This is a genomic window from Raineyella fluvialis (genome assembly GCF_009646095.1).
Taxonomy (GTDB): Bacteria; Actinomycetota; Actinomycetes; order Propionibacteriales; family Propionibacteriaceae; genus Raineyella; species Raineyella fluvialis.
The window spans coordinates 1,879,545-1,936,256 of sequence record NZ_CP045725.1; the positions used below are offsets into that span (position 1 = coordinate 1,879,545).

Consider the following 56,712-nt stretch of genomic DNA (forward strand, 5'->3'; position numbering starts at 1 on the left):
CGAACCGGCGGACGAGGTGGCCCGGTTCCTCGGGGGGCGCCAACCCGTCGAGATCGTACGACCGCCGTCCGACAAGGCGTGGGACCTCACGATCACGGTGCCCGTCCCGGACCTGGCCGACCTCTCCCGGGACCGTACGGCCGATGACGACCCCGAGCGGATCCACTCGATCTGGCCCGACATCGAGGAGCGGCTCGTCGACCACGTGCTGGCCCACCGGTCCACGTTGGTCTTCGCCAACTCCCGGCGCTCCGCGGAGAAGCTCACCACCCGGATGAACGAGGTCCACGCCGAGCGGCTGCGGGACGCCGGGGAGCTCGGCGATGACGAGGACCCCCCGGTCCTGGCCCGCTCGCACCACGGGTCGGTCGCCATAGAGCAGCGTTCCATGATCGAGGGGGACCTCAAGGCGGGGCGGCTGCGCTGCGTGGTGGCGACGAGCTCCCTCGAGCTCGGCATCGACATGGGCGCCATCGACCTGGTCATCCAGGTGGCCGCCCCCTTCTCCGTCGCGTCCGGGCTGCAACGGGTCGGCCGGGCGGGACACCAGGTGGGCGAAGTGTCGCGGGGCATCATCTTCCCCACCCACCGCGCCGACCTGGTCCACGCCGCCGTCGTCGGCCGACGGATGATCAGCGGGGCCATCGAACCGCTGCACGTCGTCGCCGGGCCGCTCGACATCCTCGCCCAGCACACCGTGTCCGCCTGCGCCCTCGGCCCGCTCGACGTCGAGGAGTGGTGGCAGACCGTCCGCCGCGCGGCCCCGTTCGCGGACCTCCCCCGCAGCGCCTTCGAGGGCACCCTCGGTCTGCTGGCCGGCCGCTACCCGTCCGACGAATTCGCCGAACTGCGCCCGCGGGTCGTGTGGGACCACGAGCACGGCACGCTGACCGGGCGGCCCGGGTCCCAGCGGCTCGCGGTGACCAGCGGCGGCACCATCCCGGACCGGGGGCTGTACCCGGTCTACCTGCTGGCCGGCGACGAGACCCGGGGTCCGCGCCGGGTCGGTGAGCTGGACGAGGAGATGGTCTTCGAGACGAGGGTCGGCGACATCATCGCTCTCGGGGCGACCAGTTGGCGGGTCGAGGAGATCACCCCCGAGCGGGTCTCCGTGGTGCCGGCACCGGGGGTGCCCGGCCGCCTGCCGTTCTGGCACGGCGAGGACGACGGGCGCCCGGCGGTGCTCGGGGCGGCGATGGGCGGGTATGTCCGGGAGCTGGAGGAGCGGACGGCCGCCCTGGGGGAGGACCGGGTCCGGGGGGAGTTGCGCGAGGCGGGTCTCGACGCCTGGGCCGCCGACAACCTGCTCGACTACCTGCGCGACCAACGGCGCGCGACCGGTCTCGTGCCGGCCGATGACCGACTGGTGGTCGAGCGGTTCCGCGACGAGCTGGGCGACTGGCGGGTGGTCTGCCACACCCCGTACGGCAAGCCGGTCAATGCGCCCTGGGCGCTGGCCGTGGCCCGCCGGGTCCGCGAGCGCCACGACGTCGACCCGCAGGTGATGGCCTCCGACGACGGCATCGTGCTGCGGGTCCCGGCCACCGACGCAACTCCTCCCGACGACACACTGTTCCGCTTCGATCCCGACGAACTCGTCCGGACGGTCTCCGCCGAGGCGGAGCACTCCGCCCTGTTCGCCGCGCGCTTCCGGGAGTGCGCCGCCCGGGCCCTGCTGCTGCCCCGGCGCGACCCCACGAAGCGTTCACCCTTGTGGCAGCAGCGGCACCGGTCCGCACAGCTCCTCCAGGTCGCCTCCCGCTACCCGGCGTTCCCGATCGTGCTGGAGGCCATGCGCGAGGTACTCCTCGACGCGTACGACATCGGGGCCATGCACTCGCTGCACGAGCGGATCGCCCGCCATGAGGTCACCCTGACGACGGTCGAGACCGTCAAGCCCTCCCCGTTCGCCTCCTCACTGCTGCTGGGCTACGTCGGTCAGTTCCTGTACGACGGCGACGTGCCGCTGGCCGAGCGGCGGGCCGCCGCCCTCGGGCTGGACCAGAAGCTGCTCGGTGAGCTCCTCGGCGCGACCGATCTGGCGGACCTGCTCGATCCGGCCGTGATCGAGCGGGTCGAGGCGGAGCTCCAGCACACGGCGCCGGACCGTCGGCTGCACGGCCTCGAGGGGGTGGCCGACCTGCTGCGCCTGCTGGGGCCGCTCACCGTGCCGGAGATCACCGCGCGCCTCGAGGAGGGAGCGGACCCGCAGGGCCGGGAGGCGGAGGCGGTCGCGACGTACGTCGACGCGCTGGTGTCGCGGCGTCGCGCCATCCTCGTCGACATCGGGGGCGTGCTGCGGGTCGCGGCGGTGGAGGACGCCGCCCGGCTGCGCGATGCGCTCGGGACGGTCCTGCCGCCGCTGGTCCCCGCCGCCCACCTCGAGGCGGTTCCCGACCCGCTCCGCGACCTGGTGGGCCGTTATGCCCGCACCCACGGGCCGTTCGTCGTCGCGGACGCCGCGAGGCAGCTCGGCATGGGCGCGGCGGTGGTGCAGCATACGGTGCACCGGCTTGTCGAGGAGGACCGCCTGGTGGCCGGTGAGTTCGTCCGGCGCGCCGATGGTGTGGCGGGCGAGGCGACCCAGTACGTCGATGCCGAGGTCCTCCGTGTCATCCGGAGGCGCTCGCTGTCGGTGCTGCGCGCCCAGGTGAAGCCTGTCGACGCGCAGCGTTATGCGTCCTTCCAGCAGGTGTGGCAGCACGTCGGCGATGGCAACCGGGTCGACGGTGAGGACGGCGTGCTCAGCGTGGTGGACCAGCTCGCCGGGATCCGGCTGCCCGCCTCGGCCTGGGAATCGCTGGTGCTGCCTGCCCGGGTCGACCACTGGACACCAGGACTGCTCGACGCCTTGGTGGCCGGTGGCGACGTGCTGTGGGCCGGCGACGGCGCCCTCGCCGGCGGTGACGGCTGGCTCACGCTGCACCTGGCCGACGCGCAGGACCTCACCCTGCCCACCGATCTCGAGGAGCGGGCCGAGGCGATCACGGACCCGGTGGCGGTGCGCGTCCATCGGCTGCTGGCGGAGAGGGGCGGCGCCTACCTCGTCGACGAGATCCTCGAGGCCCTGGTGCGCCAGGAGACCGACCGCGGTCGGGTGCCCGGGTCCGAGGACGGCTCCGATGGCCCGGCGCCGCTGTCCGCCGTGGTGGTCGCCGAGGCGGTCACGACCCTGGCCTGGGCCGGTCTGGTCACCTCGGACACGTACGCCTCGGTGCGGGCCATGCTCCGCCTCGGCCAAGGCACCCATCGCACGCCGAGCACCCCCACCCGGGGACGGCCCGGGCGACCCGGACGGCTCCGGCTGCGCCCCCCGGCACTCGCGGCCCGCTCCGTGCTGCCGGGACGGTGGTCGCTGCTGCGGCCGCGACCACTCGACGCCACGGTCCGGGCCAGCGAACTCGCCCAGCTGCTGCTCGACCGCCACGGCGTGGTGACCCGCGGTGCTGTCGAGCTCGAGGGCCTCGCCGGCGGGTTCGCCGCCCAGTACCGGGTCCTGACGGCCCTGGAGGAGAACGGCCGCTGCCGGCGCGGCTACTTCGTCGCCGATCTGGGGCCCGCGCAGTTCGCCGAGGCGGGGACCGTCGACCTGCTCCGCCGCGCGGAGGCCCCGGACGCGGTGCTGCTGGCGGCGACGGACCCGGCCAACCCGTACGGAGCGGCGCTGCCCTGGCCCGAGGTCCCGGGGGAGGCGGAGGTCGCCTCCCGCCCGGGACGGCGGTCCGGCGCGCTGGTCGTGCTGGCCGGTGGTGCACCCGTGCTGTTCCTGGAGCGCGGCGGCCGTACGCTCCTCGCCTTCACCGACGACCGGCTGCGGCTCGCGGACGCCGGCCGGGTGCTCGCCGACGCCGTGCAGCGGGGTGCCGTCGACACCCTGTCGATCGAAACCGTGAACGGTCTGCCGGCGATGGGACTGTCCGGCGCCCCGGTCGCAGTCCGGGCCGGTCTGGTCGAGGCCGGTGCCTACACCTCGCCCAGAGCCATCCGCCTGCGACGCACCTGAGGCGCCGCCGACCCGCCGCGCAATCGGTTCTCCGGTGAAATGTCAGAGGCCCCGGCCACTATGGAGACATGGGGGATCTCTCAGACAACCTCATCACTCTCATCGGCCTGCTGGAGTCGCGTACGCGATGGTCAGTGGCTGATCTCGCGACGGCACTGGGCGTCACCGTCCCGACGGTCCGCCGCTATCTCGCGCGCCTGCGGGACCAGGGCTACGGGATCGAGCATGACACCGGTGACGACGGCGGCTACCGTCTCACCGGCGGTCGGGCTATGCCGCCCCTCGTCCTCGACGACGAGGAGGCGACCGCCACCGCCATTGCGTTGCGTCGGTCCCTGCTCGCCCCGACACCCCTGGCCGAGGCCGGCACCCTGCGGGCCCTGGCGAAGGTGGAGCAGGCGATGCCGGATCGGGTCCGCTCGTCGGTCGAGGCACACGAAACGGAGCACACGGTGCTGGGGGAGCGCCTCACGTCGACCCTGGCGGCGATCACCGAGGCCATGCGCGACGGCCGGTTGCTCCGGTTCAGTGTGATGACCGAGCACGGGCTGGGGGCCGTCCACCACATCGAGCCCCTGGTCGTCCGGGCCCGGGTGGGGCAGTGGTTCCTGATGGGGTACGACCGGGAGCTGCGCCGGATCGCCACCTGGCCCGCGGAGCGGATCATCGAGCCGGAGGTCACCGCCCTTCCCTTCGATGCGGAGCGCCACCAGCGTCCCCGTCGTGCTCGCGAGGTGGTGCCCGACGACATTCCCGCCCCGGTCGTGGCCGTCGTGGACGTCCAGGCCCCGCCGACCCGGGTACGTGCCGGCCTGCCGGACGGTGTCGGGTTCATCGAGCCGCTCGATGACGGCGGGTCACGGGTGATGATCAGCGGCACGAGCACTCGCCGGATCGCGCGGCAACTGCTGCTGCTCCCCGAGGTCTTCACCGTCGTCGAGCCCGAGGAGTTGCGCGTCGAGCTGCGGGCCATCGCTGAGGTGCTGGCCGGGGTCTGAGCCGACGGAGTGGGCCGGTCCTCAGTCCTCGACGCCCTGGGGCTTTCGTGCCGGCCCTGTGGAGCCGGCGGCGTCGTAGGCGGCGTCGAAGAAGGCCACCTCCGCCCGGACGGTCCGGTGGAACAAGGTGCGGCAGTGCTCGGCCGCCTGCTCGTCACTGGGCTCGGCGGCATCCAGTTGCTGGCGCAGGAAGGTGACCCAGTCGCGGAACTCGTGGCCTCGGTGCAGGTCGATCCATTCGCGGTGGGCGTCCCGTGGGGTGACGACCGGACGATCGGGGGCCTCGGCCCAGTCGAGGTAGACCCACTCGAGGACCAGGAGCACCGACAGCACGTGCGGCCAGGAATGGGAGGCGATCGCCTCGTACATCAGGTCGAGCAGGTCGACGGTGGCGCGGCCCAGCGGCGGATGCAGCCGATCGTCGAGGCTCACGTCGAGGGCGTTGAGGGTCCGCTCGAAGTAGCCGTTCTCCTCGGTGGTCAGCATGCCCAGTTGGCGTCCCAGCCGTAGCCGCGCCACGCCGCTGGGCGCGGTCGCCACGGCCTCCCCGAGCAGCCGCAGGAACGGGTCGAAGAACTGGTAGTCCTGCACCAGGTAATGGGTCAGGACCCGGTCGTCCAGGCTCCCGGCGAACAGCTCGCCGACGAACCGGTGACCGGTGGCCGACCCCCAGTCCGCCTGAGCGTCCTCCCGCAGGCGGCGACTGAAATCCGTGCTGGCCGAGATGCTCATGCGCCCAACGTACCCGTGCCCGGTGCCCTCGGAGCAGAGCCGGGGGCACCGGGCACCTGAGGGGTCAGGCCGCCGGAGCGGACACCTCGACCGGGACATCGGACTCCGGTCGATCATCCCCGGAGACCCGGGTGAACGTCGACCGGGCAGCGATCAGGACGGTGGTCCACAACAGGCAGACCATGCTGACCGCGTAGACCGAGGAGAGGGTGTGGTTCGTGCCGCGGGCCAGGATCACCAGTCCGACGGCCAGCTCGACGACCAGCAGCACCGCGGCGACGAGGGTCAGCGAGCGGACCGCCGGCACCCGTCGGCCGGCCACGATCGCCGCGACGATGAACGCGATGGCGACGGCGGCCAGCACCATCCGGACCACCTGCAGCCAGGCCGGCCCGTCGATCCCGACGATTCCCCACACCGGGCAGCTCACACAGCGGGTCAGCGATCCCTTGCCGGCGGCGAAGACCCCGGTCACGTGGACGAGCCACAGCACACCCACCGCCGCCCAGGCGTACGCCGCGGCGGGGGTGAGCGAGGCGCGACGGGGGGAGTGGCTCAGCGCCACGGCGGCGGTGGTCATCGCGATCATCGCGATCAACGACGCGCCGAGGTCGGTCGCCCCCTGCGCGGTGGTCAGCCCCACCCGGATCGTCAGCATGCCGAAGATTCCGGCGGCGAGTGCGCCGGCGAGGGCGAGCCACGGCAGCACCGAGACGACCAGGTCGCGCCGGCGCCGCAGTCCGAGGAGGGCGGCCGCCAGCAGCGCCGGACCGGTGCTGACCGCGATGACGCGGTGGACGAACTCGATGACCGGGTTCAGGGCCGCCCGCGGCATCACCTGGCCCACATAGCAGCCCGGCCAGTTCGGGCAGGCTGCGCTCGAATCGGTGGCGCAGACCAGTGAGCCCAGCGCCACGGCGGCGAAGGTGAGCACGGCGGCCACGCGGTACAGCGTGATCGTGCTGGATGCGGGGGTACTGCTGGCAGTCATGGAGTTCTCCGCAGGGGCGAGTCGCTACGTCGTACGCGGTTCATCGCCGTTCCTACGGCGTGCGTACTACGTGATGTCGTCGCACATCTTACGGGCGCGTCCGGTTCAGTGGTGGTCGGACTCCCAATCGAGGAGTGCGGCCTTGATCTCCACGCCATAGCGGTAGTCGCCCAGTCCGCCGGCCGAGCGGACGGCGCGGTGGCAGGGCACGACCCAGGCCAGCCGGTTCCGGGTGCAGGCCGCCGTCGCCACCCGCACGGCGCGCGGCCGTCCGGCGCGCTCAGCGAGTTCCCGGTACGTGAGGACCTCGCCGGGCCCACTGGAGCGCAGGAACGACCAGCAGCTCTGCCGGAACGGCGTGCCCGGTTGGCTGGTCCGCAGCGAGGCGAACCCGGTCAGGTCCCCGTCGAGGACGTCGGCGACGGCCCGCCGGATGGCGCTGTCGCCGTCGTTCGGGTGGACCGGCAGTCGGCGTGCGCCACGGGGCAGCACCTGCGCGATATCGGTCAGCTCACCGAACCCGCAGGCACGCAGCACCTCGTCGTCGGGGGTCCAGAACGCGGTGAAGGCACCGAACGGGGTGGCCAGCGTGGTCGCCTCCAGGCTCCTGGTCGTGGTCATCTCGGGCCTCCTGGTCAGGGGACGGTCTGGCGGGCTGCATGGGCGTTCCTATTCTGCTGACCCGTGCGCGGGGGCTGGAGGCGGGGTCACTCGCCGTCCCCGGTGAGCCCGCGCGCCGCCGTCCGAGGGGTGCGCCGCGGCGCGGACGCCGAGCGGATGACGACGCTCGCCGCGACGACGAGGACCATGCCCACCCATTCGGGTCCGGTCAGCCGCTGGCCGAGGACCACCAGTCCGGCCAGCGCCGCGACGGCCGGCTCCAGCGACAGCAGGATGCCGAAGACGTTCGGGGCGATCCGGCGCAGCGCGATGTTCTCCAGCGAGTACGGGACCACCGACGACAGCAGCGCGACGCCGAGACCTCGGCCCAGCGCCTGGCCGCCGAACAGCCGGGCGCCGGCCCCAATGCTCCCCAGGGCGCTACCAGGACGGCGGCGATCAGCATCGCCCAGGCCACCCCGTCGATCCCGCCGAAGCGCCGGGCGGTGTGCCCGGAAGCGATGATGTACGCCGCCCACGCGGCGCCGGCCAGCAGGGCCAGCCCGATGCCGAGCAGGTCAAGTTCGGCCCACGGCGTCCACAGGGCTCCGGAGATCAGCAGCACGCCGCCCAGAGCCAGCGCGACGGCACTCAGATCGCGGACGCTGCGCGACGTGACAGCGGCCAGCGTGAGCGGGCCGAGGAACTCCAACGTCACCGCCACCCCGATCGGCAGCCGGGCGAGGGCACCGTAGAAGGCAGAGTTCATCACCGCCAGGGTCAGCCCGTACGCGGCGACGACCCACCAGTCGCGGCCCCGATGCCCACGCCAGTGCGGACGGACGGCCACCATCATGATCGCGGCCGCCAGGCTGAGGCGGAGCAGGACTGCTCCCATCACCCCGGCGACCGGGATCAGCGTCACGCCGAGTGCGCCGCCGAACTGCACCGAGACGATCGCGGTGAGGACCAGGGCGAGGGGCCACCCAGCTGTCTGTCGGGCGCCGCGATCCATGCCTGTCATCCTGCCACCCGGCCGGCGACGGCTCTGCGGCCCACCGGGGGTCCCGACTTCGTAGAATGGAGAACCGGCGCCGCTGGCCGCCGGGTATCGGTGGGCCGAGGTCGACCCGGCCACGACCTCGAGCGGGGTGGACGGATGGACACGGCGGTCATCTATCTGGCGATCACCTTCGCGCTGGGCTTCGGCGTGACCCTCGTCCGCCTGCCACCACTGGTGGGGTTCCTGGCCGCGGGGTTCGTGCTGAAAGCGCTGGGCGTCGGCACCGCGCCCTACCTTCACCTGCTGTCCGACCTGGGCGTCACGATGCTGATGTTCACCATCGGTCTCAAACTCGACGTGCGGATGTTGCTGCGGAAGGTGGCGTGGGGCACCTCGCTGCCACACATGGTGTTCAGCACGCTCATCGGCGCCGGCTTCCTCGGTCTGCTGGCGGTGGTGGGCGCGCCGATGCTCGACCGGGCCGACCCCGCGACCCTGCTCCTGCTCGGCTTCGCGCTGTCCTTCTCCAGTACGGTCTTCGCGGCCAAGGTGCTGGAGGAGCGTTCCGACGACGGGTCGCTCTACGGCCGTACGGCGCTGGCGATCCTCGTGCTGCAGGACATCGTGGCGGTCGCCTTCCTGGCCGCCCGGGAGGGTTGGCAGCCGGGGCCGCGGATCCTCGCCCTGGCGCTGCTGTGGCCGATCACTCTGCTCCTGCGCCGGATCTGGCACAGCGTCGGTCGCGACGAGTTGCAGGTCCTGTTCGGGATCGGCGTCGCCCTGGTGCCCGGGGCCTGGTTGTTCGACTGGGCCGGCCTCACCGGGGATCTCGGGGCGCTCGTGGTCGGGCTGCTGCTGGCCTCCTCGAAGCGGGCCGCATCCTTGTCGACGGCACTGTTCAGCATCAAGGAGGTGCTGCTCGTCGGGTTCTTCCTCACGATCGGGGTGGACAGCACCCTGACCCTGCCGTCGGTCCTGATGGGTATCGGGCTGCTGGCCCTGCTGCCGGTCCAAGCCTTCCTCTACATCGTGCTGCAGCGCCTCTTCGGTCTGCGCAACCGGACCGCCGTGCTGTCCGGCTTCATCCTGGGCACGTTCTCGGAGTTCGGGCTGATCGTCACCGCATTCGCAGCCGACCGTGGGCTGGTGCAGGCCGACTGGCTGCCCGCCCTGTCGGTCGCCGTCGCCGGCAGCTTCATCCTCGCGGCCGTCGCCAATCGTCGTGGCACCCGGCTGATCGAGTGGCTCACCGACGTCCTGCCGAGCCGCGCCGCCGCCCGGATCATCCCCGAGGACCGCCCGGTCACGCTCGGGGACGTCCGGGCCATCGTGCTCGGGATGGGCCGGATCGGGGCGTCGGCGTACGACCACCTTGCCCACGAGTACGGGCTGAGCGTCGTGGGGGTGGAGAACAACCTCGATCGGGCGGCCGACCTGCGCCGGCGAGGCATGAACGTCATCGTCGCCGACGCCACGGATGCGGAGTTCTGGCAACGCCTTCACCCGAGCCACACCGTCGCGATCGTCGTCCTGGCCATGCCGGAGCACGGGTCGAACCTCTTCGCCCTGCACAAGGTCGAGGCCAGCGAGTTCGACGGCACCATCGCGGCCGTCGCCCACAACGATGACGATGTCCGGGAGATCCGGGCCTTGGGCGTGGAGGCCGTCTTCCACCTCTACGACGGCGCGGGGGACAGCCTCGCCGACCGCGCCGCCGTCCAGGCCGGGGTGAGGCCGGTCGACGGCACGGAGTGAGGCGAGGCCTGCCGTGTCAGTCGACGGTGATGGCGATCTTGCCCTTGACGTGGCCGGACATGCTGCGCCGGTACGCCTCGGCCAACTGCTCGAGTGGGTAGGTCTCGGCGACGTCCACCCGCAGCCGTCCCTGCTCCAGCATCGTCGCCAGCGCGGCGAGATCGCCCGCGTCGGGCCGGACCCACATCCACTGGCCGCCGGCGCCGATCACGCCGTGGTCGGCGATCGACGCATGCCGCCCGCCCTCCTTGAGCACTGCCCGGGTGACCTCGAGGACGCCCCCGACGAAGTCCGCGACGACGTCGACGCCGTCGGGCGCGAGCGCCAGGACCCGATCCGCCAGCCCCGCACCGTACGTCACCGGCTCGGCACCCAGGCCACGGACGCGTTCGCTGCTCGCGGGCGAGCAGCTGCCCAGCACCCGGGCACCGAGGTCGCGGGCAATCTGGGCCGCCGCCGAGCCGACGCCGCCGGAGGCGTTGTGGATCAGCACGGTCTCACCGCGGCTGAGGCCCAGGCGGGCGAGCACCTGGTAGGCGGTGAGACCGGCCAGCGGGACGGCGGCCGCCTCGGTCCAGGAGAGGGCGGCCGGCTTGGTGGCGATGTGGCGGACCGCGAGGGTCACGTACTGCGCCATCGTCCCGCCGTGCACGTAGTCCTTGCGGGCGTAGCCGAACACCTCGTCACCCACCGCGTACTCGGGCGTGTCGATACCGACCTTCTCCACCACGCCGGCGACATCCCAGCCGGGGACGACGGGGAACCGTACGTCCATCAGGGCGTCGAGCCCGCCGGCCATCACCTTCCAGTCGACCGGGTTCACGGCGGCAGCCTTCACCCGCACCAGCACCTCACCAGGGCCGACCTTGGGGAGCGGCAGGTCCAGCAGTCGCAGGACCTCCGGGTCGCCGTAGCTGTCATACGTCATCGCGCGCATCGTCTCAGGCATGAGCCCCATCCTGCCCCCGGGCGGAAGGGACAGCGGGGAAGGGGCAGGGAAGAGCCGGTCCCGCGGCCCTCACTCGGTCAGGCTCACCAGCCCCGCCAGAGCCTGGTCGAGGTCGGGCGCCACCACCAACCGGCTCACCGCCGACGGCTTGACGAATCCGGCCTCGGCCATGCCCCGGATGGTTGCCAGGAAGGGATCCCAGAACCCACCGATGTTGAGGAACCCGACCGGTTCGTCCAGCATCCCCAGGTAGCTCCAGCTCCACACCTCGACGATCTCCTCGAGCGTCCCCAGCCCACCGGGGATCGCCAGGAACGCGTCGGCCAACTCGGCCATCAGGGCCTTGCGCTCGTGCATCGTGCGTACCACCCGCAGCTGGGTGAGGTCGTGACGGCCCCACTCGCGCAGGATCATCTCCTCAGGGATGACACCGATCACCTCCCCGCCGGCGTCGAGGGCACCCTGGGAGAGCGCTCCCATCAGCCCGGCACCGCCAGCCCCGTACACCAGGCCGATGCCGCGGCGGGCGAGCTCGGCGCCGACGTCGTAGGCGGCGCTGCGCAGCGAGGGGTCATGGCCGTCGCTGGCAGCGGCGAAGACGGCGAGGCGGCGCAGCGGACTCATGCCGGAATTGTCCCCTACTGGTCGACCGGGACGCGGGCGGGACCGTCGTCCGTCCGCGCCAGCCGTCGTCGGCCGCGTGCCAGCGGGGAGGGCCACCAGACCGCGGCGCCGAGGTCGTGCACCAGGGCGGGAACCAGCACCGAGCGGACGACGAAGGTGTCCAGCAGCACCCCGAACGCGACGATGAACGCGAGCTGCACGAGGAACAGGATCGGGATCACCGAGAGGGCCGCGAACGTGGCCGCCAGCACCAGCCCGGCCGACGTGATCACCCCACCGGTGACGACCAGACCCCGCAGCACCCCGTCGCGGGTGCCATGGGTCAGGGTCTCCTCGCGTACCCGGGTCATCAGGAAGATGTTGTAGTCGATGCCGAGGGCGACCAGGAAGACGAAGCCGTACAGGGGGACCGCCGGGTCCGCCCCCGGCAGGCGCAGCACGTCATTGAACACCAGTGCCGAGACGCCCATCGCGGCGGCGAAGGACAGCACCGTCGTGGCGATCAGCAGCAGCGGGGCGACCACCGCCCGCAGCAGGGCCATCAGGATCAGCACAATGACTGCCAGCACGACCGGGATGATCAGGGTGCGGTCGTGGATCGCCGCGTCGACGGTGTCGATCGAGGTCGCCGTCACGCCACCGACCAGCGCCGGACCGGGCAGCGCGTGGAGTTCGTCCCGCACGGAACGTACCGTCGCCTCCGCGGCGGTGGAGTCGGCCGCCGACGTCAGGGTGGCCTGCACCAGCACCTGCCCCTCGATCGTTGTCGGGGCCGGGGCCGCAGCAGGGGCCGCGGCGGGCGGGCCACCCGCTCCGGCGACGCCTCTGGGGGCTCCGGTGGCGGGAACGGGACTGCCGAGGGCGCCCTCACGGGTGAGGGGCAGGGTGCCGGTGGGTGAGGCGGCCGAGGTGACGGCTACCGAGGCGATGCCGTCGTGGCCCCACAACGTGCGGGCGACGGCGGGCAGCTGCGCTTCGTCCGTGAGGACGTAGACGGGAGACCCGGCACCGGCGGGGAAGTGTGCGCCGAGCTCCTGCTGGCCCTCGCGCGCCTCCGACGCGCCGAGGACCAGGTCGGACTGCGGCACCCCGTCGGCGCGCAACTGGCTGACCCCGACTGCCGCCACCGCGAGGACCAGGGCGGTGCTGACCCACAGCACCCGCGGGTGAGCAGCCACGCCGCGGGCGAGCCGGGCCCAGACCCCCCGGGTGGGCACCACGTCCGCCGGCGTCGCCGCGGGATCGTACGCGGGCCGGCGCGGCCAGAACGCCGCTCGGCCGCAGGCGAAGAGCACCGCGGGGAGGAACGTCAGTGCCGCCAGCATCGCGAAGGCGATACCGATGGCCGCGACCGGTCCCAGGGTGCTGTTCGACTTGAGGTCGCTGAGGAGCAGGCAGAGCAGCCCCGCGATCACCGTGCCCCGGAGGCCAGGATCGGTTCGAGGGCACCGCGCAATGCCACGTGCGTCGCGGTCCAGGCGTGGGACGTATGGCGCAGCGCCTCGCGGTAGCGGGAGACGTAGAGCAGCGAGTAGTCGGTGGCCGCGCCGATCACGAGGATGAACAGGATGCCTTGGGTCTGGCCGCTCAGCAGTAGCACTCCAGCCTTCGCCAGCCACCACACGGTCAACAGTGCGACGCACAGCGCGAACATGCTGGTGGCGAGCACGGCGAGGGGGAGGATCGCCGATCGGTAGACGAGGACGAGGATGACCAGCACCGCGGCCAGCGCGACGCCGAGCAGCAGGCCGTCGATGCCGGCGAAGGCGCCGGCCAGGTCCGCGGTGAATCCCGCCGGGCCGGTCACGTACGCCCGCACTCCGGTGGGCAGGCCGGTGCGGGTCACGGCGCCGACCTCGCGCGCCACCGCGGGGATGTCGGCGCTGCCCGCGATCGGCACGAACGCCTGGACCGCCGAACCGTCCGCTGACGGGATGGCCGGCGACACCGGGCCGGCCACGCCCGGGACGTTCGCGGTCGCCGCGATCCGCTCCCTGATCACCCCGAGGTCGGCTGGTGTCAGCGGGGCGTCCGCGGTGACGACCACCACCGCGGGGATGGCGGCGCGGCCGGTGAAGTCCGCCAGTCGCTCCTGGACCCGGGTCGCATCCGCCGACTGCGGCAGATAGGCGGTGGCGTCGTTGGAGGAGACCTCGTCGACCCGGCCGAAGTAGGGCCCACCGACCGAGGCGGCGGTCAGCCAGGCGAGGATCAGGGCGGCTGGGAGCAGGATCCGCAGCCAGCGGGGTACGTGCGTCATGGTCGGCATCCTTCAGAGAAGAAGCTAGCTTGGCTAGCAATAAACCTAGCATGGGAAAAGCGTGAGGCATAGACTCGTCGCCATGCCTGCCGATGACCCGCAGGGGGAGCCGTCACCGAGAGCGCCAACGACGTGGCGGCCTCTGACGTGCCGGTCTATGACGTGGCGGCCAACGACCCCGACGGTCGCCTGATCGATCGAGGTGCGATCAGTGAGACCGACCTCGCCCAGATCACGGCTCTGATGCAGGCGCTGGGCGCGCTGCGCGACGAGGAGGACCGGTTCGGTCGAGCCTCGGAGGAGTACATGAAGTTGGGGCGTACGGACATGCGTGCGCTGCACTTCCTGATCGTCACCGAGAACCTCGGCCGGGTCGTCACCGCCGCCGCCCTCGCCGCCCACTTGCACATCACCAGCGCGTCGACGACCAAACTGCTGGACCGGCTCGAGCGGGCCGGCCACATCACCCGCTCACCCCATCCGTCCGACCGGCGGGCCCTGGCCATTCGGGTCACCCCGCGGACCCGTGGGGTCGCCACCGCGACGGTCGGTGCCTATCAGGCCCGGCGCTTCCGGGCCGCCGCGCGGCTGACGCCGGCCGAGCGGGAGGTCGTCACCCGCTTCCTGCGGGACATGACCGACGAGCTGGCCGGAGCGGACGGATCGTTCCCGGAGCCGCTCTGAGGCTCAGGCCGCCAGGACCAGCTTCCCGGCCAGGCCCAGCATCAGCACGCCGACACCGGTGTCGATCCAGCGCCAGGTCGTGGGGCGCCCGAGCGGACCGGACAGGGCCCGGGCCCCGAACCCCAGTCCGACGAACCACACGGCGCTCGCCGCGAATGCACCGGCGGTGAAGATCCACCGCCCCGGATCGCCGAAGCGGTTCGCCAGGTTGCCGAGCAGCACCATGGTGTCGAGGTAGGTCTGCGGGTTGAGGTAGGTCGCCGCGAGGACGGCGAGGATGACCGTACGGGCCGATCCGCTCCCGGTGACCGCCATCGCCCGCGGCTTCGCGGCGGAGCGGAACGACATCGCCGCATAGCCCAGCAGGTAGGCCGCGCCGGCCCAGGCCAGCACCTCCATCACCAATGGATGCCGTGCGGCGAGGAGTCCGACGCCGGCCGTGCCCGAGGTGATCAGCAGGATCTCGCTGAGGATGCAGACGATCACGACCAGTCCGACGTGGTCACGGCGGATGCCCTGCCGCAGCACCATCGTGTTCTGCGCGCCGATCATCGCCACCAGCATGAAGCTCGCCGCGAACCCGGTCACCCAGGTGCCGATCCCGATCATCATCCACCTCCGACATCACCGCCGGAGCGACCGGCGCACGCCAGGCAGCACCGGAGCGGCCGGTGCGCCGGGGCCCATCTCGTCCCCGGCTCCCGACGCTAGGGGCGGTCGCATCGTTAGACAAACGTGGGATTCTTCAGATGGATTAGATTTGCTTCATGAACTTCGAACAGCTGCGCGCCCTCCTGGCAGTGGTCGACGAGGGCACGTTCGAGGCGGCGGCCGACGAGTTGCGGGTCTCGCCGTCAGCCATCAGCCAACGCATCAAGGCTCTGGAGGCCTCCGTCGGCAACGTCGTGGTGCGGCGTACGGTGCCCTGTACGGCGACCGAGGCGGGAGCGGTGCTGCTGCGGATGGCGCGCCAGGTCGCGCTGCTCGAGACCGAGGCGATCGAGGCGCTCGGGGCCGGCGATCCCGGGCAGGCGCTGCTGCCGCTGGCCGTCAACGCCGACTCGCTGGCCACCTGGTTCCGGCCGGTGCTGCGCGAGGCGGCGGGGTGGCAGGACACCATCCTGCGCCTGCAACTCGAGGACGAGGAGCACACCAGCGACCTGCTCCGCGGCGGCGACGTCGTCGGAGCCGTCACCGCTGCCCCACGAGCGGTCGCCGGCTGCCGGACCGAGAAGCTCGGCGCGATCCGGTACCAGCCGGTCGCCGCCCCCGACCTGCTCGAGCGCTTCACCCGGCTGCGCGGTGGCAGGCGGGTGGTCGAGTGGAGCCGGATGCCGGTGCTGCGCTACGGCCCCAAGGACGACCTGCAGAACAAGTTCCTCCGCGCCCGGGGCGTCGAGCAGCTACCGGCCGCTCACCAGATCCCGTCCTCCGAGGCGTACCTGGCCGCGGCCCGCGCCGGCCTCGGCTGGGGCCTCGTCCCGGAGGTGCAGATGGGGGAGTCGCTGGCGGAGGGATCGCTGGAGATCGTCGTGGCGGACGGCCATCGTGACGTGCCCCTCTACTGGCAGGTGTGGAAGCTGGGGTCGGCACGGATCGAACGGCTCACCGCGGCCGTCCACCGGGCCTCCGCCTCCCTCCTCAGCGCAGCACCTGGTAGGTGAGTCGGGCGAACTGTCCCAGCTTCTCCGCTGACACGAGGTGCAGCCGATCGGGGCCGATGGTGCGGGGGAACAGCGGTTTCCCGGCCACCAGGGTGGCCGGGGCGACGTCGACCCGGACCTCGTCCAGCACCCCGGCGTCGAGGAACTGGCCGGCCAGGTCGCCGCCGCCGATCACCCAGAGGATCCCGTCGCCGACCGCCGCCTCGAGGGTGGCCAGGTGGTCGGCCACCGGACCGGAGAGCACCCGGATGTCCGCGCCCTGCGGGAGGGGAAGCTTCCGGTGGGTGAAGAGGAACAGTGTCCGGGTGCCGATCATCGCCTCGGTCCAGCGTTCCGGATCCTGCGGGGGCGCCTCGTGGGCGAGCACCCACTCGTACGTCGCGGCTCCGCACACGCCCGCACTGGTCGTGCCGATGAAGCTGGCGGGGTCGGGGCCCTCGGTCTCGTCGATCTGGACGTCGAACAACCACTGCAGGTCGTCGTCGGGGCTGGCCAGGAAGCCGTTGAGTGTGCTCGCGGTGTAGAAGACCGTACGCATGAGTCACCCTAACCGCCGAAAGCTGGGCAGGCACAGGGTCGTGGGAGCAGAATCGACCCCATCCCGCCCTATGGCTGAACGGAGTGGACGATGCGCGTCGCAGTGCCGACCGAGATCAAGTCCGAGGAGCACCGGGTCGCGGTCACCCCCGCCGGTGTCCGCGAACTGGTGGCCGATGGTCATGAGGTGGTGATCCAGTCGGGCGCGGGACTCGCCTCCGACATCACCGACGAAGACTTCGAGCGGGTTGGGGCCGACATCACCGACGACCCCGACGCCCTGTGGCACTGGGCCGACCTGGTCTGCAAGGTCAAGGAACCCCAGCCGGTGGAGATCGCACGGCTGCGCGAGGGACAGCTCCTCTTCGCCTATCTCCACCTCGCTCCGGACGCCGCCCAGACCCGCGGGCTGATCGCCTCCGGGGCCACCTGTGTGGCGTACGAGACCGTCACCGACGCCGCGGGCAACCTTCCGCTGCTCGCCCCGATGTCCGCGGTCGCCGGCCGGCTTGCGGCGCAGGTCGGGGCGAGGCTGCTGGAGGGCTTCCACGGCGGGCGCGGTCTGCTGATGGGCGGCGTGCCGGGGGTGCCGGCCGCGCGAGTGCTGGTGTTCGGAGCCGGCGTCGTCGGCAGCAACGCGATCCGGGTGGCCCTCGGGATGGGTGCCGACGTCACCGTCCTCGACGTCAACCTCGACAAGCTGGCCCATCTCGACTCCCGCTTCGGCGCGGCCCTCACCACCATCCATTCGTCCCGGCTCGCCGTCGAGGAATCGCTGCAACGGGCCGACCTGGTCATCGGCGCCGCGCTGGTGCCCGGGGCGCTGACCCCCAAGCTCGTCACCCGCGACCAACTACGGCTGATGCCCCAGGGCGCCGCGGTCGTCGACGTCGCGATCGATCAGGGCGGTTGCTTCGAGACGAGCCGCCCCACCACCCACCGCGACCCGACCTACTGGGAGGGTCACGTGCTGCACTACTGCGTGGCCAACATGCCCAGCGCGGTGGCGGCGACGGCGACCCGGGCGCTGGCCAACGCCACCCAGCCCTACCTCGTCCGGCTGGCGAACGGCGGCATCGACGGGCTGGTCACTGACCACCAACTGCGCGCCGGCCTCAACATCCATCGAGGCATGGTGACGAACGCGGCCGTGGCCGAGGCGCTCGGCCTGGAACACATCCGTGCCGACGAGGCGTTGTTGGAGGACTGAGGTCGACGCAACTCTGTGACTTGCCAGACTTTTTGCAGGGGATGTAATCTTTCAGAGTCTGCAACGGAGCGGGCGTCCGTATGGGCGTGCTCGCCTGTTCTCATGTTCTCGGAAGGTTCCTTCGTATGACCCAAACCGTCGCCTCCCCCCAGGCCGACGTGCGGAGCGACGCTCCGTCGACGACACCGGTGATGAGCCACCGGCAGATTCTCCTGGTCCTCTACGCCCTGATGGCGGGGATGTTCCTGTCGTCACTGGACCAGACGGTCGTCGGCACGGCGATCCGTACGATCGGTGATGACCTCCACGGCCTCGACCACCAGGCCTGGGTCACCACGGCGTACCTGATCACCTCGACGATCGCGACCCCGATCTACGGCAAGCTGTCCGACCTCTTCGGCCGCCGGCCCCTCTACATCTTCGGTCTGGGTGTCTTCATCCTGGGCTCGTTCCTGTCGTCGTTCTCCACCTCGATGGAGATGCTCGCCGCGTTCCGTGCCTTCCAGGGCATCGGCGCCGGTGCCCTGATGTCGCTGCCGCTGGCGATCATGGGCGACATCCTCGCGCCGCGCGAGCGGGCGAAGTACCAGGGCCTCTTCCTTGCCGTCTTCGGCGTCTCGGCGGTCGTCGGCCCGCTGATCGGTGGCGTCTTCTCCGGTGCCAGCCAGATCCTCGGCATCACCGGGTGGCGCTGGGTGTTCCTGGTGAACGTGCCGATCGGCATCGTCGCGCTCGGCATGGTCATCGCCTTCCTGCACCTGCCGAAGTTCCACGAGCACACCGTCTCGCGCATCGACTGGTGGGGCGCCACGGCCGTCGTCGCCACCCTCGTCCCGCTGCTGCTGGTCGCCGAGCAGGGCCGTGACTGGGGCTGGACCTCCGCCGGCTCCATCGCCTGCTACGTGATCGGGACCGTCGGACTGGTCAGCTTCATCCTGGTCGAGACCGCGATGAAGGACGACGCGATCATCCCGATCCGGCTGTTCCGCTCCGAGACCTTCTCGATGGCCACCGTGCTCGGCTTCCTGGTCGGCTTCGCGATGTTCGGCGCCATGCTGACCATCCCGCTCTACCTGCAGTTGGTGAAGGGGCTGACCCCGACCGAGTCCGGGTTCGCCACCCTGCCGATGATCGGCGGCCTGATGGTCTCCTCGATCGCCTCCGGGCAGATCATCTCCCGTACGGGTCGCTACCGGATCTTCCCGATCACCGGCACCCTGCTGCTCAGTGGCGGCTACCTCTTCCTCACCTTCATCACGATCGACAAGCCGCTGTGGTTCCTGATGATCGGGATGTTCTCCATCGGCCTGGGCCTCGGCCAGTTGATGCAGACCCTGACCCTGGCGACGCAGAACGCGGTGCCGGTGCGGGACATGGGTGTCGCCACCAGCTCGTCGACCTTCTTCCGCCAGATCGGTGGCACGCTCGGCACGGCTGTCCTGCTGTCGGTGCTCTTCGCCCTGATGCCGACGAACATCACCACGGCGATGACCGACAAGGACGACCTCTCCCGCGCCCTCGACGCGGCCCTCACCCCGTCGGTCGCCGCTACCCCGGCCAACGCGGGCGTGATGGACAAGATCTGGAACCCGATCGTCACCCCGATCAAGGCCCAGGTCCAGGCCGGCCTCGACCAGGGCACCACCGCCGCGAAGCAGGCCGCCGACCAGGCCGCCCGCCAGCAGGTCGCCGCCGCCGTGCAGCAGCAGGTGGCCGCGGGCAGGATCCCCGCCGCCGCGGCGCCGTCGATCATCGACAAGCAGCTCGCCACCGCCCGCCCGGTCGCGGAGCAGAAGGCCCTCGAGGTCGCCGCCCAGAAGGCCGGCGTGTCCGTCGTCGACGGTCATCTCGCGGTCGACTACACCGACCAGGCGCAGCGTACGGCCATCGTCGACAAGGTCGTGCCGACGATGATCGACCAGATCAACAGCAAGCAGCAGGAGTCCACGTCGTCCTCGACCACCGCGGACACCTCCTTCCTCAAGGGCGCCGACCCGCGTCTCACCCGTCCGTTCATGGCCGGCTTCAACGCGTCCGCCGTGACGATCTACTGGGTCGGCCTCGGCGTCGCGCTGCTCGCCTTTGCACTCAGTTGGTTCTTCAAGGTGCCGCCGCTGCGGACGCGCTCGGCGCTCCAGGAACAGGCGGACAAGGCCGGTGCGAAGGCCGGCGCCCCGGCGCCGCAGCAGGCCTGAGAGATCAGCCCACACAGGCGATGAACCCGGTGCCGGAGACTCCTCGGGGACTCCGGCACCGGCCACACCGCCGGGAGGAACCTTCATGATCGTCGATCCGACACTCTTCGCCCGCTCAGCCGTGCGGCCGGCCGACACCGATGCGACCGACAGCGATCCGACCGACAGCGAGCCTGCCGGCGCGCTGCCGGCCGCGGGGACCGAGAAGCCCTGCTCGTGGCGCCAGCTCAAGAAGCAGCAGACCCGCGAGGCGATCCACCTCGCCGCGTACGCCCTGGTCGCCGAGCGTGGCTACGCGCATGTCACCGTCGCGGACATCTGCGCCGCCGCGGGTGTCTCGGAGCGCACCTTCTTCAACTACTTCCCGTCCAAGACGGCGGCCACCCTGGGCCTGCCGGAGACGGCCATCAGCACCGAGCAGGAACTCGACTTCCTGCGGAGCGGCGGGCCACTCGTCGGGGACCTCTGCGCCCTGGTCGCCCACGTCGCCGACAACCGGGACGACAACCTCTCCCGGATCCGTGACCTGATGAAGCGTGAGCCGGACCTCTTCGCGGCCCTGCACCAGTGGACGTCCGGCCTGCGCCACCATGTCCTGGGACTGTGCGAGCAGCGGACCACGCCCGCCAAGGCCCGCCTCGCCGTGTCACTCGTCTTCGGTGCGCTCAACCTGCACGCCGACAGCGCCTACACCACCAACCGGCCCTCGGCCGAGTCACTGCGCCGGACCGTCGCGGAGCTCGGGGCGATCGCCGGCGAATAGGGGTCGCTCGAAGCCAGACACGAAACCGCCGGCCGGGACACGATGCGTACGTCGTGTCCCGGCCGGCGGTGGGTTCTGGGAGCGGTCAGGCCGTGGCCAGCGCCAGCTCCTCCTTGGGCGCGTCGTACACCGTACGGTCGAGGATGCCCTCCCGCTTCGCGACGATGACGGGCACGAGGGCCTGGCCGGTGACGTTCAGGGCGGTCCGGACCATGTCGATGATCGGGTCGATCGCCATCAGCAGACCGACACCCTCCAGCGGCAGGCCCAGGGTCGACAGGGTGAGCGTCAGCATCACCGTGGCACCGGTCATGCCGGCGGTCGCCGCGGAACCGAGCACCGCGACCAGCGCGATGAGCAGGTAGTCGGCCAGGTTGAGCTGCACGTGGAAGAAGTTCGCCACGAAGATCGAGGCCAGGGCCGGGTAGATCGCGGCGCACCCGTCCATCTTCGTCGTCGAGGCCAGCGGCACGGCGAAGGAGGCGTACGAGGAGGGGACCCCGAGGTTCTTGACCGTCACCTCACGCGTCACCGGCATGGTGCCGAGCGAGGACCGGGACACGAAGCCGAGCTGGGTGGCCGGCCACACGCCGCGGAAGAACGCGCCGACCGACAGGCCGTGGGTCCGTAGGAGCACCGGGTAGACCACGAAGCCGACCACCAAGCAGCCGACGATCACGTCGAGCACGAAGACGCCGAGCGAGCCCACCGCGCCCCACCCGTACGAGGCCACCGCGTTGCCGAGCAGACCGACGGTGCCGATCGGGGCGAGCCTGATGATCCACCACAGCACGCGTTGGACGACCTTGAAGGCGGAGTTGACCACGGCCAGGAACGGCTCGGCCTTCGCACCGGCGCGCAACACAGCGGCGCCGACGACGATGGCGATCACGAGGATCTGCAGCGCGTTGAAGCTCAGCGAGGTGCTGCTGCCGTGGGTGGAGATCTCGAGACCGAGGAAGTTCTGCGGGACCAGCCCGTTGAGGAAGTCCAGCCAGGTGCCCTGGGTGGAGGAGGCCTTGGCGGCGCTCGCGGCGACCGAGGTGCGGGTGCCCGGCGCGGTGAAGATGCCGATGCCCATCCCGATCACGACCGCGATCAAAGCCGTGATGGCGAACCAGATCAGCGTCTGGACGGCCAGCCGGGTGGCGTTGGCGACCTCACGCAGGTGCGCGATCGAGGAGACGATCGCCAGGAAGATGAGCGGGGGGACGACGGCCTTCAGCAGGGTGACGAAGATGCTGCCGATCATCCGCAGGGTGGCGGTCAGCCAGTTCGGCACGACGGTGCCGTCGGCGGCATGCCCGGCCGGACCGAGCCGGACAGCGATCAAGCCCAGGACGATGCCGAGCGCGAGACCGATCAGCACCTGGGTGCTGAACGAGAGGTGGAAACGCTGCTTGCGGGGGCCGGCGGGGGTGCTGCCGGAGCCCTGAGCGGCTGGGTCAGGTGTCGGGTGTGACGGTGACGAGTGGAGATCAGTGGTGCTCACGAAGGAGAACCTTACTCCCACGGATAAGGTGATGCAAAGTAGGCCATAAGGTGAGCTATAGGCTGGCGACCAGGCCGTGCCTCGCCTCAGCAGCGGCGCTGTCGGGTGCCAGGCGGTGGGCCAGAGCCGGCAGGGCTTGCTCCAGTGGCGCCTCCCACTTCACGGCGACGAGCTCGTCGGCCCGCGTACGCCCCCGGGTGATCACGACGATCGGCAGCCCGCGCTTGGCCGCGCGGCGGACGAAGCGCAGGCCGCTCATCACCTGCAGCGACGAGCCCAGCACCAGCAGCCCCTCGGCCTCCTCGACAAGGGAGAAGCAGTGGTCGACCGTGGCGCGGGGCACGACGTCACCGAAGAACACCACGTCCGGGCGGAGCCGATCCGCCGAGCAGCACCCGCACAGCGGCGCCCGGAAGCTGTCCACCAGCAGCGTGGAGAGCACCGCGTCCCCATCGGGACGGATCTGCGTCCCGGTGCCGGCGAAGTCTGGGTTGGCCGCCGCCATCCGTCTGTCGAGGGCGGAGCGGGACGTCACCTCTCCGCACGCTTCGCAGACCACCCGCGACAGCGAGCCGTGGAGTTCGGTGATGTGGGTGGTGCCGGCCGCGTGGTGCAGGCCGTCGACGTTCTGGGTGATCACCGGGCCGGCGAGCCCGGCGCGCTGGAGTGCGGTGACGGCCAGGTGGGCCGGGTTGGGCCGGGCGCGATGCAGGTTCTGCCAGCCGACGTAGGACCGGGCCCAGTAGCGTCGCCGCGCCTCCGCGGACGTACGGAACTCGTCGATCCGCATCGGCTGGATCCGCCGGGTGCCGTCGGGGTCGCGGTAGTCCGGGATACCGGAGGCCGTGCTCATCCCGGCGCCGGTCAGCACGAGCCATCGGCGGGTCGGGAGCAGCGAGGTCAGGCGGTCGAGCACGCGTTGAGAGTACGTCACCGGCGCAACGCCGCGCGTCGCCTACCGCCCCATGTCCCGGATAGCGTTCCCGCGGGAACGCCCGAGACCCTCGTTCCGTGTGATGGGATGGAGATCTCGCCGATGAGTGCCTGGAACGTTCCCGCGGGAACGTCCACCCACCCGATCCCCGCCTCGATCAGGCGCCGGGCCGCCGCTCGCCGGCCGTGACGGGGAAGGGGATCTCGTTCTCCGCGACCGGCCGAGGGCACGTCGCGTACGACGGGACGAAGGCGGCCGGGAAGTTCAGCGCGCGGTTGAAGTCCAGACTGGTGCCCCCCGCGGGGTCGACCTCGCCCAGCATCACGAATCGCCAGTCGGCGGTGTCCATCCCGTTGGTCGGGTCGTGGAAGACGACGTACGCGTCGCCGTGCCCGCCGCTGACCAGCAGCCGCACGTCGTGGTCGTCCCGGGTGAACGACACCTCGCCCCAGAAGGACATCGGTTGGACGACGCCCGGGTAGGCGGTCTCGATGTCGCGGACGACGTCGGACTCGTACCGTTCGAAGTGGGCGCGGACGATCCAGGCCGGATCCCAGTCGTAGGTCGGGACGCCGGTGAAGCCGGTCAAGGTCGGTGCCGCGGGGTTGCGGAGGCGCACCATCGGGTGCCCGCCCCGGATCCCGGCCTCCGCCACGATCCCGTCGTGGCTGAGGGACGCATCCGACTCGTCCTCCTCGAGGTCGACCTCGACCGTCCCGCTGATCGGGGCGTCGAGACGCAGGACGTTGTCCTCGGGCGCCAGGTCGACGCGGACCTGCTCCCCGTCACCGGACCAGAGGCCCGGGAAGCCCTCGATCGGGCGCGGGGTGTCGTCGAGCCAGTGGAGCGCGGTGATGGAGAGCCACCCGTGCGGAGCGGTGAGCCCCTTCTCGCGCATCCGGTGCCAGCGCTTCCATTCGCTGTGCTCCCACATGCTCCAGTCGGGTCCGGTCCCCATTGCTCCTCCTGTGTCGCCTGCAGCCGAGGGTAGCGCGCGGCACCGTCCCCACCCTCCCTGCGGACACCGATCCGCCTTCAGTCCAGGGACTCCCGCAGCGCGGCGAGGAAGGCGTCGACGTCGGCCTCGGTGGTGTCGAAGCTGCACATCCACCGCACCTCGCCAGTGGCCTCGTCCCAGTCATAGAAGAAGAACTGCTCGCGCAGCCGTGCCGCGGCCTCCTTGGGCAGGATCGCGAACACCGCGTCGGACTCGACCGCCTGCGTGATCCGGACGCCGGGCAGATCGCGGACGCCTGCCGCCAGCCGGGCCGCCATGGCGTTCGCCCGGCCCGCGGAGCGCTGCCAGAGGTCGCCCTCGTAGAGGGCGATGAGCTGGGCCGAGATGAAGCGCATCTTGCTGGGCAGTTGGGTGAGGAGCTTGCGGACGTAGAGCGGACCCCGGACGGCGTCCGGGTTGAGGACGACCACGGCTTCCGCGCCGAGCAGGCCGTTCTTCGTGCCGCCGAGGCTGAGGATGTCCGCGCCGATCGCGGTGGTGATGTCGCCGAGCCCACAGTCCAGGGAGACCGCGGCGTTGGCCAGCCGGGACCCGTCGACGTGCAGCAACATCCCCAGCCGGTGCGCGTGGTCGGCCAGCGCCCGTAACTCCTCCGGTGAGTAGACCGTGCCCAACTCGGTGGACTGGGTGACGCTGACCACCTTCGGCTGGGCATGGTGCTCGAAGCCGAAGCCGTGGGCGCGCCGATCGATCAGCGCGGGGGTGAGCTTGCCGTCGGGGGAGTCGACGGTCAGCGTCTTGACGCCGACCAATTTCTCCGGGGCACCGCACTCATCGACGTGGATGTGGGCGGTCTCGGTGCAGATGACCGCGTCCCAGCGTTCGGTCAGGAGTCCCAGCGACATCACGTTGGCGCCCGTCCCGTTGAAGACCGGGTACGCCGTCGCCTGTGGGCCGAAGTGGGTGCGGATGACCTCCTGCAGCCGTGCGGTGTAGGGATCGTCCCCGTAGCTCGTCAGGTGGCCGAGATTGGCGGCCACGATCGCCTCGATCACTTCGGGATGGGCTCCGGAGGTGTTGTCGGAGGCGAAGCCGTGGCGGGTCGGATCATGCAGCGGGACGGGCATGCGATCCACCCTAGTGGTGGCCGATGCCCGTCCCGTGTGGGGCCGTACGGCGCCCGTCAGCCCAGCTTGATGCGGTACTCCGCCTCGAGGCGCCCGGTCACCTCGTGCTTGCGGGTGCGGCCGGTGGCGTTCCAGCCCATCGCCTCGTACACCCAGATGGCGCGGGTGTTGTCGGCGTAGACCCAGAGGATGAGGTCGTTGAAACCCTCCTCGCGGCAGGCATCGGGCAGCGCGACCAGGAGTCGGCGCGCCCACCCCTCGCCCCAGTGCTCGGGGGCGACGCCGAGGAAGCGCAGTTCCCCGCGGCCCTGGTGGGTGGCTTCGCGCTCTGGCTCGACCGCGGCGAAGGACACGATGCCCCCGTCGTCGTCCGCGATGGCGAGCAGGAAGGAGTGATCGGAGGAAGAGAGGACCTCCTCGATCAGCGGAATGGAGTCGTTGATCTTCACGTCGCTCGCGTCGACGAGATCGCGGTGCGCCGTCGCCTCAGCCCAGATGGTCGCGGCCTGCTTGATCAGCTTGGGGTCGCGGGTCTTGGTGGCACCCATCTCGAACTCGGTCATGATGGCTCCTTCGGTGTCATGCCGCGCCACGGCGGGGATGCCAGGACGCTTCGGTGCGCAGATCCCGGTCGGTCGGGCGGGCACGTGCTCACTCTAACGGGTGTCGGGCCGGGCTGGTCCAGCCTCCGAACCTCAGTCGGCGAGGACCTGGAACAGCACGTGGTCCTGCCAGCGACCGTTGATCTTCAGGTAGCGCGGGGCCCGCCCGATCCGGGCGAACCCGTTGCTGAGCAGGACCCGCTGGGACGCGATGTTGTGAGGCAGGGTGGCCGCCTCCAGCCGGTGCAACCCCAGCTCCCCGAAGGCGTACGCCTTGACGGCGGCCACCGCCGAGGTGGCCAGGCCCCGGCCGGTGTGGTCGAGCGAGACCCAGTAGCCGATGCCGCCCGACAGGAAGGCGCCGCGCGTGATCCGGGAGAGGGTGATCCGGCCGACGGGTTCGTCGTCGTCGAGGATCAGGAACGTCACTGCCAGCCCCGCCTCGCGATCGTGCTGGGCCTCGGTGAGGAAGGCCTGCTGGCCGGCAACGGTGAACCATGCATCGTCGCGCTGGGGCTCCCAGGGTTGAAGGAACGAGCGGTTGCGTCGGTAGAGGGCGGCCAGCACCGGCGCGTCCTCGAGGGTCGCCGGACGGATGACGGGACTGGGCATGGGGCCAATTCTGCCAGCAGTCGTGCGCCTGGTTCCGTTGAGCATTTGATTAGCAGAGGTAATGAACTATGCTAAGTATGTCCGGCCCGGCGGCCGGTGCGGAGGACTAGTAAGAACTCGGGAAGGAACGGACACGACGAGCAGCGGGATGGCAAGCGTTGGCATGACAAGCAGCGGTGCGACAGCAGCGGAGGTGCCGGCGGTGGCCGACACGGAGGCACTCCTGGGGCTCGCGAACGACGTCCGGATGGTCTGCCAGCAGGTCAGCCGTCGGGTGCGGTTCGAGAGCGACGCCGACGTGGCGCCGCACCAGTTCAGCGTCCTGGTGAAGCTGCGGCATCGGCCGTGGACGCCGGGGGAACTGGCTGAGGCCGAGCGCGTGAGCGCCCCGAGCATGACCCGGACGGTCAACTGCCTGTGCGAGCGCGGACTGGTCGAGAAGGTCGGGAACCCCCAGGACGGCCGCCAGCGTCTCCTCCACCTGACCGCCTCGGGTGAGGAGGTCGTCGAGCGGACGATCAGTGCCCGCGACACCTGGATGATGCAGCGCCTCTCGGAGCTCACGCCGGCACAGCGCGAGACCCTGGCCGCGGCCACGGTCGTGCTCCAGGAGGTGCTCGCCCGATGAGCCGCACCCAGGCCCAGCCCCGTCCCCTCGGACTGACCACCCCACGACGCCCTGCCGCACCACGCGGTCTCTTCGCCTCGCTGCACCTGCGTAATTACCGGCTGTTCTTCTTCGGCATGTTGCTGTCGAACGTCGGGCTGTGGATGTTCCGGGTCGCCCAGGACTGGCTGGTGCTGACCCAGCTCACCCCCCACTCGTCGCTGGCGCTGGGCACGATCACCGGGTTGCAGTTCCTGCCGATCCTCCTGCTGTCGGCGTACGGGGGCGCGATCGCCGACCGCTTCGACCAGCGCAAGCTGCTGATGGTCACCCAGACGGCCGCCGGGCTGGTCGCGCTCGTCCAGGCGGTCCTGGTGCTCACCGGCAGCGTCGCGTTGTGGCACGTCTACGTGCTCGCCACCCTCGGTGGGGTGGTCGCATCGTTCGACAACCCGGCCCGTCAGGCGTTCGTCTCCGAGATGGTGCCCGAGGCCTACCTGGTCAACGCCGTCGGCCTGAACTCCACGACCTTCAACGCCTCGCGCCTCCTCGGGCCCGGCCTGGCCGGTCTGATGATCGGCGCCTGGGGCGTCGGCCCGGTCATCCTGATCAACGCCATCAGCTACGCCGCGACCCTCGCCGCCCTGCTCCTGATGGACCCGGCCGCGTTGCACCCGGCGCCCCGGACCCGCGGTCGGGGCTCGGTGCGCGCGGGGATGGCGTACGTCTGGCGGCGCCCGGACGTCCTGCTGGTCCTCTTCATGGTCTTCATGCTCGGCACGTTCGGGCTGAACTTCCAGGTGACGAACGCGCTGATGGCCACCCAGGTGTTCCACGTCGGCCCGGAACAGTACGGGCTGATGGGCACCGTGATGGGGATCGGCACGCTCGGGGCGGCGCTGCGGGCAGCCTCCCGCAGACGCCCCCGGATGGGTGTCCTGGTCGGTGGTCTCGGCGTGTTCACCCTGGGCATGGTGGGGCTGGCTGCCGCCCCGTCGTACGCCACCTACATCGTCGTGCTGGTCGTCGTCGGGGTGTCCTCGATGACCGTGATGACCAGCGCCAACGCGACCGTCCAGTTGTCGGTCGAACCCGCCATGCGCGGCCGGGTGATGGCTCTCTACATGATGGTGTTCATGGGCGGCACCCCGGTCGGTGCCCCGTTGATCGGCTGGATCGGTGCCCGGTTCGGTGCCCGGTCGACGCTCGCGGTGGGGGCCGTCGCGACCGGTGTCGCGACCCTCGTCGCGCTGTGGATCCTCCTGCGGGCACGGCGTCGTACGGGTCTCGCCGACGAGGCGGCATCGCCGCTGCGGGAGCGTCCCGCCGAGGCGGTGACCGGGTCGGCCGAGCATGGCACCATGACGGCATGACCCGTACGCTCCACCTCGTCGGTGACGAGAAGGCCGACGCGTTGCTGGCCGGCGAGCCGTTCGCGCTGCTGACCGGCATGGTCCTCGACCAGCAGGTGCCGATGGAGGTCGCCTTCTCCGGCCCCGCCAAGATCGTCGACCGGCTGGGCACCATCGACCCGGCGGCGATCGCCGCGATGGACCCTGAGGCGGTCCTCGCCGCCTTCGCCGAACGGCCGGCGGTCCACCGTTTCCCGCGCTCGATGGCCCAACGGGTGCAGGCTCTGGCCGCCGAGATCGTCGCCAGCTACGGCGGCCGGACGGAGGCGATCTGGACCGAGGGCGAGCCGACCGGTGCGGAGGTCCTGCGACGGCTGAAGAAACTGCCCGGCTTCGGCGACCAGAAGGCGCGGATCTTCCTGGCCCTGCTCGGCAAGCAGTGGGGGCTGCAGGCGCCGGGCTGGCAGGAAGCTGCCGGCGACTACGCCGCCGAAGGGTGCCGGCGCTCCATCGCCGACGTGGTGGACGAGCAGAGCCTGGCCGAGGTCAGGGCCTTCAAGAAGGAGATGAAGGCCCGCGCGAAGTCGTGACCCGTCGCGGGCGGGACAACCTCCGGTCTCTCACCGGGCCAGCGCGTGCCGCAATGCGGCCGTCAGGTCGGGCTGCTCGAACCGGAAGCCGGCCGCCTCCAGCCTGGCCGCCGACACCCGCTGGTCGGTGTGCACCAACTCCTCCGCGCCCTCCTTGCCCAGGAGGAGGCGGGGCCCGAAAGCCGGGGTCGGGACCAGGGACGGCCGGTGCAGCACGTGGCCGAGTTGCGTCGCGAAGGCCCCGGCCGTCACCGGGGCCGGGGCCACCGCGTTGAACACGCCCGACCAGGTCGGATCGAGGACCGCCTGGGCGTAGATCCGCGCCATGTCGTCGAGGCCGATCCAGCTCAGCACCGCCTGCGGACGGGTCAGCCGGCCTCCCGCCCCGGCGAGGAAGAGCGGCAGCTGCAGACCCAGGGCGCCGGCGGAGGCGGTCAGGACGATGCCGGTCCGCAGCATCACCCGGCGGATCCCCGCATCCTCCGCCCGCTCCGACGCGGCCTCCCAGCGCCGGACGACATCGGCGAGGAAGTCCTGCCCGGTCGCCGAGTCCTCCTCGAGCAGCTCGCCGGGACGCCTCGCCCCGTACACGCCGATCGCGCTGGCCTGCACCAGTGTCGACGGCCCCTCACCGGCCCGCCGCGCGGCCACCATCGCCTTCGCCAGGGTCGTGGTCGCGTCGAGACGCGACCAGAGGATCTCGTGCTTCGCCTGCTCGCTGAACCGTCCCCCGATGGAGCGGCCGGCGAGGTTCACCACCGCCTCGACCCCGGCCAGCTGGGCCGGGTCCAGGTCACCGAGGTCCGGTGCCCAGCTGATCTCGTCCGCTGCCCGGGCGGGGCGACGGACCAGCCGTCGCACGGTGTGCCCGCCGTTCGCGAGCAGTGCGCACAGCTGGGTGCCGATCGTGCCGGAGGCTCCCGACACCACCACCACCCGAGGGGTCGCTGACTCGGGCAGGCGTGCCTGGAGGGCGAGGTCGCCGCGGAGCTGGTCCTCACGGAACCGGAACAACCCCTCCAGGTACTGACGCACCCGGTGCTCGCCCAGCGGCCCGAGCGCCGCCGGCAGCTCGTACGTCACCCGATCGGTGACACGGGTGCCGCCCTCGGGAGTGTCCTCGAAGATGTGCTCGTGGCGCCAGCTGCGCAACGGGCCACTCACCTGCTCGTCGACGAAGAGGGCCCCGGGCTCGTATGCGGTGTGCTCGACCAGCCAGCGCAGACCGGGAGCCGTACGGATGGGGGCGGGCATCGTCTTGCCCGGCCACAGGGCCGCCACGACGGGGGAGGAGATCCGCAGGGCCCGCCGGGAGCCGACCCGGATCCCGTCACTCGGGCCATCGACGGTGACGATCGTTCCCGGAGGACTCAGCCGGACGAAGGCGCCCGGACGCTCGTGCCAGGCGAAGACCTCCTCCCGGGGGTGGGGATAGGTGGCGGTGTGCTCGAAGATGGTCACGATCCAACCTCTCCTGGGGCCCTGTTGCCATCGGTGTGTCACCATCATGCGTCGCCGGTCGACGATGGGACCAGCGTGAGGGCCGTTGCGCTGTGGTGGCGGTCACGTACGAGTCCAGTGTGCTCGCCCGGCGGTTCAGAGCAGGGAGGACTCCCAGTCGAGTAGCGCCTCCTTGAGGTCCTCGCGCCCTCCGTAGCCGCCGAGGGAACCGTCGGCCCGCACCACCCGGTGGACCGGGAGGATCCAGGAGACACGGGTCGCGGCGCACGCATTCGCGGCGGCGCGGGCCCCACGGGGCGCCCCGGCGAGGCGGGCGAGCTCTCCGTAGCTGATCCGCTGCCCGAACCGGGTCTCACGGATCGCCTGCCAACAGAGCCGATGGAAATCGGCTCCCGGCTGTTCGACGGCCAGGCCATCGAAGGCGGTCCGGTCACCCTCGAGGTGACGGAGCACTGCGGATCGTACGATGCCCGGCCCATCGTCGCGCACCGGAGTGACGGCCGCCCGGCCGGTCAGACCGGTCAAACCGGTCAGGTCGTCCAGGCCGGCGAGGACCTCGGCGACCGGACCGAAACCTGCTGCGCGCACAGTGGGGCGCTCCTCACCCGTCCACGCCACGACGAACCCGCCGAACGGCGTGGTCAGTTCGGTCCACCGTGCCCGCTCACCCACGCCCCGAGCGTAACCAGCGGCTGTGGCACGCCGTGCCACGATGGGAGCGTGCGTACCGTGAGCGCTCCACCCCCTGAGGCACCCACTCCTGACGTACCGGTCCCTGCCGTGCGCCCAGCACGGCGCCGCCGGCCGTGGTGGTGGCGCGCGACCCGGGCGCTGGTCGGGTCGGTGGTCGGATTCGTGGTCCTGGTGACCCTGGCCTCGGTGGTCTTCAACGCCGTCAGCCGGCCGGCGTCCACGCTGGCCGCCCCGAGCGGCGCGGATGTCACCGTCGACGGGACGCGGGTGCACTACCAACGCTGGGGCAGTCAGGGCACGCCGATCGTCCTCGTCCATGGGTTCGCCGAGTCGACGCTCGTCTGGGGTCCGGCTGCCGAGGTCCTCGCCCGGGACCATGTCGTGTACGCCGTGGATCTGGCCGGCTACGGCTACACCGAGTACTCCGGCCATTACACGCTCGATGACCAGGTCGCGCTGGTCGACGGTTTCGTACGAGCCATGGGCCTCGACCACCCGATCCTCGTCGGGCACTCGATGGGAGCCGCCGTCGTGGGTGGCGTGGCCCTGCGGCACCCCTCGGACGTGGGAGGCATCGTCTTCGTCGACGGCGACGGGCTCCCGTTCGCCGACGGCAACGGCCGTCCCAGGGGGCGTCCCGCCGCCGGAATCATCGGCACGCCCTACCTGGTGTCCGCCTATCGGCTGGTGACGAGGTCGACCTGGCTGGGGGGACGCCTGATCGAGTCCCAGTGTGGTTCGCCCTGCCGGGGGCTCACCCCTGGCTTGGTCGATCAGTGGCTGCGCCCGCTGCGGCAGGGGCGGCGGAGGCCGCCCTACCGAGCATGGCGGCGAGCGGAGTGCTGCACCTCACCCCGGAGCAGCTGCGGGCGATCACGGTGCCTCGCGGCATCCTGTGGGGAGCCGACGACCTGCACTCGGGGGGCTCGCTGAGCGATGCGCAGCAGGACCTCGGGCAGCCGATCACCATCGTCATCCCGGGTGCCGGGCATCTGTCGATGCTTGCCGACCCGGCGGTGTTCGCCGCCGACCTCGAGCAGATCCTCGCCACCATGCCGGCGGCCCACTGACACTTACTCGGGCCTGCTCGGGGTGTGGGGACATGCCGGCGGGTGAACGAGAACCGTCCCCCCGGTTCGGCTGAACCGGGGGGACGGCGGGGGTCAGGTGGGGCTGACCGTCACTCGGCGGTGGCCGTGGCGACGACCGGCTCCGACTCGGGCTCGGGGGTCTTGGCGTTCACGATGATGACCGGCGTGCCGATCGTCACCTCACCGGAGATGGCCTGGGCGATCGAGCCGAACTTCTTGCCGTTGGTCACCAGGACGGGGGTCACCAGCGAGTAGCCCTCTTCCTCGATGACGCCGCGGTCGAAGACGACCAGAGGGGTGCCCGCCTCGACCCGGTCACCGGTCTTGACCTTCACATCGAAGCCACGGCCCTCCATGTTGACCGTGTCGATGCCGACGTGGATCAGCAGTTCGATCCCGCTGTCGAGACGGATGCCGAAGGCGTGCCCGGTCGCGTGGGCGACGAGGATCTTGCCGGCGGCGGGGGACACCACGGTGTTGCCGTGGGGCAGGATGCCGACGCCCGCGCCGACGGTGCCGCGGCTGAACACGGGATCGGGGACCTGCTCGAGAGGCATCACGACGCCGTCCATGGGGGCGGCGATCTGGGTGATCGCACCGGGCCGGAGGGCCGGCTTGATCGGACGGCCCGCGGCGGGGGCACCGGCGGCGGATGCCTCGGCGGCGACCTCGAGGGCAGCGGCCTGGACGGTCTCCTCGGCCTCGCGGATGGCTTCCGCCTCGGCCTCACGGACGGCGGCGGCTTCGGCCTTCTGCTCGGCGGTGCGGTAGTCGGAGATGATGACCAGGATCATCGCGGTGAAGAACGCCGCGCCGATCGAGATGGCGTACAGGCCGATGTTGTTGAAGGCGGGGATGGTCAGCAGCGAGGTGAAGACGAACGCGCTGGTCTTCAGGCCGCCGCCGAGGCCGGTGATCAGACCGCCGACGAGGCAGCCCACCAGCATGCGGGGGTAGATCCGCTTGTAGCGGAGGTGGATGCCGTAGAGGGAGGGCTCGGAGATACCACCCAGCAGGCCGGCGGCAAGAGCACCGGTGGCGGTCTGGCGCATCATCTTGTCCCGGTCACGGATGGCGAGGAAGAGGACACCGGCGGTCGCACCGAAGGCGGCGAAGTTCCACGAACCCATCGGGCCCTGGATGAAGTCGTAGCCGAGGGTCTGGATGTTCAGCAGCATGATCGCGTTGATCGGCCAGTGCAGGCCCAGCGGCACCATGAAGGGGTAGGCCAGCGGCACGACGATGGCGAAGATCAGCGGCGAGAAGTCGTTGACCGTACGCAGCGCGTTGGCCAGACCGGCGCCGGCGTAGACACCGGCCGGACCGATGAGGAACGCGGTCAGCGGCATCATGATCAGCATCGACAGGAACGGCACGAAGATCAGCTGGACGTTCTCAGGGATGAGCTTGCGCAGGAGCTTGGTCAACGGGCCGAGGACGCCAGCCATCAACAACGGCGGGAAGACCTGCGAGCTGTAGTTGAAGATCGTCAGCGGGGCCCCGAAGATGCTCACCACGTTGATGGTGCTGCCGGCGAACTTCATCTGCACCGCGGCATCCTTCAACGCGGTGAAGCCCGGGAGCATGACGACGGCCATGATGGCGAAACCGACCCACGGGTCAGCGCCGAGCTTCTTGGTCGCGTTGTAGGCCACCATCAGCGGCAGGAAGACGAAGACGCTCTGCCAGGCGAGGTTGACGAACTGCCACGAGGTCGGGAGGGCGACGCGGGGGTCGGCCCAGTTGCCGATGATGCCCAAGGTGCTCATCAGCGACATGAAGGTGATGAACAGGGAGGCGCCGAGCAGGGCGCCGATGGTCGGACGGAAGGAGTCCGACAGGAACTCGAAGAACGAGTCGAGCCAAGCGAACTTACCGCGGGGACCGTGGGCCCGGGCGGCGGCCTTCACGTCGTCATCCGATTCGCCGCTGGAGACCTTGGCCATCTCCGGGAGCTTCTGGATGTCCTCGAACATCTGGGTCACGGCGCCGCCGATGACCACCTGGAAGCGATCGCCGGCCTGCGGCACCGCCCCCATGACCGCGGGGATCGACTCGACGGTCTTGGTGTCGACCTTCGTGCCGTCCTGCAACTGGAAGCGCAGGCGTGTGGCGCAGTGGGTGAAGCTCTGGATGTTTCCAGCGCCTCCCAGGGCCTTCACGATGTCGCTTGCTGGTGAACTCGCCATCTGGGTTCTCTTTCTCGTGCGACCAGTGGACGCGTCAGTGGATCCGGCAGTGCCCGCATGGATCGGGTTCCCTGTACTCGGTTCCATTGAACGAATACAACTGTAGCCCGGTGTTGTCGTTGTGTGCTAGTGGTACGCGCACTCAGATCGGGCTGTACGTCGAGTAAAGACGCGGCATCGCCTCATTTTGTCCCGTCTGGGCGAAAATGGCAGACGAAAGACCTTGTCTACGCGGAGTGAAGGTATTGCCCGGTGCTCGGCGCAGCAAGGTTCGAGTGCGATCGCTTTCCAGCGCAAGAGGGGGCTGCTGTGATGCTCCCGCACCGCCGGGGGTGACGGGTAGTGCTATGAGTGTGTCGAAGATCACACTCTGCGGCAATGGTTCGTTCTTGACGTGAGCGGAGGTCGCCTCGGTCCCGGCGAACCCGGAGGCGGGGTGTGGCCGATTAGGCTGGTCGGGTCGCTCGGGACAGCCAGAGCGGACGACGGGAAGGACGGGCGATGACCGAGAGGGTGACGAGCAACGTCACGGATACCGCGCTGATCTTCGAGGGCGGCGGGATGCGGGCCAGCTACACCTCGGCCGTGGTCGTCGAGCTGCTCCGGGCGGGCATCCACATCGACTGGGTAGGGGGGATCTCCGCCGGGTCCTCGAACACCGTCAACTACCTGACGCGCGACGCCGTACGCGCCCGGACGTCCTTCGTGGAGTTCTCCGCCGACCCACGGATGGGCAACGTCCGTACGTGGGTCCGGGGCAAGGGCCTGTTCAACGCCGAGTACATCTACGAGACGTCCGGTCATCCGGGCCAGGCCCTGCCGTTCGATTTCGCCGCCTACCAGGCCAATCCCGCCACCATGGCGATCGGATCGTTCCGGATGAGCGACGGGGAGATGGTCTACTGGGGCAAGAGTGACACTCCCGACCTGGTGTCGCTGATGAAGCGTGTCCGCGCCAGTTCGACCATGCCGGTGCTGATGCCGCCGGTGACGATCGACGGCGTCGACTACATCGACGGGGCGCTGGGGCCGACCGGTGGGATCGCCCTCGACGCCGCCCGGGCCGCCGGCTACCAGAAGTTCCTCGTCATCCTCACTCAGCCGCGGACGTACGTGAAGCCGCCGCTGCGCAACGAGCGGCTCTACGGGCGGTGGTTCCGCCGGACCCCCGCCGTCGTCGATGCCCTGATCCGTCGCCCGGCGCGGTACAACGCCACCCGCGAGGAACTGTTCGAGCTGGAGCGCGAGGGCCGGGCGATGCTGTTCGTGCCCGAGACGATGCCGGTGACGAACGGGGAACGCAGCGTCGCGAAGCTGCAGGCCGCCCACGAGCTGGGCCTGGCCCAGGTCCGCCGGGAGTTGCCGGCCTGGCGGGAGTTCCTCGGCCTGCCCCGGTGATGTCGGCCCTGCGCGGCCTTACGTCCTGGGTCTGCGCGGCTTGGGCTCCTTGGGCGGCAGCGTCACCACGTACGCGTACGCCCGCTCGAACCAGTCGGTGATCTCAGCGTCCGGCAGGTCCTCGGGCAGACCCAGCCAACCGCCCATCGGGCGCTCCGCCGGGCCGAAGGGCCCCGCCCCGGCAGTTGGTGTAGCTCAGCCATCGCGGCCTCGTCGAGCTTGACCCCCATCACCGGTCCGAACATTCCGGCGTACATGTTTCCGTTGACGAAGGCCCCCAGCGAGCCGAACATCGGCTTCACGACGGTGCCTTCCAGGTCGGGGACGAGGCTGCGGAAGCGGGCCTTGTCCTCCTCGGAGTGCTTCGGCATCTGCATGGCGGTCTCCCCGGCCTCAGGCGGCGTTGGGGTCAGGCTGGTGCAGGCCGAAGATGTTGCCCTCGGTGTCCTTGAAGTACCCCTGCCAGGCCATGCCCATCAGGGCCTGCTTCGGCAGGGCCACCTCCCCACCGTGGGCCAGGATCCGTTCGGCGTACGCGTCGAAGTCATCGCAGGACATCGTCACGACGTAGGCATTGATCGGCTGGTCCATCGCGGGACTGCCCCCCGGGCGCGGGAGCAGGCCCCCGTTGATGCCGGGCGTTCCCTCCTCGCCCGTGGTGATCCCCAGGTAGGTGAAGTCGGGACCGGACCAGTCCTGGAACTCCCAACCGAAGACCTCGGTATAGAACGCCCTGGCGCGGTCCAGGTCGTCTGCTTGGATCTCGAAGTGCACGGGACGGGCTGCGCTGGACATCTGGACTCCTCAGGGTAGGACCGGCTCCGGTCGGCGGAGGGGGCGTCGGGTGGCCCGGCGGGACCCGGGCGCCGACGTCGTGACCAGCCTGCCGCACCCCGGGCCGGCGCACCAGCGTTTCGGGGTGTCCGGTCGCCGCTTCCGTGCTCCCCGGGTCGCGTCCGGAGGAAGGGCTTCAGCCCTTGGGCACCACCGGGATGGGTCGGATCTTGATCTCCTCGACCGTCCCCTCCGGAGTCGCGTCCACAGCCGTCCGGACGACCGCGGCCACCGACTGCACACGGAGGTGCTCGGCGGGGTTGTAGCCCCGGCCCGACTCCGCCTGGAGGTGGCGTTGCATGTCGGTGTCGACCCGGCCGGGATAGATGGTGGTCACCCTGACCCGGCCCCGCTCGTCCTCGCGCAACCCGTCGGCCAGCGCCCGCAGTGCGTACTTCGATGCGGAGTAGGCGGGCGAACCCACGACGCGGAGCCCGGCGCCGGAGTTGATCATGATCACCATGCCCTGGGCCGCGCGGAGTGCCGGCAGCAGCAGTCGGGTGAGATCGGCGACCGCGATGACGTTCACCTCCATCAGGTCGCGCCAGTCCTCCCGGGTCATGTCCTCGAGATGGCGCGTCGCGTCCCGGCCGGCGGAGTGCACGAGGACATCGAGACGGTCGATGCCGCGGACGGCGCCCTGGGTGGCCGCCGCGTCGGTGAGGTCCGCGACGAAGGGCTCCGCGGAGGGCAACGCCTCCACCACGGCGGCGACGGCGTCGGCGGAGCGTCCGCCGACGAGCAGGTGGTGGGTGCTCGCGAGCTCGTCGGCGATGCCGCGGCCGATGCCTCGGGTGGCGCCGGTGATCAGTGCTACGGGTCGGTCCATGCCGGGCACGCTAGTGCACGCGTGGCCCGATCAGGCGAAGGGCGGTGCCCCGGCACCGGATGCAGGCCACTGACCGGGTGCCCCCGGCCTGTTCCCGTACCCCGGTCCCCAGACCTGCGGCCCTTCCGGGGCCAGGATCTCCAGGCCCAGGCGGCGGCGCTGGTCGATGTAGAGGACGGTGGTGAACAGGACCGTGAACGGGCGGCTGAGCAGCTGGACGACCTGGCTCCCGAGGAGGCCCACCAGGAAGAAGGGGATCATCGCGGTCAGTTGACCGATCAGCTGCGGCAGGCTGTCCGCGGCCTCCATCCCGGCGAGCCGTGAGGTCATCAGGGAGTTCGTCACGCCGCTGACGGCACCACCGACCGCCCCGACCAGCAGTCCGGCCACGAGGAGATAGCCGAAGACCCGCCAGAAGGCGCCGCGCGTGGTCCGCCACGAGCTGCCGAGCGCCGCCAACGGCCCGGCACCCTCGATCGCCAGCGCCTGCACGACGAAGGCCCACCGGGTCTGCAGATAGATCGCCGCGAGGACGATCACGATGGCCAGGATCACCGTGGTGCCGACGCTTGCTCCCGACCCGTCGCTGTTCGTGAGCCAGACGACGAGCACGCCGAGGGTGGCGGACAGGACCACCATGGCAAGGACGAGCAGCAGGATCAGCGCCAGCGCCCGGACAGCCATCCCGCGCGTACGCCGCCACAGGTCACCCACCGTGGAGGGGCGTCCGTCCTCGAGATCGCGCCCGGCCAGCGCGATCATGCCGTCACATTTGATCTGCACCAGGCCGGCGACGATTCCCGCGACGACCAGCAGGAGGACACCACCGACCAGCAGGCCCAGCGTCGAGGTGTCCCTCAGTGCAGCGGCGGGGCCGTAGGTGAAGGAGCCGGCGAGCCGGACCGCGGCGACGACCATGGCGGCCGCTGCGGCCCCGACCAGGACGAGACCCACCAGCGACGGGATCAAGGCGATCACGACCAATTGGCCGAAACGCCGACCGTAGAGCCGGAAGGATGCCGACAGCACCTCGCCGAGGTTGAGCGGATGGCGGGGCAGGGTCGGCCAGGTGGGCGGAGGAACGGGCATGCCTTGTGCGTACGGGCCGCCCTGGCCCGGAGGATTCGTCATACCTTGAGCGTACGGACCTCAGGGTGCAGCGGCCGGGGCGAAACCCACGTCGGATTCCCCCGGGTGGCGGCGCGATCCGGCTTCCGTCGGCGCGGCGATGGGGCACTCTGAGGGGAGGCCATCGAAAGAAGGGGACTGAGTGATGAGTTTCTCCGTCCTCGCCCTGCTGTGCTTGGTGGCCCTCGCCGGACCGGTGTTGTCACTGCCCCGTGGTTCACACCTGCCGGTGGCGATCGGCGAGCTGGCGGTCGGCCTCGTGCTGGGCGCCACCGGTCTGCGGGTCCTGCATGCCGCCGACCCGACGTTCTCCTTCCTCGCGGACGTCGGCTTCGGATTGGTGATGTTCGTCGCCGGCACCCATGTGCCGGTCCGGGACCCCGCGTTGCGGACGGGGCTGCGGGTGGGGGTGCTGCGCGCGGTGCTGGTCGGGGTGCTCGCGGCGGTGCTGGGCGTCGGGCTGGCGATGGCCTTCGGCACGGGTCATGCCGCCCTGTACGCGGTCGTGCTGGCCTCGTCCTCGGCCTCCATGGTGATGCCGGCCCTGAACGGCCTGCCCCTCGACGGCCGGGCGATCGTGCAGATGCTGCCGCAGGTCGCGCTGGCCGACGCCGCCTGCATCGTCCTGCTGCCGCTGGTGATCGACCCCGCGCACGTCCTCCGGGCCGGGCTCGGGGCCCTGGTGGTGCTGGTGGCCGCGGCGGCGATCCTCGGGTTCCTCTTCTGGCTGGAACGGTCGGGGCGGCGCAAGGCCATCCACGACCTGTCCCAGGACCGCGGTCTCGCCGTCGAACTCCGGCTGGCGCTCACCCTGCTGTTCGCCCTCGCCGCGCTGGCGACGAGCATGCATGTGTCGATCATGCTGGCGGGCTTCGCGCTGGGCCTGGCGTACGCCGCGATCGGCGAGCCCCGCCGGTTGGCGCACCAGGTGTTCGCCCTCACCGAGGGGCTCTTCTCGCCGATCTTCTTCGTCTGGCTGGGCGCCTCGCTCAACCTGAGGTTGCTCGGTGCCTACCCTTCCGCCATCGGCCTGGGGCTCGCCCTGGGTGCGGGCGCCCTGTTGGTGCACGCAGCGATGGCCCTCACCGGCCAGCCGCTGCCCGTCGCGGCGATCACCGCCGCCCAGATGGGCGTGCCGGTGGCGGCGGCAACGCTGGGCACCAACCTCGGCGTGCTGCGGCCGGGGGAGGATGCGGCCCTCCTGCTCAGCGCCATCGTCACCGTGGTCGCGATCGCCGCGTTGTCGGCCCCGCTGGCCAGGATCGCGACGGAAGGCGCGACCGGAGCCGCCCCCTCGGGCGGCGCTGCACGGTGACCGCTGCCCCGTCCGCGAGGCCGCGGACGGGGCAGCAGGTGGTCACCTGGGGTGGGGCACCCGGCGTCAGGCGGCGGCGAAGAGTCGTCCCGCGTTGGCGAGGTAGATATGCGCCAGCGCGGCGGTCCCCTCGGCGTACGTGTCCTGGAGCCCGGCGGCCTCGGCGGCGTCGGGGTGGCTGCCCAGCCAGGCCTGCAGCATCAGCCGGCGCATCATCACGAAGCTCGGCAGCATGACCTCGTCCTTGCGGGACAACGGCCGCACCTCGCGATACCCGCTGGCCCAGGCCTCCTGCCAGGTGCAGAGCCGCGGATCGGTCTCCAGGAAGGAGACGGCCGCCGCGAAGTCGTACATGAACCACCCGAAGCCGCAGTCGTCGAAGTCGATGACCGTGTACCCGTCCGCATCCTCCATCAGGTTGGAGACGCGCAGATCGGCATGGATCAGTCCGAACCGGTGGGCATCGCGCCCGTACACCGCCAGTCGGGTCTTCAACAGCCGGAGGGCCGGCTCGATCTCGGCCACCAGTGCCGGAGTCATGCCCGGGCCGTCCTGCCAGCGTCCCCACCGGGCCCTGTCACCCAGGGTGTGCTCCCAGTCCCAGGAGAACCGGGTGATCGGCCGGTGGATGTGCCGGACGCTCTCGTGCAGGGTGGCGGCGATCCGGCCGAGCCGACGGAAGTCGCCGGGGCGCAGCAGCGCCTCGTCGGTCGTCGCGCCGGGAAGGGCCTCGAACGCCACGGCGTAACGGACGACGCCGCCGACCGGGAACGCCAGCACCCGCTCTCCGGTGGCGGTGGCGAGCGGCTTGATGGCCGGCACGATCCTGCGGTCGTGCAGGACGTCGAGCCAGGTCAGTTCGGACTCGATCGCGTCGCGGTCGCGGCTGCCAGGCCGGTGGACGCGGATCACCGCCGACCTGTCGCCGTACGAGCAGGTCTCGGTGACCAGGAACGTGGCGTTCTCCGACACCTGCATCAGGTCGATCCTCGCCGCGCTGCCGAAGCCGTGCGCGGCGGCAGCCCGGACGGCGACCTGCTGGGACAGCTGTCGCTCCGAGGTCTCGTCGGGAAGGGGTGCGGGTTCGAACATCATGGGTCCTCCTCCAGTCAGGCGCTCGGAACGGTGATGCCTCGATGGTGTCCGAGGACCCGGTCGATCTCCTAGCCGAGAGCGGGTGATTAACCCGACCGGAACACGACTGTTCGCCCGCCGGGTCGCGGGGACCTCGGAGGCAAGCGTCGTGTCACCGGATGGAAACAGCAGCCGAGGCGGTGTCACGCCTTACTGACCTCGGTCGCCTGGTTCGTGATCGTGGGAGTCGGGGCGTAGGCCCTCGTCGGATCAGGAGGTGGCGGATGGATGTGGACCTGTTCATCCACGTTGCCGAGATGGTCTGCATCCTGTTCGAGACGGCGATCAACCTGGTCGACCTGGTGTTCACCGCGCAGAGACCGTCACACCCTGATCCCGGATGAGAGTCCACTGGCTCAGCAGGGGCGCGGTGATGCCCAGGCTCGCGGATCTTCCCGTTCCTCGCGGATCTTCCTGGCTCCTCGCGGATCTCACGCGGTCCGCGGGGATCTGCATCGTCCGCGGGGATCTGCATCGTCCGCGAGGACCTGCATCGTCCGCGGGGGCGCTCGGACCTGGTGCATCGTCCGCGGGGATCTGCATCGTCCGCGGGGATCTGCATCGTCCGCGGGGATGTCGTTCCCGACCCTCGAGCCTCCCAGACCACGACCGTCCCGCCTGCCTCGAACTTCAGGGACTTCCCCCATGGTGGGAATACCGATCCGCGCGGCATGGTTGAGTGGATGCGACTCAAGCACAGCCTTGAGCGGGTTAGACTCAACTCAACAGCAGTTCCCTGGTCCGTGTGGACCGGTGTCACCGGCACCGGACACCGGCACCACTCGGACAACCATGCAGGTCAATCACCATGGAGGTACATCACATGGCTCGTGCAGTAGGCATCGACCTCGGCACCACCAACTCTGTCGTCGCCGTCCTCGAGGGCGGCGAGCCGACGGTCATCCCGAACGCCGAGGGTGCTCGTACGACCCCGTCCGTCGTCGCCTTCTCCAAGAGCGGCGAGGTCCTGGTCGGTGAGGTCGCCAAGCGTCAGGCCGTCACCAACGTCGACCGTACGATCCGCTCGGTGAAGCGTCACATGGGCACCACCTGGACCACCAAGATCGACGACAAGACCTACAAGCCCCAGCAGATCTCCGCCTTCGTGCTGCAGAAGCTGAAGCGCGACGCCGAGGCGTACCTGGGTGAGACCGTGACCAACGCCGTCATCACCGTGCCCGCCTACTTCTCCGACGCGGAGCGGCAGGCCACCAAGGAGGCCGGTGAGATCGCCGGACTGACCGTCGACCGCATCATCAACGAGCCGACTGCCGCCGCCCTGGCGTACGGCCTGGACAAGGCCGACCAGGAGCAGACCGTGCTGGTCTTCGACCTCGGTGGTGGCACCTTCGACGTCTCCCTGCTCGACATCTCCGACGGCGTCTTCGAGGTGAAGGCCACCAAGGGTGACAACCGCCTCGGTGGCGATGACTGGGACAACCGGGTCGTCGAGTGGATGGTCCAGCAGTTCAAGAACAAGCACGGCGTCGACCTCGGTCAGGACAAGATCGCCCGCCAGCGCCTCCAGGAGGCCGCGGAGAAGGCGAAGATCGAGCTGTCCGCCGCGTCGGAGACCTCGATCAACCTGCCCTACATCACGCTGGGCGAGTCCGGGCCGCTCCACCTCGAGGAGAAGCTGTCCCGGTCCGAGTTCCAGAAGATGACCCTGGACCTGCTCGACCGTTGCCGCGCCCCGTTCAACTCGGTGCTGCAGGACGGCGGGATCCCGGTCGCGAAGATCGACCAGGTCATCCTGGTCGGCGGCTCGACCCGCATGCCCGCTGTCGTCGACCTGGTCAAGGAGCTCACCGGCGGCAAGGAGCCGAACAAGTCGGTCAACCCCGACGAGGTCGTCGCCCTGGGTGCCTCCCTGCAGGCCGGTGTGCTGAAGGGTGAGGTCAAGGACGTCCTGTTGCTCGACGTGACCCCGCTGTCGCTGGGCATTGAGACCAAGGGCGGTGTGATGACGAAGATCATCGAGCGCAACACCACCATCCCGACCAAGCGCTCCGAGGTGTTCACCACCGCCGAGGACAACCAGCCGTCGGTGATGATCCAGGTCTACCAGGGCGAGCGGGAGTTCGCGCGGGACAACAAGTCCCTGGGTAACTTCGAGCTGACCGGCCTGATGCCCGCTCCGCGCGGTGTGCCGCAGATCGAGGTCACCTTCGACATCGACGCGAACGGCATCGTCCACGTCAACGCCAAGGACATGGCGACCGGCAAGGAGCAGTCGATGACCGTCACCGGCGGCTCCGCCCTCGGCAAGGACGAGATCAACGACATGGTCAAGCAGGCCGAGGCCCACGCCGAGGAGGACCGCAAGCGTCGCGAGGCCGTCGACACCCGCAACGAGGCCGAGGCCCTGGTCTTCCGCACCGAGAAGCTGTTGAAGGACAATGCCGACAAGATCGGTGAGGACACCAAGGCCCCGGTCGAGGAGTCCATCACCGAGCTGAACGAGGCGCTGAAGGGCGAGGACACCGAGGCCATCAAGGCCGCGATGGAGAAGCTCAACACCACCTCCGCCGCGATGGGCCAGGCGATGTACGCGGCTGCCCAGGCGCACGCCGCCCAGGAGCAGCAGGCCGGTCAGACCGAGGAGACCGCGGGCTCGGCCAAGGACGACGACGTCGTCGACGCCGAGATCGTGGACGACGAGAACGACAAGGGTGGCAAGAAGTGACCGATCCCGAGAACGTGAACGGCGAACCGGAGGAGCAGGAGGGCCTGCACATCTCCGACAAGCGCCGTTTCGATCCCGAGACGTACGCGCGCCGTGACAGGCCGGCGCCCGAGCCGGAGCCGGGCGCTGAGCCCGGAGCCGGCGAGGGCGACGGCCCGGCGGAGGACACCGACGAGACGCTCGACGAGGGCGAGGTGCCCGGTGAGTTCGTCGTGCCGGACGACGCCAGCGAGTTGCTGAGCGACGCCCGGGTGGTCGAGCTGGAGGGCCAGGTGCGCGAGCGCACCGAGGATCTCCAGCGGCTCAAGGCCGAGTACGTCAACTACAAGCGGCGCGTCGACCGGGACCGGGACCTCGCCCGCCAGGGTGGGATCGAGACGGTGATCACCGACCTGCTCGCGGTCCTCGACGACCTCCGCTCGGCACGGGCCCACGAGGACCTCACCGGCGGCTTCAAGGCCGTCGCCGAGGAGATCGAGAAGGTTGCGAACAAGCACGGACTCGAGACGTACGGTGCCGAGGGTGAGCCCTTCGACCCGCAGGTCCACGAGGCCCTGATGCACCAACCGGCCCCTGAGGGGACCGAGGTCGACGGGCCGACCGTCGTCGCGGTCCTGCAGCCCGGCTACCGCATCGGGGAGCGCGTCCTGCGTCCCGCCCGGGTGGCGGTGACGGGGGCCTGACAGTCCCCGGTGAGGATGACCCCGGCGGCCCGGCCGCGGCAGTGACCCGGCCGCCGGACACCCTCACCCTCGCTGACCGAGAAACACCGACCACGAGAAGTACCCACCACCTGAACCATGGATGAGAGGCCGCGCCGGTGAGCACCAAGGACTGGCTCGAGAAGGACTACTACAAGGTCCTGGGCGTCCCCAAGGACGCCACCCAGGACGACATCAAGAAGGCCTTCCGCAAGCTGGCGCGCGAGAACCATCCGGACGCCAACCCCGGCAACGCCGACAAGGCCGAGCGGTTCAAGGCCGTCTCGGAGGCGAATGACGTCCTCTCCGACCCGGGGAAGCGCAAGGAGTACGACCAGCAGCGCAGCCTGTTCGGCGGCGGCTTCCGCTTCAACCGCGGGCAGGGCCAGGCGACGCCCAACGTCGACGACCTCTTCCGCAACGCCACCTCCGGCGCCGGCGACTTCTCCGATCTGCTCGGCGGCCTCTTCGGTGCCTCCGGCGGCGTCCGGCGGCCGGCCAGCCGCAGCCCCCGCCGCGGTGCCGACGTCGAGGGCGACGTGACGATCGACTTCGACCAGGCGGTCGAGGGCACCACGGTCTCCATGCAGATGGTGTCCGACGCCCCGTGCGCCGCGTGTTCCGGCACGGGGGCCAAGTCGGGAACCGTGCCGCGGGTCTGCCCCGCCTGCCAGGGCTCCGGGATGCGGACCGCCACCACGGGTGGCGTCTTCCAGGTCACCGAGCCCTGCCCCGACTGCCACGGCCGGGGTCTGATCGTGGACGACCCGTGCCCGGTCTGCCAGGGGTCAGGACGCGGCCGGTCCACGCGCACCATGCAGGTGCGGATCCCCGCCGGGGTCGAGGACGGCCAGCGGATCCGGCTGAAGGGCAAGGGCTCCCAGGGCGAGCACGGCGGGGCCCCGGCGACCTCTACGTCGACGTGCACGTCACCCCGCACCGGATCTTCGGCCGGAGCGGCTCCAACCTCACCGTCACCGTGCCGGTCACCTTCACCGAGGCTGCCCTGGGAGCGGAGATCGAGGTCCCGACGCTGCACGGGCAGAACGTCCGCATGCGGATCCCCGGCGGCACCCCCAACGGGCGTACGCTCCGCATCCGCGGACGTGGTGTACCCCGCAAGGACGGGACCAAGGGTGACCTGCTCGTCACCGTCGAGGTGACCGTGCCGGCGCACCTGACCGACCGGGCCCGCAACGCGCTGCTGATCTACGCCGACGAGGCCGGCGAGACCAATCCCCGCGCGGCTCTCTTCGCCCAGGAGCCCTGATGGTCCCCGAGTCGAGCCGGCTCCCGGAGCGGATCGATCGTGATGCGCCGATCTTCGCCATCTCGGTCGCGGCCCGACTCGCCGGCATGCATCCGCAGACGCTGCGGACGTACGACCGGCTGGGGCTGGTGTCGCCGCGGCGTACGTCGGGGCGCGGCCGGCGGTACTCACCCCGGAACGTCGAACGGCTCCGGATGATCCAGCACCTCAGTCAGGCCGAGGGCATCAACCTGGAGGGCATCCGCCGCATCCTGCAGATGCAGGACATGGTGGAGGACCTGCAGCGCCAGGTCAGCGAACTGGAGGAACGGCTCCAGCAGGCCCTCGTCGCCCCCGCGGGGTCCAGGTTCTTCACCGCGGACCCGTCCGGCGGCGTACGACTCGGCTCGTCCTTCGGCCGCCGTCATCCGCCGCGGGCGCTGACCAGTCGCTGAGCGAACAGCCCGGACGGCTCAGGAGGCCGGCGCCTCCGTAGCCGCCGCGGGCTGCAACCTGTGCAGCCCGGTCACCGGGCGGTGCCGTGTGGAGCCCGAGGCTGTCAGGCCCAGGTCGACCAGGACGGCCTCGGCCGCGCGCTGACCCGACACCATGGCGCCGTGGAGGGAGCCGGTCTTGCGGTGGTCGCCCGCGACGTACACGTTGTTCCAGATTCGCACCTGCTGGCGGTCCGACAGTGGTGGACGGTGGGTCGGTATCGCGTTGGGCAGTTCGAAGTGCGCGACGACCTCCCAGTCGTCGGTGGGCACCCCGTAGATCGCCGACAGGTGCCGCCTGACGACGCGAGCGTTCGCCCGGCCGTCGAACCGGTCGAGCAGCGTCTTCGCCGCGATCAGGTGCTGCTGGGGAGGGGCGTACGAGGGGGCGAAGCTGGTGACCTCGACCGCCGTCCAGACGGGGCCGATCGGTCCCCGCCCGTCCAGCGCGAAGACCGGCAGTGAGAACGGCGCCTCGGGAGCCCTGAACCACCACGTCGCCACCCCCTGCATCCGCGGTCGACGGACCGGCAACAACTGGTTGACCGCCTCGGGGCTGACCGCGACGACGGCCTTCTGCGCCCGCAGAGTCTCGCCCCAGGTCCTGACCTCCACTCCGAGGGCCGTCTCCAGCACCGCTGAAGCGTGCACCTCGAGGCGCACCGGACTGACCAGTTGCGAGGCGAGCAGCTCAGGAAGCGCCTGCATGCCGTGGGCGGGCAGGCCCGGGGTGCCGGCGAGGATGGAGTGCAGCACCCACTTCGCGTACGCCGCCGACGTCGTGCCGCTGCTGTCGGCGAGCATCGAGTAGAGGACCGGCAGCAGCAGTTCCTCGCGGAGGGCCCGGCCGACCCGGAACTCGTCGAGTGATTCCACGAGTGTCGTGTCGTTCTCGGAGTCGAGCACCCGGCCACCCACCAGTCCGCTCGCCGACCAGCGGGCGAGGGCCGTCAGGTCGCCCGCCGAGATCATCCGGTTGCGGACCATCGAGGGCAGCAGCCGGGGGACCCGGCGTGGATCGCCGAAGACCTGCGGGCCGTCGGTACGCCGCACCAGGAAGGCGGCCATCGGATACTTCATGTCGAGGCGGTCGAGATCCACCCAACGCTGCACCGCCGGCATCTGCGGATTGAGAGTCTGCAGACCCCAGTCGCAGGTGAAACCGTCGATGCGCGAGGACCTGATCCGGCCGCCGACACTCTGCCCCGCGTCCACCGTGAGGACGTGCAGACCGGCGTCCTCCAGAGCTCGGGCGCAGCGCAGACCCGCCACGCCGGCACCGATCACGATGACGTCAGCGTCCATGCCGACCACCTCCTGGACCGGGCACGTCCAGCCCTCGACGAGCCGCCAGTTGCAGCATAGTCCCGGTCCGTCCGGATCTCCGTCAGCTGAGCTCGAGCTGCCCGAACATGTTGAACCGGACGAGTTCCTGGTCGGGGTTGTGGACGAACTCCCACAGGTGGGCGTCCGGGTCGGCGACGATCGCCGTGTACGCTCCCCAGTCGCGGTCGGCCGGCGGTCGCACCGAGTAGCCTCCCGCCGCGATCCATTCGTCGTACGCCTCGCGCACCTGGACCATCGAGTGGAAGTGGGACACCAGCCGTTGCCCCCGGAAGCCGTCCCCGGCAGGGGAGAGATGGGCGTCCTCGGCGAGAGCCTCCCAGGAGGCGAGCGCGAGGATCGGGCCGATGGTCTGGAAGAGCACGGCGTTCGACGTCCCACGCCGGACCTCGAAACCGACGGCTTCGTAGAACCGGGCCGAACGCTCGAGGTCCTTGACCCCGAGGGTCACGATCGACAGTCGCGGCTGCACGGGCTCACCGCTCCCGCAGGCGCTGGCCTCGCCTGATGGTGCTCGATCCGGTCGGGATCGGCCGGTTGGGCACCGGCCGGGTGGTCATCGGGGTGGCCGCAACCCTCGTCACGCCGCCGGCTCCGCGGTGTCCCGGCCCTCAGCCGTGTCTGCCGGCTCGGCGACGTCCGGGTCGTCGCTGGCCGTGACGGTTCCGGTGTCGGTGTCGGAGCGGCACAGCCCCAGGACGGACTCGATGCCGGCCACGAAGCACATCTCCCACAGGTGCCCGTCGGGGTCGGCCACCACGCCGGCGTAGCCGCCCCAGGGCTTCTCCGTCGGTTGCCGGACGCCGATCGCCCCGGCGGTGATCCAGGTGGCGTACGTACCGTCGACGATGTCGCGGTCGGCGAGGTGCAGCGTCACGTGGGAGCCGCGGAATCCGCCGGCCTCCGGTGCCACCCCGAAGTCGTCGGCCAGATCGGCCCAGTTGCGCAGGATGAGGTGCAGGCCGTGCGCCGCGAGAAGAGTCCCCAGCTCATCGTCGCCGAGGACCTCGAACCCGACCGCCTGATAGAAGGCCTCGGAGCGTGCGCGGTCGCGCACGCCCAGGGTGATCGATGACAGGCAGGAAGGCGTCATGACCCCAGCTTATGTCCCGCCCCGCGGGGGTCGGTGCCTCGCGTGTCGGCGGGCGCGCGCAGCGGCGGGGGTGCGCGGCGATCAGGACCCGAGGAATGCCTTCAGCAGGGGACCGGCGCTCGCCGCCCCGGAGGTCCCGTCCCCGACGTACGCGGCGACGGCGACCCCGTCGCGGTAGCCGATCATCCAGGCGTGCGTCTTCGGCGGATTGTCGGTGCCGTACTCGGCGGTGCCGGTCTTCGCGCCCGTCAGGGTGCCGCGCAGGGCGGAGGCGGTTCCGTCGGTCACCACCGACTGCATGATCGTCTGCAGTGCGGTCGCTTCCTGGGCGGTCAGCGGCGCCGCGTCGGCGGTGGGCCGGTGCGCCTCCAGCAGGTAGGGCACGACGGTGTGGCCGCCGGCCACCGAGGCGGCGACGCCAGCCAGCGCCATCGGGGAGGCCTCGACGAGACCCTGACCGATCAGGGCCTCGGCCCCGCCGACGGGGTTCGCCGGTGGCGGCACCGACCCGTAGAAGGCCGGGAACCCGGCGTCGTGGTCCTTGCCGAGACCGAGGCTGGCGGCGGCGTCGGTGAGTTGCTGGGGCGTGATCCGGTCCCGCTGGCCGATCATCGCCGTGTTGCAGGAGTTGCTGACCGCCATCCGCAGCGTGGTCCGCCCCAGACCGCGCGACGGGAACTCGGAGTAGTTGGTGAACGTACGGCCGTCGACGGTCACATTCGGTGGGCAGTCGAGGGCACTGTCCGGGGTCAGCCCGGAGCGGAGCAGCGCGAGGCTGGTGACGACCTTGAACGTCGACCCCGGCGCGAAGCGGCCGAACGTCGCGGTCGGGTTGGCGGCGTCGTCGGGGGAGGTGGCGGCCGCCAGCAGGGCACCGGACGTGGTGTCGACGGCGACCAGGGCGGCGGAGCCGTGGACGCCGGACAGCGCCTGCTCGGCCTTGGTCTGGGTGCTTTCGTCGAGGGTGGTCTCCAGTGCGGCCCCCGCGGTCGGCGTGGCGTTGAAGATCGCCGGCGGGTCGGCGGACTGACCGGCGGGGGTGTCGCGTGGCGCGATGATCACCCGGTCCCCGGGCTTACCGCGCAATTGGGCGTCGTAGCGCTGCTGCAGGCCGCCGACGCCGATCGGGTCGCCCTCCAGGATCGTGCCGCCCGAGGCCTTGGCCTGGTTGGCGTCGGCGGTGCCGACCGAGCCGAGTACGCCTTGGGCGAAGGTCGCGGTCGGCGCCAGTTGGCGAACGCCCTTCTGGATCCGCGCCCCGGGCGTGGCGATGAAGTCGGGGGAGACCTGGGCCCGGTCGGCTCGGATCGTCAGGGCGTCGACGAAGGCGATCGCGCCGGCGCCGTGCACGCGGTCGAGGTAGCGCTGCTGGTCGATCCCGAGGGCGGTGGCGATGCGGCGCGCGGAGTCGTCGACCTTGTCGGCAGGGATGGTGGACTTGTCGAGGCCGAGGGTGAAGGTGTCGCGTTCCTTGACGATGGGCACGCCGCCGTGGCCGAGGATCTGGCCGCGGGTCGCCTGGGTGCGTCGGTGCACCAGGCGGGTGGTGGCGGACAGGGAGGGGTGCACGGTCGTCGGAGCCCAGTCAAGTGCCCACTTGCCGCCGGTGCGGCTGTAGGTCGCGGTGGCGTCGTAGTGCCAGGTCCCGGCCGGGAAGGCCCAGTCGTACGTCAGGGGGACAGTGGCCTTCTGGCCGTTGACGCTGATCCGCCCGGGGGTGACCTGGGGCCTCACCCCGTCCATTCCGCTGGTCAGGGCGTTGAGGTCGGCGCCCGGGTCGGTCCCGTTGCTGGTGCGCAGGCCGGCCAGGTTGCCGGACTCCAGCCCGTGCTCCAGGGCCGTCACCTCCGTGGGCAAGCCCCACTGGGTGAGCGCGCCGCAGCCGGCCGTGCCGGTCAGCAGGATCAGGGTGAGGGCCGCGGGCACCATCCGCCGGGAAGTACGGGACACCCTGGCAGTCTTCGCCACCCGGGGGGTCACGGTCAACGAGTCCTCGGGACCGCGCTGGCCCGGGGTCACGCCACGTCCTGGGCGGGCGAGGAGCGGAACCGATCTCTGGCGCGCCGCCGCGCCCAGGGGGCACGATGACCCCATGATCACGGCGATGCACCTGCTCATCTACTCCGACGATGCCGCAGCGACCCGGGAGTTCTTCCGCGACGTCCTTCTGTTGGAGTCGGTGTCGGCCCGGGAGGCCGAGAAGGAGGAGACCTCCCCCGACGATTGGCTGATCTTCGCGGCCGGGCCGTGTGAGCTCGCCGTCCACCCCACCCACGCGGAGAGCGCCGGCGAGACGTACGACTCCCCGCGCCACCACAGCATCTCGCTGATGTGTGACGACCTCGAGGACACCATGGCCGAGCTCGCGGGACGTGGCGCCGTGTTCACCGGCGCGGCCGAGGACCTCGGCTGGGGCATCGCGGTGACGCTCCAGGTGCCGGGCGCCGAGGACATGCTGCTCTATCAGCCCCGGCATGCGACGGCGTACGCCAAGGGCCTGCGCGTCTGAGCCGGCCCGACTCCCAAGGCTGGGCTGGACTCAAGGCTGGGCCGGACTCAGGGCTGGGCTGGGCCAGGGGTGTGAGGCCCAGGGCCGGTCGGGGGCACCAGTGTCCCGGCCGCCGGCAGGCGAACGGTGAAGACGGTGTCGCCCGGCCGGGAGGTGCAGCTGACGGTCCCGCCGTGGGCCTCGACGACGGCCCGCACGATCGCCAGACCGAGACCCGTGCTGCCCTCGGTCGACTTCCGCGCGGAGTCACCGCGCGCGAACCGGTCGAACATGTGGGGCAGGAACCCCGGGTCGATGCCCGGACCGTTGTCAGTGACGGTCGCCTCGACCGCTCCGTCGGCGGCGCGCCGGACGACGATGCCGACCACCGTCCCCGCGGGGGTGTGCTTGCGCGCGTTCGACAACAGGTTGGCCAACACCTGGGAGAGCTGGCGCCGGTCGCCGTGGACGGTCATCGGATCGTCCGGGACATCGCACGTGAAGGTATGGTCCGGGCCGGCCGCGGTGGCGTCGAGCACCGCCTCCACGGCGAGCTCACTCAGATCGAGGTCGGCGAAGGTCGGCGTGCGCCCCTCGTCGAGGCGCGCCAGCATCAGCAGGTCCTCGACGAGTGCCGTCATCCGGTCGGTCTGCGACTCCACCCGTCCCAAGGACGTACGGCCCTCCGGGCTGAGTTCCTCGGTGAGCCGCAGGATGTCCGTATAGCCGCGCACAGCCGCCAGCGGCGTCCGTAGCTCGTGCGAGGCATCCGCGACGAACGCCCGCAGCTGGCCCTCGGTGCGGGCCCGAGCGGTCAGGGCGTCGTCCACGCTGTCGATCAGCCGGTTGAGGGCATGGCCGACATTGCCGACCTCTGTGCCTGGTTCGGCGAGGTCGCCGGGCACCCGACTGCTGCTCAGATCGACGGTGCCGGTCTGGAGCGGCATCGCGGCCACGTCGGTGGCGACCGTCGAGATGCGGGCGAGCGGTCTCAGCGAGCGGCTGATCGCCAGCGTGGCCACTGCCCCGGCCAGGGCGAGGGCGGACACGCCACCGATGAGCTCGGTCACGGTGAGGAACGAGACCGGCCCGTCCACGGTGCTGGTCGGCAGCCCGGTCGCCACCACACGGACCGTCCCGGTCGCGGAGTCGAGGACCGTGATGGGCAGCATCCGGTACTCACCGATCGAGAGCCTGACGGTGACCGGACGCGGCAGGCGTGGCGTGGCCTCTGGGTCACCGAGCTGGGCGCTGCCCGTCGAGGGCGCGAGCAGACCGGCGTCCGCGATCGTCTGCACGTCGGCCACGCGCAGTGCCGCCGCCGAGCCGTCCGGCACACGGTAGTAGGCGGCCACCGCGCCGTTGGTGTCGCGGACCAGGGTGATCACCCGGCTCGGCTGTCCCGGGGCGTCGATCGGGTTGCGGTTGCGTTCACCGTCGTCGTGGTCGCTGGGATGCGCGTACGAGAGGGAGCGCAGGGCGGCCTGCTGCAGGTCGGAGTCGAGCCGCTGGGAGAGGTTGTGGTGCATCACCGCGACGGTGGCGGTCCCGAACAGCAGCAGGATCGCCGCCATGATCGCCAGGATCATCGCGACCAATCGTGTCGTCAGCGAGAAGCGTCGCCTGCGGCGTCGGGTGGGCTGCACAGCGGTGCCGGTCGGAAGGACAGCGGGGGTGTGGTCCACCGCCATCAGACGGCGGGCTTCAGCACGTAGCCGACGCCCCGCACCGTGTGGATCATCGGCTCACGCCCGGCATCAATCTTCTTGCGCAGGTAGGAGATGTAGAGCTCGACGATGTTCGCCTGGCCCGCGAAGTCGTAGTGCCAGACGTTGTCGAGGATCTGGCCGCGGGTGAGCACCACCTTCGGGTTCTCCATCAGGTAGCGGAGCAGTTCGAATTGCGTCGCGGTGAGGTCGATGTCGTCGCCGCCACGGGTCACCTCGCGGGTCTCGACGTTCATCGACAGATCACCGACGACCAGTTCGGCGGAGTCCGCGTACGCCGCGCCCGACCGCTCGACCAGCCGGTGCAGCCGCAGCAGCACCTCCTCGATGGCGAACGGCTTGGTGACGTAGTCGTCGCCGCCCCGGACGAGACCGGTGATGCGGTCCTCGACGCTGTCCTTCGCGGTGAGGAACAGGCAGGGCACCTCGGGGAAGTGCTGACGGATCCGCGCCAGCACCTCGTCACCCTCGATCCCCGGCAGCATCCAGTCGAGGACGAGCACATCGGGAGCGTACGTCCGGGCCTGCTCCACGGCGTCGAGGCCGTCGTGGGAGATCCGGACGTCCCAATTGCACATCCGCAGCCCCATGGCGACGAGGTCGGCGAGGACCGCCTCGTCGTCGACGACGAGGGCGCGGATGGGCGAGCCGTCCGGATGGCTCAGCTTGGGCAGTGCCTCGGCGAGTGCGGCGAAGTTCTGGTGCGTGCTCATGCCGTCCCTCAGCGATCGTGCCGCGTGCGGCGGCGGTTGGTGGTGATTGCGGTCCCCGTGGTGATCTCGGTCCCGTGGTGACGTCAGTCTGGTGATCTTGCCAGTCTAGATTCCTCGCTCCCCGGGCAGCGGTGGGCGGAGGCTCTGCACCATGGCACGCGTCGATGGTGTGCGGGCCGCGTACGCAGGCTGTGCCGGTCCTGTGAAGGAGGGTCGGGGCGACGGTGGGAGTCGGGTCCGGAGGTGCCGAGGGTCGGTTGATCACCCCTGGCGCCGTACGCCACAGAGCCGGCACAGGATCGGCTGCTCGCCGGCACACACCAGGGAGCGACCGTCGTCCCATGACTGCGAACACCGCTCTGACGACCCTCGCCGGTCCACCGCACGTCGCGGCCCCCTGGACCGGCTCCGACCTCGACGGGGTGTCCGGTCCCGCCGGCTCCACTGATGGCCCTGACTGCCCGGACTTCCCCGACGGTCCGGCGGGTTCCGGTCCGAACGGCCCCCTGCGGCGGACCGGTGGCTCCGGTTCCGGAGGCGGAGCCGAGGACGTCGCCTCCGCCCCGATCGCCGGCTGGCTCGTGGCCGCCTCGGTCGTTCTGCTGCTGGCTGGGACCACTGTGCTCTACCTCTACGGCTTGTCGCGGTCGGGCTGGGCGAACTCCTTCTACTCAGCGGCGGCCCAGGCTGGCGGCACCGACTGGAAGGCCTGGTTCTACGGGTCGCTCGACGCCGGTAACGCCATCACCGTCGACAAGCCTCCGGCGGCGATGTGGTTGATGGGGCTGTCCGTCCGGCTGTTCGGGCTGTCCTCGTGGAGCATCCTGGCGCCCGAAGCGTTGCTGGGGGTGGCCTCCGTGGGGGTGCTGTACGCCACGCTGCGCCGCGTCCTGACGCGCGGTGACAACGGCACCCGTACGCCGCTGACCGTCCGCGCCCACGTCGCCGCACTCCTCGGCGCCGTCGTGTTCGCGCTGACCCCCGTCGCGGTGCTGATGTTCCGGTTCAACAATCCCGATGCGCTGCTGACGTTCTGCCTGGTGCTGGCGACGTACCTCACCCTGCGCGGAACCGAGCGGGCGAGGTCGCGCTGGCTGATCGGCGCGGGGGTGGTGATCGGTCTCGGCTTCCTCACCAAGATACTGCAGGCCTTCCTGGTGCTCCCCGCGCTGGTCGTCGCGTACGCCATCGCCGCGCCGACCGGATGGGCCCGCAAGGTCCGTCACCTGCTCTACGCGTTCGTGGCGATGGTCGTGTCGTTCGGCTGGTACGTCGCCGTCGTCGAACTGACGCCCGCCTCGCTGCGTCCCTACATCGGCGGCTCGCAGACCAACTCGCTGCTCGAACTGGCCTTCGGCTACAACGGCCTGGGCCGGATCACGGGCAACGAGACAGGATCGGTCACCGGCGGGGGTGCCGCGGCGGCCACCGGGGCCGGGGGCAACGCCGGCGGCATGTGGGGCCAGACAGGCCCGCTGCGGATGTTCTCCGGGGTCTCCGGGGGCATGGTCTCCTGGCTCATCCCGGCCGGACTGATCCTCGGCGTCGCCGCGCTCGTGTTCCTGCACGGCCGGAGCCGCACCAGCGTGTTACGCGCCGCGATCGTTGCCTTCGGTGGCTGGCTCGTCACGATGATGACGGTCTTCTCCTTGATGGCGGGCATCTACCACGACTACTACACCGTGGTGCTCGCCCCGGCCATCGGCGCCCTGGTCGCCCTCGGCGCGTACGTCGTCTGGGGCCGGCGCGGCACCCTCGCCGGGCGGCTCGTCCTGGCGGGCACGATGGCGGTCACCACGGTCTGGTCCGTCGTGCTGCTCAGTGAGGCGACGGGCGTCTATCTGGCCCTGCGATGGGCCGTGCTGCTGCTCGGCGCCGTCGCGACACTCGGCCTGCTGACCGTACGGGTCGTGGGTCGCGCGCTGCGGTCCACGGTGGCCGGCATGGCTCTGGCCGCGGCGCTTGTCGGCCCGACGGCGTACGCGCTGAACACCGCGGCCACACCGCACACCGGCTCGATCGTCACCGCAGGTCCGGTGAGCAACCGTGGCCCCGGCGGCGCGGGTCGCACGGGGACACGTACGTTCACCCGGAACGGGACGACGGGCGGTACGCCGCCTCAGGGTGGCTTCGGTCAGGGTGGCCCCGGCGTGCCTCCAGGCTTCAGCCAGAACGGGACCACCCGGAACGGGACCACCCAGAACGGCACCACCGGAGCCGCGGGCACCGGCCAGTTCCCGGCTGGCGGGCAGGCCGCAACGGCGGGAGGCGACTTCGGAATAGGTGGCTTCGGTGGGGCCGGTGGACTGCTCGGCGGCGCGCAGGTCTCGGCCGAGATGACGACGCTGCTGACCACCGACGCGTCCTCCTACACGTGGGTGGCCGCGAGCATCGGGTCCCAGAACGCCGCCTCCTACCAGCTCGCCACCCAACTGCCGGTGATGGCGATCGGCGGCTTCAACGGCTCCGACCCGAGCCCGACACTGGCCCAGTTCCAGCAGTATGTCGCCCAGGGCAAGATCCACTACTTCATCGCCGGCGGCATGGGTGGTCAGCAGAACGGCGGATCGTCCGCCGCCTCGGAGATCTCGTCCTGGGTGAGCTCCCACTACACGGCGAAGACAGTGGGTAGCACCACGGTCTACGACCTCACACAGCCGTAAGGGCCGCCAACTGCTCGCGAGCTCGGCGGGTGACCAAATTCGGCAGGTAGCTGTTGATCGTGGAGTGGTGCTCGAGAAGGTCCCAGGCGTCGTTCACGACGGTCGCGATCTGGTCGGGGTCGAACACCCCGCGATAGCCGGGCGTGAGTTCACGGACGATCTGGCTGATCAATCTGTCACGTTCTGCATCCACAGCTGCTCCTACCTTCGGGGCACTCCGTCCACTGCTCGGTCCCGTAC

General features: G+C 70.7%; 51 protein-coding genes and 2 pseudogenes (1 of these 53 cut by a window edge). 21 read left to right on the forward strand and 32 right to left on the reverse strand.

All coding sequences use genetic code 11. From position 1 onward, the window contains the following. On the forward strand, positions 1–4,003 hold the 3' portion of the coding sequence (locus Rai3103_RS08525) for an ATP-dependent helicase (protein ID WP_153572239.1). Its footprint begins 614 nt before the window's first position; the window shows 4,003 of its 4,617 coding nt (coding positions 615–4,617); the start codon falls outside the window, past its left edge; its stop codon occupies positions 4,001–4,003. Positions 4,004–4,071: 68 nt separating this feature from the next. Beyond that, positions 4,072–5,001 (forward strand): helix-turn-helix transcriptional regulator, encoded by a 930-nt coding sequence (locus tag Rai3103_RS08530; RefSeq protein ID WP_153572240.1) that lies wholly within the window; start codon positions 4,072–4,074, stop codon positions 4,999–5,001. Between the two features lie 21 nt (positions 5,002–5,022). Here Rai3103_RS08530 and Rai3103_RS08535 read toward each other — a convergent pair whose 3' ends face one another. From Rai3103_RS08535 to Rai3103_RS08550, 5 genes are all read right to left on the reverse strand, one after another. Then, positions 5,023–5,733: a TenA family protein gene (locus Rai3103_RS08535; RefSeq protein WP_153572241.1), complete on the reverse strand. Its 711-nt coding sequence runs from the start codon at positions 5,731–5,733 to the stop codon at positions 5,023–5,025. A gap of 64 nt (positions 5,734–5,797) precedes the next feature. Next, positions 5,798–6,724 carry a COX15/CtaA family protein gene (locus Rai3103_RS08540; protein WP_153572242.1) on the reverse strand — a complete coding sequence of 309 codons (927 nt, stop codon included), beginning with the start codon at positions 6,722–6,724 and terminating at the stop codon, positions 5,798–5,800. Positions 6,725–6,829: 105 nt separating this feature from the next. Further along, positions 6,830–7,345, reverse strand: coding sequence for a methylated-DNA--[protein]-cysteine S-methyltransferase (locus Rai3103_RS08545; protein ID WP_153572243.1), 516 nt, complete (start codon positions 7,343–7,345; stop codon positions 6,830–6,832). 86 nt (positions 7,346–7,431) lie between these two features. Then, a complete protein-coding gene (locus Rai3103_RS19040; protein WP_422396042.1) occupies positions 7,432–7,665 on the reverse strand; it encodes an EamA family transporter in 234 nt (77 codons plus the stop codon). Beyond that, positions 7,554–8,339, reverse strand: a complete 786-nt coding sequence (locus Rai3103_RS08550) for an EamA family transporter (RefSeq protein ID WP_422395997.1) — start codon at positions 8,337–8,339, stop codon at positions 7,554–7,556. Before Rai3103_RS08550 ends, Rai3103_RS19040 begins: the two co-directional genes overlap by 112 nt. A 144-nt stretch (positions 8,340–8,483) precedes the next feature. Between Rai3103_RS08550 and Rai3103_RS08555 the strand changes: the two genes are divergently transcribed. Further along, positions 8,484–10,082, forward strand: coding sequence for a cation:proton antiporter family protein (locus Rai3103_RS08555; protein ID WP_153572244.1), 1,599 nt, complete (start codon positions 8,484–8,486; stop codon positions 10,080–10,082). Positions 10,083–10,098: 16 nt separating this feature from the next. Here Rai3103_RS08555 and Rai3103_RS08560 read toward each other — a convergent pair whose 3' ends face one another. The 4 genes and pseudogenes from Rai3103_RS08560 to Rai3103_RS17725 form a co-directional block, all read right to left on the reverse strand. Next, positions 10,099–11,031, reverse strand: a complete 933-nt coding sequence (locus Rai3103_RS08560) for an NADP-dependent oxidoreductase (RefSeq protein ID WP_153572245.1) — start codon at positions 11,029–11,031, stop codon at positions 10,099–10,101. A 69-nt stretch (positions 11,032–11,100) separates the two neighbouring features. Then, positions 11,101–11,655, reverse strand: coding sequence for an LOG family protein (locus tag Rai3103_RS08565; protein ID WP_153572246.1), 555 nt, complete (start codon positions 11,653–11,655; stop codon positions 11,101–11,103). Positions 11,656–11,669: 14 nt separating this feature from the next. Then, entirely contained in the window at positions 11,670–12,875 is a 1,206-nt protein-coding gene (locus Rai3103_RS17720; protein ID WP_239022444.1) for an MMPL family transporter, read from the reverse strand. Continuing rightward, a pseudogene (locus Rai3103_RS17725) lies at positions 12,876–13,924 on the reverse strand (MMPL family transporter); the annotation flags it as partial. A gap of 123 nt (positions 13,925–14,047) precedes the next feature. Between Rai3103_RS17725 and Rai3103_RS08575 the strand changes: the two are divergent. After that, a complete protein-coding gene (locus Rai3103_RS08575) occupies positions 14,048–14,599 on the forward strand; it encodes a MarR family transcriptional regulator (RefSeq protein WP_228488801.1) in 552 nt (183 codons plus the stop codon). A gap of 3 nt (positions 14,600–14,602) precedes the next feature. On the opposite strand, the gene Rai3103_RS08580 is transcribed toward Rai3103_RS08575, so the two are convergent. Then, positions 14,603–15,211 carry a LysE/ArgO family amino acid transporter gene (locus Rai3103_RS08580; protein ID WP_228488802.1) on the reverse strand — a complete coding sequence of 203 codons (609 nt, stop codon included), beginning with the start codon at positions 15,209–15,211 and terminating at the stop codon, positions 14,603–14,605. Between the two features lie 155 nt (positions 15,212–15,366). Here Rai3103_RS08580 and Rai3103_RS08585 point away from each other — a divergent pair, with 155 nt between their 5' ends. Further along, positions 15,367–16,263, forward strand: coding sequence for a LysR family transcriptional regulator ArgP (locus Rai3103_RS08585; protein ID WP_153572247.1), 897 nt, complete (start codon positions 15,367–15,369; stop codon positions 16,261–16,263). On the opposite strand, the gene Rai3103_RS08590 is transcribed toward Rai3103_RS08585, so the two are convergent. Next, on the reverse strand, positions 16,241–16,801 hold the full coding sequence (locus tag Rai3103_RS08590) for a dihydrofolate reductase family protein (protein WP_153572248.1): 561 nt from the start codon (positions 16,799–16,801) through the stop codon (positions 16,241–16,243). The genes Rai3103_RS08585 and Rai3103_RS08590 overlap by 23 nt on opposite strands. Before the next feature lie 90 nt (positions 16,802–16,891). Here Rai3103_RS08590 and ald point away from each other — a divergent pair, with 90 nt between their 5' ends. The 3 genes from ald (at position 16,892) to Rai3103_RS08605 (ending at position 20,968) form a co-directional block, all read left to right on the forward strand. Further along, on the forward strand, positions 16,892–18,010 hold the full coding sequence (gene ald / locus Rai3103_RS08595) for an alanine dehydrogenase (RefSeq protein WP_153572249.1): 1,119 nt from the start codon (positions 16,892–16,894) through the stop codon (positions 18,008–18,010). Positions 18,011–18,135: 125 nt separating this feature from the next. After that, positions 18,136–20,205 (forward strand): MDR family MFS transporter, encoded by a 2,070-nt coding sequence (locus Rai3103_RS08600; protein ID WP_228488803.1) that lies wholly within the window; start codon positions 18,136–18,138, stop codon positions 20,203–20,205. Positions 20,206–20,290: 85 nt separating this feature from the next. Then, entirely contained in the window at positions 20,291–20,968 is a 678-nt protein-coding gene (locus tag Rai3103_RS08605) for a TetR/AcrR family transcriptional regulator (protein ID WP_153572250.1), read from the forward strand. Positions 20,969–21,053: 85 nt separating this feature from the next. Here Rai3103_RS08605 and Rai3103_RS08610 read toward each other — a convergent pair whose 3' ends face one another. The 6 genes from Rai3103_RS08610 to Rai3103_RS08635 all read right to left on the reverse strand — a co-directional run bounded on the left by Rai3103_RS08610 (position 21,054) and on the right by Rai3103_RS08635 (position 26,693). Beyond that, entirely contained in the window at positions 21,054–22,460 is a 1,407-nt protein-coding gene (locus tag Rai3103_RS08610; RefSeq protein ID WP_153572251.1) for a dicarboxylate/amino acid:cation symporter, read from the reverse strand. 55 nt (positions 22,461–22,515) lie between these two features. Then, positions 22,516–23,376 (reverse strand): NAD-dependent protein deacetylase, encoded by an 861-nt coding sequence (locus tag Rai3103_RS08615; RefSeq protein ID WP_228488804.1) that lies wholly within the window; start codon positions 23,374–23,376, stop codon positions 22,516–22,518. A 175-nt stretch (positions 23,377–23,551) separates the two neighbouring features. After that, a complete protein-coding gene (locus tag Rai3103_RS08620; protein WP_153572252.1) occupies positions 23,552–24,352 on the reverse strand; it encodes a DUF1684 domain-containing protein in 801 nt (266 codons plus the stop codon). 77 nt (positions 24,353–24,429) lie between these two features. Then, positions 24,430–25,479, reverse strand: a complete 1,050-nt coding sequence (locus Rai3103_RS08625; protein WP_153572253.1) for a threonine aldolase family protein — start codon at positions 25,477–25,479, stop codon at positions 24,430–24,432. A 56-nt stretch (positions 25,480–25,535) separates the two neighbouring features. Then, positions 25,536–26,042, reverse strand: a complete 507-nt coding sequence (locus Rai3103_RS08630; protein WP_153572254.1) for a GNAT family N-acetyltransferase — start codon at positions 26,040–26,042, stop codon at positions 25,536–25,538. A 132-nt stretch (positions 26,043–26,174) separates the two neighbouring features. Continuing rightward, a complete protein-coding gene (locus Rai3103_RS08635; RefSeq protein ID WP_153572255.1) occupies positions 26,175–26,693 on the reverse strand; it encodes a GNAT family N-acetyltransferase in 519 nt (172 codons plus the stop codon). A 202-nt stretch (positions 26,694–26,895) separates the two neighbouring features. On the opposite strand from Rai3103_RS08635, the gene Rai3103_RS08640 reads away from it, so the two are divergent. The 3 genes from Rai3103_RS08640 to Rai3103_RS08650 are packed head-to-tail and all read left to right on the forward strand — an operon-like array spanning position 26,896 to position 29,242. Further along, positions 26,896–27,321 carry a MarR family winged helix-turn-helix transcriptional regulator gene (locus tag Rai3103_RS08640; protein ID WP_228488805.1) on the forward strand — a complete coding sequence of 142 codons (426 nt, stop codon included), beginning with the start codon at positions 26,896–26,898 and terminating at the stop codon, positions 27,319–27,321. After that, positions 27,318–28,673, forward strand: a complete 1,356-nt coding sequence (locus Rai3103_RS08645; RefSeq protein WP_153572257.1) for an MFS transporter — start codon at positions 27,318–27,320, stop codon at positions 28,671–28,673. The genes Rai3103_RS08640 and Rai3103_RS08645 overlap by 4 nt, the downstream gene beginning before the upstream one ends. Further along, on the forward strand, positions 28,670–29,242 hold the full coding sequence (locus Rai3103_RS08650) for an HhH-GPD-type base excision DNA repair protein (RefSeq protein ID WP_153572258.1): 573 nt from the start codon (positions 28,670–28,672) through the stop codon (positions 29,240–29,242). Before Rai3103_RS08645 ends, Rai3103_RS08650 begins: the two co-directional genes overlap by 4 nt. A gap of 30 nt (positions 29,243–29,272) precedes the next feature. Here the strand turns inward: Rai3103_RS08650 and Rai3103_RS08655 are convergent, their stop codons facing one another. Both Rai3103_RS08655 and Rai3103_RS16975 read right to left on the reverse strand, forming a co-directional pair. Further along, entirely contained in the window at positions 29,273–30,703 is a 1,431-nt protein-coding gene (locus tag Rai3103_RS08655) for a TIGR01777 family oxidoreductase (RefSeq protein ID WP_228488806.1), read from the reverse strand. A gap of 135 nt (positions 30,704–30,838) precedes the next feature. Further along, positions 30,839–31,375, reverse strand: coding sequence for a methylated-DNA--[protein]-cysteine S-methyltransferase (locus Rai3103_RS16975; protein ID WP_194793061.1), 537 nt, complete (start codon positions 31,373–31,375; stop codon positions 30,839–30,841). A 57-nt stretch (positions 31,376–31,432) separates the two neighbouring features. Between Rai3103_RS16975 and Rai3103_RS08665 the strand changes: the two genes are divergently transcribed. Together Rai3103_RS08665 and Rai3103_RS08670 are read left to right on the forward strand one after the other, a co-directional pair. Next, a complete protein-coding gene (locus tag Rai3103_RS08665; protein WP_194793062.1) occupies positions 31,433–32,329 on the forward strand; it encodes an alpha/beta fold hydrolase in 897 nt (298 codons plus the stop codon). Continuing rightward, positions 32,275–32,466, forward strand: a complete 192-nt coding sequence (locus Rai3103_RS08670; RefSeq protein WP_153572261.1) for a hypothetical protein — start codon at positions 32,275–32,277, stop codon at positions 32,464–32,466. The genes Rai3103_RS08665 and Rai3103_RS08670 overlap by 55 nt, the downstream gene beginning before the upstream one ends. 110 nt (positions 32,467–32,576) lie before the next feature. Here the strand turns inward: Rai3103_RS08670 and Rai3103_RS08675 are convergent, their stop codons facing one another. Next, positions 32,577–34,676: a glucose PTS transporter subunit IIA gene (locus Rai3103_RS08675; protein WP_153572262.1), complete on the reverse strand. Its 2,100-nt coding sequence runs from the start codon at positions 34,674–34,676 to the stop codon at positions 32,577–32,579. A gap of 513 nt (positions 34,677–35,189) precedes the next feature. On the opposite strand from Rai3103_RS08675, the gene Rai3103_RS08680 reads away from it, so the two are divergent. Next, positions 35,190–36,074 (forward strand): patatin-like phospholipase family protein, encoded by an 885-nt coding sequence (locus Rai3103_RS08680; protein ID WP_338420100.1) that lies wholly within the window; start codon positions 35,190–35,192, stop codon positions 36,072–36,074. 62 nt (positions 36,075–36,136) lie between these two features. Here Rai3103_RS08680 and Rai3103_RS08685 read toward each other — a convergent pair whose 3' ends face one another. The 4 genes from Rai3103_RS08685 to Rai3103_RS08700 form a co-directional block, all read right to left on the reverse strand. Further along, positions 36,137–36,451 (reverse strand): hypothetical protein, encoded by a 315-nt coding sequence (locus tag Rai3103_RS08685; protein ID WP_228488807.1) that lies wholly within the window; start codon positions 36,449–36,451, stop codon positions 36,137–36,139. A gap of 16 nt (positions 36,452–36,467) precedes the next feature. Then, positions 36,468–36,869: a VOC family protein gene (locus tag Rai3103_RS08690; RefSeq protein ID WP_153572264.1), complete on the reverse strand. Its 402-nt coding sequence runs from the start codon at positions 36,867–36,869 to the stop codon at positions 36,468–36,470. 175 nt (positions 36,870–37,044) lie between these two features. Further along, entirely contained in the window at positions 37,045–37,737 is a 693-nt protein-coding gene (locus tag Rai3103_RS08695; RefSeq protein WP_153572265.1) for an SDR family oxidoreductase, read from the reverse strand. Positions 37,738–37,767: 30 nt separating this feature from the next. Continuing rightward, positions 37,768–38,868, reverse strand: a complete 1,101-nt coding sequence (locus Rai3103_RS08700; protein ID WP_153572266.1) for a glycerophosphoryl diester phosphodiesterase membrane domain-containing protein — start codon at positions 38,866–38,868, stop codon at positions 37,768–37,770. 142 nt (positions 38,869–39,010) lie between these two features. On the opposite strand from Rai3103_RS08700, the gene Rai3103_RS08705 reads away from it, so the two are divergent. Beyond that, the gene (locus Rai3103_RS08705) at positions 39,011–40,180 is read left to right on the forward strand and encodes a cation:proton antiporter (RefSeq protein ID WP_153572267.1); all 1,170 of its coding nucleotides are present in this window, start codon (positions 39,011–39,013) and stop codon (positions 40,178–40,180) included. A gap of 66 nt (positions 40,181–40,246) precedes the next feature. On the opposite strand, the gene Rai3103_RS08710 is transcribed toward Rai3103_RS08705, so the two are convergent. Then, positions 40,247–41,275: a phosphotransferase enzyme family protein gene (locus Rai3103_RS08710; RefSeq protein WP_228488808.1), complete on the reverse strand. Its 1,029-nt coding sequence runs from the start codon at positions 41,273–41,275 to the stop codon at positions 40,247–40,249. A gap of 862 nt (positions 41,276–42,137) precedes the next feature. On the opposite strand from Rai3103_RS08710, the gene dnaK reads away from it, so the two are divergent. The 4 genes and pseudogenes from dnaK to Rai3103_RS08730 all read left to right on the forward strand — a co-directional run bounded on the left by dnaK (position 42,138) and on the right by Rai3103_RS08730 (position 46,405). Further along, positions 42,138–44,000 (forward strand): molecular chaperone DnaK, encoded by a 1,863-nt coding sequence (dnaK, locus tag Rai3103_RS08715; RefSeq protein ID WP_153572268.1) that lies wholly within the window; start codon positions 42,138–42,140, stop codon positions 43,998–44,000. Continuing rightward, positions 43,997–44,683, forward strand: a complete 687-nt coding sequence (locus tag Rai3103_RS18735; protein WP_422395998.1) for a nucleotide exchange factor GrpE — start codon at positions 43,997–43,999, stop codon at positions 44,681–44,683. The genes dnaK and Rai3103_RS18735 overlap by 4 nt, the downstream gene beginning before the upstream one ends. A 137-nt stretch (positions 44,684–44,820) precedes the next feature. Continuing rightward, positions 44,821–45,812: pseudogene (locus Rai3103_RS08725) on the forward strand (DnaJ C-terminal domain-containing protein); the annotation flags it as partial. Between the two features lie 158 nt (positions 45,813–45,970). Continuing rightward, positions 45,971–46,405 carry a heat shock protein transcriptional repressor HspR gene (locus Rai3103_RS08730; protein ID WP_153572269.1) on the forward strand — a complete coding sequence of 145 codons (435 nt, stop codon included), beginning with the start codon at positions 45,971–45,973 and terminating at the stop codon, positions 46,403–46,405. 18 nt (positions 46,406–46,423) lie between these two features. Here Rai3103_RS08730 and Rai3103_RS08735 read toward each other — a convergent pair whose 3' ends face one another. The 4 genes from Rai3103_RS08735 to Rai3103_RS08750 form a co-directional block, all read right to left on the reverse strand. After that, positions 46,424–47,749, reverse strand: coding sequence for an FAD-dependent oxidoreductase (locus Rai3103_RS08735; protein WP_153572270.1), 1,326 nt, complete (start codon positions 47,747–47,749; stop codon positions 46,424–46,426). Positions 47,750–47,831: 82 nt separating this feature from the next. Continuing rightward, on the reverse strand, positions 47,832–48,260 hold the full coding sequence (locus Rai3103_RS08740) for a VOC family protein (protein WP_153572271.1): 429 nt from the start codon (positions 48,258–48,260) through the stop codon (positions 47,832–47,834). Positions 48,261–48,368: 108 nt separating this feature from the next. Continuing rightward, on the reverse strand, positions 48,369–48,881 hold the full coding sequence (locus tag Rai3103_RS08745; RefSeq protein ID WP_153572272.1) for a VOC family protein: 513 nt from the start codon (positions 48,879–48,881) through the stop codon (positions 48,369–48,371). Positions 48,882–48,962: 81 nt separating this feature from the next. Next, positions 48,963–50,831: a penicillin-binding transpeptidase domain-containing protein gene (locus tag Rai3103_RS08750; RefSeq protein WP_194793063.1), complete on the reverse strand. Its 1,869-nt coding sequence runs from the start codon at positions 50,829–50,831 to the stop codon at positions 48,963–48,965. A gap of 142 nt (positions 50,832–50,973) precedes the next feature. On the opposite strand from Rai3103_RS08750, the gene Rai3103_RS08755 reads away from it, so the two are divergent. Further along, positions 50,974–51,390, forward strand: a complete 417-nt coding sequence (locus tag Rai3103_RS08755; protein WP_153572274.1) for a VOC family protein — start codon at positions 50,974–50,976, stop codon at positions 51,388–51,390. Between the two features lie 47 nt (positions 51,391–51,437). Here the strand turns inward: Rai3103_RS08755 and Rai3103_RS08760 are convergent, their stop codons facing one another. Together Rai3103_RS08760 and Rai3103_RS08765 are read right to left on the reverse strand one after the other, a co-directional pair. Beyond that, on the reverse strand, positions 51,438–53,054 hold the full coding sequence (locus Rai3103_RS08760; RefSeq protein ID WP_228488809.1) for a sensor histidine kinase: 1,617 nt from the start codon (positions 53,052–53,054) through the stop codon (positions 51,438–51,440). Between the two features lie 5 nt (positions 53,055–53,059). After that, a complete protein-coding gene (locus tag Rai3103_RS08765) occupies positions 53,060–53,809 on the reverse strand; it encodes a response regulator transcription factor (protein ID WP_153572276.1) in 750 nt (249 codons plus the stop codon). Between the two features lie 341 nt (positions 53,810–54,150). Between Rai3103_RS08765 and Rai3103_RS08770 the strand changes: the two genes are divergently transcribed. Continuing rightward, the gene (locus Rai3103_RS08770; protein WP_153572277.1) at positions 54,151–56,472 is read left to right on the forward strand and encodes an ArnT family glycosyltransferase; all 2,322 of its coding nucleotides are present in this window, start codon (positions 54,151–54,153) and stop codon (positions 56,470–56,472) included. Here the strand turns inward: Rai3103_RS08770 and Rai3103_RS08775 are convergent. Further along, positions 56,459–56,665 carry a three-helix bundle dimerization domain-containing protein gene (locus Rai3103_RS08775; RefSeq protein ID WP_153572278.1) on the reverse strand — a complete coding sequence of 69 codons (207 nt, stop codon included), beginning with the start codon at positions 56,663–56,665 and terminating at the stop codon, positions 56,459–56,461. The genes Rai3103_RS08770 and Rai3103_RS08775 overlap by 14 nt on opposite strands. Positions 56,666–56,712 lie beyond the last annotated feature (47 nt).

Bases quoted from the DNA above. Each gene is read 5' to 3' on its own strand.
- Rai3103_RS08705 (WP_153572267.1), top strand. From the start codon at position 39,011: ATGAGTTTCTCCGTCCTCGCCCTGCTGTGCTTGGTGGCCCTCGCCGGA.
- Rai3103_RS08730 (WP_153572269.1), top strand. From the start codon at position 45,971: ATGGTCCCCGAGTCGAGCCGGCTCCCGGAGCGGATCGATCGTGATGCG.
- Rai3103_RS08560 (WP_153572245.1), bottom strand. From the start codon at position 11,031: ATGCCTGAGACGATGCGCGCGATGACGTATGACAGCTACGGCGACCCG.
- Rai3103_RS08590 (WP_153572248.1), bottom strand. From the start codon at position 16,801: ATGCGTACGGTCTTCTACACCGCGAGCACACTCAACGGCTTCCTGGCC.
- Rai3103_RS08645 (WP_153572257.1), top strand. From the start codon at position 27,318: ATGAGCCGCACCCAGGCCCAGCCCCGTCCCCTCGGACTGACCACCCCA.
- Rai3103_RS08605 (WP_153572250.1), top strand. From the start codon at position 20,291: ATGATCGTCGATCCGACACTCTTCGCCCGCTCAGCCGTGCGGCCGGCC.
- Rai3103_RS08555 (WP_153572244.1), top strand. From the start codon at position 8,484: ATGGACACGGCGGTCATCTATCTGGCGATCACCTTCGCGCTGGGCTTC.
- Rai3103_RS08690 (WP_153572264.1), bottom strand. From the start codon at position 36,869: ATGTCCAGCGCAGCCCGTCCCGTGCACTTCGAGATCCAAGCAGACGAC.
- Rai3103_RS08710 (WP_228488808.1), bottom strand. From the start codon at position 41,275: ATGATGTTCGAACCCGCACCCCTTCCCGACGAGACCTCGGAGCGACAG.
- Rai3103_RS08635 (WP_153572255.1), bottom strand. From the start codon at position 26,693: ATGCCCAGTCCCGTCATCCGTCCGGCGACCCTCGAGGACGCGCCGGTG.
- Rai3103_RS08535 (WP_153572241.1), bottom strand. From the start codon at position 5,733: ATGAGCATCTCGGCCAGCACGGATTTCAGTCGCCGCCTGCGGGAGGAC.
- Rai3103_RS08765 (WP_153572276.1), bottom strand. From the start codon at position 53,809: ATGAGCACGCACCAGAACTTCGCCGCACTCGCCGAGGCACTGCCCAAG.
- Rai3103_RS08675 (WP_153572262.1), bottom strand. From the start codon at position 34,676: ATGGCGAGTTCACCAGCAAGCGACATCGTGAAGGCCCTGGGAGGCGCT.
- Rai3103_RS08550 (WP_422395997.1), bottom strand. From the start codon at position 8,339: ATGGATCGCGGCGCCCGACAGACAGCTGGGTGGCCCCTCGCCCTGGTC.
- Rai3103_RS08565 (WP_153572246.1), bottom strand. From the start codon at position 11,655: ATGAGTCCGCTGCGCCGCCTCGCCGTCTTCGCCGCTGCCAGCGACGGC.
- Rai3103_RS08580 (WP_228488802.1), bottom strand. From the start codon at position 15,211: ATGATGATCGGGATCGGCACCTGGGTGACCGGGTTCGCGGCGAGCTTC.
- Rai3103_RS08770 (WP_153572277.1), top strand. From the start codon at position 54,151: ATGACTGCGAACACCGCTCTGACGACCCTCGCCGGTCCACCGCACGTC.
- Rai3103_RS08700 (WP_153572266.1), bottom strand. From the start codon at position 38,868: ATGACGAATCCTCCGGGCCAGGGCGGCCCGTACGCACAAGGCATGCCC.
- Rai3103_RS08650 (WP_153572258.1), top strand. From the start codon at position 28,670: ATGACCCGTACGCTCCACCTCGTCGGTGACGAGAAGGCCGACGCGTTG.
- Rai3103_RS08545 (WP_153572243.1), bottom strand. From the start codon at position 7,345: ATGACCACGACCAGGAGCCTGGAGGCGACCACGCTGGCCACCCCGTTC.
- dnaK (WP_153572268.1), top strand. From the start codon at position 42,138: ATGGCTCGTGCAGTAGGCATCGACCTCGGCACCACCAACTCTGTCGTC.
- Rai3103_RS08735 (WP_153572270.1), bottom strand. From the start codon at position 47,749: ATGGACGCTGACGTCATCGTGATCGGTGCCGGCGTGGCGGGTCTGCGC.
- Rai3103_RS08530 (WP_153572240.1), top strand. From the start codon at position 4,072: ATGGGGGATCTCTCAGACAACCTCATCACTCTCATCGGCCTGCTGGAG.
- Rai3103_RS08755 (WP_153572274.1), top strand. From the start codon at position 50,974: ATGATCACGGCGATGCACCTGCTCATCTACTCCGACGATGCCGCAGCG.
- Rai3103_RS08620 (WP_153572252.1), bottom strand. From the start codon at position 24,352: ATGGGGACCGGACCCGACTGGAGCATGTGGGAGCACAGCGAATGGAAG.
- Rai3103_RS08685 (WP_228488807.1), bottom strand. From the start codon at position 36,451: ATGCAGATGCCGAAGCACTCCGAGGAGGACAAGGCCCGCTTCCGCAGC.
- Rai3103_RS08540 (WP_153572242.1), bottom strand. From the start codon at position 6,724: ATGACTGCCAGCAGTACCCCCGCATCCAGCACGATCACGCTGTACCGC.
- Rai3103_RS08625 (WP_153572253.1), bottom strand. From the start codon at position 25,479: ATGCCCGTCCCGCTGCATGATCCGACCCGCCACGGCTTCGCCTCCGAC.
- Rai3103_RS08745 (WP_153572272.1), bottom strand. From the start codon at position 48,881: ATGACGCCTTCCTGCCTGTCATCGATCACCCTGGGCGTGCGCGACCGC.
- Rai3103_RS08630 (WP_153572254.1), bottom strand. From the start codon at position 26,042: ATGACCGAGTTCGAGATGGGTGCCACCAAGACCCGCGACCCCAAGCTG.
- ald (WP_153572249.1), top strand. From the start codon at position 16,892: ATGCGCGTCGCAGTGCCGACCGAGATCAAGTCCGAGGAGCACCGGGTC.
- Rai3103_RS08600 (WP_228488803.1), top strand. From the start codon at position 18,136: ATGACCCAAACCGTCGCCTCCCCCCAGGCCGACGTGCGGAGCGACGCT.
- Rai3103_RS08695 (WP_153572265.1), bottom strand. From the start codon at position 37,737: ATGGACCGACCCGTAGCACTGATCACCGGCGCCACCCGAGGCATCGGC.
- Rai3103_RS08585 (WP_153572247.1), top strand. From the start codon at position 15,367: ATGAACTTCGAACAGCTGCGCGCCCTCCTGGCAGTGGTCGACGAGGGC.